Source organism: Pseudomonas pseudonitroreducens (assembly GCF_021603645.1).
Lineage (GTDB): Bacteria > Pseudomonadota > Gammaproteobacteria > Pseudomonadales > Pseudomonadaceae > Pseudomonas > Pseudomonas pseudonitroreducens.
Genome location: NZ_BQHJ01000010.1, coordinates 225,442 through 271,649 on the forward strand (window position 1 = coordinate 225,442; position 46,208 = coordinate 271,649).

Genomic DNA, 46,208 nt, shown 5'->3' on the forward strand with positions numbered 1-46,208 from the left:
ACCGCGGTTTGACCCCCAGCAACGAGCTCGCTGAATTTTCCCTTCACTCTGTGCGACGTGTCCGATTTCTGTAACAAACCGTCTATCTAGCGGGCGTGAGGCAGGGAATGATTGCCGGCTTCATGCAGTACGTCGTGATAACAAGGAGAAGAAGATGTTGCGAGCGGTAAGGGGAGGGCTGCTGTTCGGCCTGCTGGGGAGCGCTGCGATGCCGGCGCTGGCGGACTACGTCACGGTGATTTCCTTCGGTGGCGCGAACAAGGAAGCCCAGGAGGCGGCCTTCTACAAACCGTTCAAGGAAGTGACCGGCAACGCCGTCGTCCACGGCTCCTACAACGGCGACCTGGCCAAGCTCAAACGCATGGTGGAGATCAGCCATGTGTCCTGGGACGTGGTGGAAGTCGAGGCCCCCGAGCTCGCGCGCGGCTGCGAGGAAGGGCTGTTCATGAAGCTCGACCCCAAGACCCTGGGCAACACCGCCGATTTCGTTCCCGGCGCCATACAGCCATGCGGCGTTGGCATCTTCGTCTGGACCACGCTGCTGGCCTACAACCAGAACAAGCTGCAGGGCACGCCCGGCAGCTGGGCGGATTTCTGGGACACGAAGAAATTCCCCGGCAAGCGCGGGCTGCGCTGGGGCGCCAAGTACAGCCTGGAGTTCGCCCTGATGGCCGACGGCGTCGCGCCCAGGGACGTCTACAAGGTGCTGTCCACCAATGACGGCGTCGACCGCGCCTTCCGCAAGCTCGACGAACTGAAGCCGAACATCAACTGGTGGAAGTCCGGGCAGGACCCGGTGCGTGATCTCGCCGACGGCAGCGTGGTGATGAGCTCGGCCTACAACGGCCGGATCGCCGCCGCGCAGGGCGAGCAGAAGGGCTTCCGCATGGTCTGGGCCGGCGGAATCTACGACTTCGATTTCTGGGCGCTGCCCTCGGGCGTGTTCAAGAAGGAACTGGCCGAGCAATTCGTCAACTTCGCCGGCCAGCCGCAACAGCAGAAGGCCTTCGCCGAAAACATTTCCTACGGCCCGACCAACCGCAAGGCGGTGGAGCTGCTGGCGCCGGACGTGGCGGCCAACCTGCCGACCGCGCCGCAGAACATCGCCAATGCCGTCGGCATGGACGTGGCGTTCTGGGCCGAGCACGGCGACGCGCTGGAGAAGCGCTTCCAGGCCTGGGCCAAGCGCTGATCCGCGGGCTGCCGACCAGGCATTGGTCGGCAGTTGTTTTCCCAGGTTTTTGTAGGGCAATCCCTACAAAGCATCCTCTCTAAGCCTTATAGCAATCTCTCATACCGCCCGATTTGCGCGCCGGTCCAGCTTCTCTAGGCTTGAGATCAACGGCATTTACAAAAAAACAAAGGTGCGGTGATGGCCGAGAATCAGGCAAACGATGTGCTGGTGAGTTTCCGTGGCGTGCAGAAGAGCTACGACGGCGAATCCCTCATCGTGAAGGACCTCAATCTGGACATTCGCAAAGGCGAATTCCTGACACTGCTGGGGCCGTCCGGTTCCGGCAAGACCACCAGCCTGATGATGCTGGCCGGTTTCGAAACTCCTACCGCCGGTGAAATCCAGCTCGCCGGCCGCGCCATCAACAACGTTCCCCCGCACAAGCGCGACATCGGCATGGTGTTCCAGAACTATGCGCTGTTCCCGCACATGACGGTAGCCGAGAACCTGGCCTTCCCGCTCTCCGTGCGCGGCATGAGCAAGACCGATGTCAGCGAGCGGGTGAAGCGCGCGCTGTCGATGGTCCAGCTCGACACTTTCGCCGGCCGCTATCCCGCCCAGCTTTCCGGTGGCCAGCAGCAACGTGTGGCCCTGGCCCGCGCGCTGGTCTTCGAGCCGCAACTGGTGCTGATGGACGAACCCCTGGGTGCCCTGGATAAACAGCTGCGTGAACACATGCAGATGGAGATCAAGCACATCCACCAGCGCCTCGGCGTGACCGTGGTCTACGTGACCCACGACCAGGGCGAAGCCCTGACCATGTCCGACCGCGTGGCCGTGTTCCACCAGGGCGAGATCCAGCAGATCGCCCCGCCGGCCGAGCTCTACGAGCACCCGCGCAACTCCTTCGTCGCCAACTTCATCGGCGAGAACAACCGCATCGCCGGCCAGCTCCAGGCTCGCGATGGCGACCGCTGCACCGTGGGCCTGGCCCGTGGCGAGAAGGTCGAGGCGCTGGCGGTCAACGTCGGCAACGTCGGTGACACCGTCAGCCTGTCGATCCGCCCCGAGCGCGTGCGCCTCAACGGCCACAGCGAAAACTGCGTGAACCGCTTCTCCGGCCGCGTCGCCGAGTTCATCTACCTGGGCGACCACGTGCGCATTCGCCTGGAGGTCTGCGGCCGTACCGATTTCTTCGTCAAACAGCCGATCGCCGAGCTCGATCCCGCGCTCAGTGTTGGCGACGTGGTTCCGCTGGGCTGGGAAGTCGAGCACGTCCGCGCGCTCGACCCGCTGTCCGCGGCGTAACGAAAGCGGACCGGCCACTCCCGGACGCATCCAAGAAAAACAAACTGCACACTGTGGAGACAACAATAATGTCGAAGTCCTTGAAAGCATCGGGGCTCAAACTCGCAGCGCTGACTCTGGGCGTGGCCTTTGCGGCCCAGTCCATGGCCGCCACCGACCTGACCGTGGTGTCCTTCGGCGGTGCCAACAAGAACGCCCAGGTGAAGGCGTTCTACGAGCCCTACGAAAAATCCACCGGCAACAAGATCGTCGCCGGCGAATACAACGGCGAGATGGCCAAGGTGAAGGCCATGGTCGACACCAACAGCGTCTCCTGGGACCTGGTGGAAGTCGAATCGCCGGAACTGGCCCGCGGCTGTGACGAAGGCCTGTTCGAAGAGATCGACCCGGCCATCCTCGGCAAGGCTGAAGACTACGTGCCGGGCGCCGTCAGCAACTGCGGCGTCGGCTTCTTCGTCTGGTCCACCGTGCTGGCCTACAACGCCGACAAGCTGAAGAGCGCGCCGACCAGCTGGGCCGATTTCTGGGACACCCAGAAATTCCCGGGCAAGCGCGGCCTGCGCAAGGGCGCCAAGTACACCCTGGAATTCGCCCTGATGGCCGACGGCGTCGCGCCCAAGGACGTCTACAAGGTGCTGGCCACCAAGGACGGTCAGGACCGCGCCTTCAAGAAACTCGACCAGATCAAGCCGAGCATCCAGTGGTGGGAAGCCGGCGCCCAGCCGCCGCAGTACCTCGCCTCCGGTGACGTGGTCATGAGCTCCGCCTACAACGGCCGCATCGCCGCCGTGCAGAAAGAGAGCAACCTGAAGATCGTCTGGAACGGCGGCATCTACGACTTCGACGCCTGGGCCATCCCGAAAGGCGCCAAGAAGAAAGACGAGAGCCTCAAGTTCATCGCCTTCTCGGTCCAGCCCGAGCAGCAGAAGACCTACTCCGAGAACATCGCCTACGGCCCGGTCAACAAGAACGCCGTACCGCTGCTGAGCAAGGACCTGCTGAAAGACATGCCGACTACCCCGGAAAACATGCAGGGCCAGGTAGGCATGGACGTGACCTTCTGGGCTGACTACGGCGAGCAGTTGGAGCAGCGCTTCAACGCCTGGGCTGCCAAGTAAGAGTCGCCGGCAAAACTGTTCTGGCGTTGTTGCCTGGCCTTGCCGTACTGACAGGTACTGTCTGCGGCCAGGCGCCTAGCCAGAATCGCTTCGCTCAGTTTTGTCGACGACTCGCGTAACGTCCCCACCGTCGCGGCTGCCCGAGCCGCGATGGACCGGAGCCGCCGTTCCCCCTCGCGGCGGTTCCTCCTGACACCACACCTTGGCCGCCCTCGGGCGGCCCGTTTTACCGGAGTTCGCTATGGCCACCGCTGTGTCTCTGAACGAGGTCGCCGGCCCCACCCTCAAGCAGCGCCTGGCGCGCGCGGAGCGGATGAATCGTCTGAAGTCCCAGGCGCTGGTGCTGCCCCTGCTGGTCTTCCTGCTGCTGACCTTCCTGGTGCCCATCGCGGCGCTGCTCTACAAGAGCGTGAACAACCCCGAGGTCGTCGGCGCGATGCCGCTGACCGTCAACGCCATTTCCGAATGGGACGGCAAGTCGCTGCCCTCGGATGCGGTGTACAAGGCGCTGAGCGAAGACCTGGTCGCCGCGCGCAAGAACCAGACCATCGGTGATCTTTCCAAACGCCTGAACATGGAACTGGCCGGCTACCGCAGCCTGCTGTCCAAGACTGCCCGCGCGCTGCCGTTCAAGGAGCAGCCGGCGTCGTACAAAGACGCGATGGAGGCTCTCGACGAGCGCTGGGGCGACCCGGCCTACTGGCAGGCGATCCGCCGCAATGCCAGCTCCGTCACGCCCTATTATCTGCTGGCGGCTCTGGATCACCGCATTGACGACCTGGGCGAGATTGCCCGTGCGACGCCCGACCAGTCGATCTACCTGGACATCTTCGCCCGCACCTTCTGGATGGGCGCGGTGATCACCCTGATCTGCCTGGCGCTGGCCTACCCCCTGGCCTACCTGCTGGCGATCCTGCCGACCCGCAAGTCCAACCTGCTGATGATCATGGTGCTACTGCCGTTCTGGACCTCGATTCTGGTGCGTGTCGCCGCGTGGATCGTGCTGTTGCAGTCGGGCGGCCTGATCAACGGCGCGCTGCTGAAGATGGGCCTGATCGACCAGCCGCTGCAACTGGTGTTCAACCGCACTGGCGTGTACATCTCCATGGTGCACATCATGCTGCCGTTCATGATCCTGCCGATCTACAGCGTGATGAAGGGCATTTCCCCGAGCTACATGCGCGCCGCGATTTCCCTGGGCTGCCACCCGTTCGCCAGCTTCTGGAAGGTCTACTTCCCGCAGACTGTGGCCGGTGTCGGCGCCGGTTGCCTGCTGGTGTTCATCCTGTCGATCGGCTACTACATCACCCCGGCTCTGCTGGGCAGCCCGAACGACCAGATGGTCAGCTACTTCGTCGCCTTCTACACCAACACCACCATCAACTGGGGCATGGCCACGGCCCTGGGCGGCCTGCTGCTGTTCGCCACCCTGGTGCTCTACGTGATCTACGGCTGGCTGGTGGGCGCGAGCCGCCTGCGCCTGGGCTGATGAGGAGAACAAGAAGATGCTGAGTCCTTACATGTCCCCGGTCGAGCGCGTGTGGTTCTACACCCTGCGCATCCTCTGCGGCCTGATCCTGCTGTTCCTGGTGTTGCCGGTACTGGTCATCGTGCCGCTGTCGTTCAACTCCGGCACCTTCCTGGTCTACCCGCTGCAGGGTTTCTCCCTGCGCTGGTACGCCGACTTCTTCAACTCCGCCGAGTGGATGCGCGCGTTGACCAACAGCATCATCGTCGCCCCGGCGGCCACCGTGCTGGCGATGGTCTTCGGCACCCTGGCGTCGATCGGCCTGACCCGCGGCGACTTCCGCGGCAAGGCGCTGATCATGAGCCTGGTGATCTCGCCGATGGTCGTGCCGGTGGTGATCATCGGCGTGGCGAGCTACCTGTTCTTCGCGCCGCTGGGCCTGGGCAACAGCTACATCTCGCTGATCATCGTCCACGCGGTGCTCGGTGTGCCCTTCGTCATCATCACCGTGTCGGCGACCCTGCAGGGCTTCAACTACAACCTGGTGCGCGCCGCCGCCAGCCTGGGCGCGCCGCCGGTGCTGACCTTCTTCAAGGTCACCCTGCCGCTGATCGCTCCCGGTGTGATTTCCGGTGCGCTGTTCGCCTTCGCCACCTCCTTCGACGAAGTGGTGGTGACCCTGTTCCTCGCCGGCCCCGAGCAAGCCACCCTGCCGCGCCAGATGTTCAGCGGCATCCGCGAGAACCTCAGCCCGACCATCGCCGCCGCGGCGACCCTGTTGATCGGTTTCTCCGTCCTGCTCCTGCTGACCCTCGAGTGGCTGCGCGGCCGCAGCGAGAAACTGCGGACTGCACCGACTTCCTGATTCACAGTGTTTCGCGGACGTTTCCGTCCCTGTGCTCACCCACGGGGGCGGGATCGATCCGCGATTTTTTTTGCCCGCTTTCCCTTCCGCTTCCAAGTCCTTTCCGTTTCGACTATCGGCCCGATCCCCTTCGAGCCTTCCGAGCGGCTACAATGCGCGCCATCCGTGATTTCCGCCCACAGAGGTGCGCCATGCAACCCTACGCCATCGCTCCGTCGATCCTTTCCGCCGACTTCGCCCGCCTGGGTGAGGACGTCGACAAGGTGCTCGCTGCCGGCGCCGATATCGTTCACTTCGACGTGATGGATAACCACTACGTGCCGAACCTCACCATCGGCCCGATGGTCTGCACGGCCCTGCGCAAGTACGGCGTCACCGCACCCATCGACGTGCACCTGATGGTCTCCCCGGTGGACCGCATCATCGGCGACTTCATCGAAGCCGGCGCCACCTACATCACCTTCCACCCGGAAGCCACCCAGCACATCGACCGTTCCCTGCAACTGATCAAGGACGGCGGCTGCAAGGCCGGCCTGGTGTTCAACCCGGCCACCTCGCTGGACGCGCTGAAGTACGTGATGGACAAGATCGACATGGTCCTGCTGATGAGCGTGAACCCCGGCTTTGGCGGGCAGAAGTTCATCCCCGGCACCCTCGACAAGCTGCGCGAAGCCCGCGCGCTGATCGATGCTTCCGGTCGCGACATCCGCCTGGAAATCGACGGCGGGGTGAACGTGAAGAACATCCGCGAGATCGCCGCTGCTGGCGCCGACACCTTTGTCGCCGGCTCCGCGATCTTCAACGCACCGGACTACGCCGAGGTCATCCGCGCCATGCATGCCGAGCTGGCGCAGGCGCGCAAGTGATGAGCGCTGCACAACTGCCGTTCGCCGGGCTGCCGCGTCTGGTGATGTTCGACCTGGACGGCACCCTGGTGGACTCGGTCCCCGACCTCGCCGCGGCGGTGGACAAGATGCTGCTGGCGCTCGGGCGCCAGCCGGCCGGCCTGGACGCGGTGCGTCACTGGGTCGGCAACGGTGCGCGCGTACTGGTGCGCCGCGCCCTGGCGGGCGACATCGAGCATGAAAGTGTCAGTGAGGAAGACACCGAGCGCGCACTTGAGCTGTTCATGGAGGCTTACGCCGACAGCCATGCGTTGACCGTGGTCTACCCCGGCGTCATCGAGACCCTGAAGTGGCTGAAGAAGCGCGGCGTCGAGCTGGCGCTGATCACCAACAAGCCCGAGCGCTTCGTCGGCCCGCTGCTGGACGAAATGAAGCTGGGCAAGTTCTTCCGCTGGATCATCGGCGGCGACACCCTGCCGCAGCAGAAGCCTGACCCGGCTGCGCTGCTGTTCGTGATGAAAATGGCCGGTGTGTCGGCGGAGCAGGCGCTGTTCGTCGGCGATTCGCGCAACGACATTCTCGCCGCCAAGGCCGCCGGTGTGCGCAGTGTGGGTCTGAGCTACGGCTACAACCACGGTCGCCCCATCGCCGAGGAAAACCCGACACTGGTGCTCGACGACCTGCGCCATCTGCTGCCTTGCTTCGACTCGGGCAAAGCGATAGTGTTGCCTGACTCCGCTTCAAAACCCGCTCAGCGAGACAGCACCGTGGAAACGGCTCCCCACACACTCTGGATGAAAGTCATCAAGGCCCTGGCCCGCTGGCGCTGGCGCGCCTGACATCCTTTGGCCGGCCCGCCCGGCGTGTGTGCACCCAAGTCCGTTTCCCCCTCAGAGCCCGTTTACTATCTGCTGCGCGTCGGCGGCACTGCGTTGAAATCGCTTTCGAGATGCTCATTTACTGCGTGTAAACTCCGCTCTCTCAAGCGATTTCGCCTTGTTCCGCTCTAGCTCGCGAGATCCTAAACAGGCTCTTATTCCACGAGGCTGATCATGACCCGCGAAGAATTCCAGCGCCTGGCCGCCGAAGGCTACAACCGCATTCCGCTGACCTGCGAAACCCTTGCCGACTTCGACACTCCGCTGTCGATCTACCTGAAGCTCGCCGACGGCCCGAACACCTACCTGCTCGAGTCCGTGCAGGGCGGCGAGAAGTGGGGCCGCTACTCGATCATCGGCCTGCCCAGCCGCACCGTGCTGCGCGTCTACGGTCACCAGGCGAGCATCAAGGTCGACGGCGTCGAAACCGAGAGCTTCGAGTGCGCCGACCCGCTGGCCTTCGTCGAGGAATTCAAGGAGCGCTATCGCGTGCCGACCATCGCCGGCCTGCCGCGTTTCAACGGCGGCCTGGTCGGCTACTTCGGCTATGACTGCGTGCGCTACGTCGAGCAGCGCCTGGCGCAATGCCCGAACCCGGACCCGCTGAACAATCCGGACATCCTGCTGATGGTCTCCGACGCGGTCGTCGTGTTCGATAACCTCGCCGGCAAGATGCACGCGATCGTCCTCGCCGATCCGGCCCAGGCCGACGCCTACGACAAGGGCCTGGCACAACTGGATGCGCTGCTGGAACGCCTGCGCCAGCCGATCACCCCGCGCCGCGGCCTGGATTTCAGCGCAGTCAATGCACCGGAGCCGCAGTTCCGCGCCAGCTTCACCCGCGAGGATTACGAGCGGGCGGTGGACACCGTGAAGGAGTACATCCTCGCCGGTGACTGCATGCAGGTCGTGCCGTCGCAGCGCATGTCCATCGACTTCAGCGCCGCGCCCATCGACCTCTACCGCGCGCTGCGCTGCTTCAACCCGACGCCGTACATGTACTTCTTCAACTTCGGCGACTTCCATGTCGTCGGCAGCTCGCCGGAAGTACTGGTGCGCGTCGAGGATGGCGAAGTCACCGTGCGGCCCATCGCCGGTACCCGCCCGCGTGGCGCGACCGAAGAGGCCGACCGCGCGCTGGAAGAAGACCTGCTGTCCGACGCCAAGGAAATCGCCGAGCACCTGATGCTCATCGACCTCGGTCGCAACGACGTCGGTCGCGTATCGCAGACCGGCAGCGTGAAGGTCACCGAACAGATGGTGATCGAGCGCTACTCCAACGTCATGCACATCGTGTCCAACGTGAACGGCCAGCTCAAGCCGGAGCTGAGCGCGATGGACGCCCTGCGCGCCATCCTGCCGGCCGGCACTCTGTCCGGCGCACCGAAGATTCGCGCGATGGAAATCATCGACGAGCTGGAGCCGGTCAAGCGCGGTGTCTACGGTGGCGCTGTCGGCTACCTCGCCTGGAACGGCAACATGGATACCGCCATCGCCATCCGCACCGCGGTGATCAAGAACGGCGAACTCCACGTGCAGGCCGGCGGCGGCATCGTTGCCGACTCGGTGCCAGCGGCGGAGTGGGAAGAAACCATCAACAAGCGCCGCGCGATGTTCCGCGCCGTAGCTCTGGCTGAGCACACCGCGCGTTTGCACGGCAACGATTGAGTCGCTGACTCGACTGAAAAGCCCCGCTTCGGCGGGGCTTTTTATTTTCGCAGGAGCGGACTCCGTTCGCGGCGGGGCGGCGCGGTTCGTGGATATCGCGGACAGAATCCGCTTGTGCCAGATGGTTTCACGCTCAGATCGACCCTCACCCTAACCCTCTCCCAGAGGGAGAGGGGACCGTTCGGCGCAGGATGAAATCTTGGCGTCAGCCGGCGCAATCGGCTTCCTCTCCCTTCGGAGTGGCGCGCGCAGCCAGGGTTGGGGAGAGGGAAACTCCCCACGCAAAAGTTTCTCAATGGCACGGCTTTTCGTAGGAGCGAGCTTGCTCGCGAACAGCGTTCGCCGGCGGCCCCCGACGTTAAGCGGGTTCGCGAGCAAGCTTGCTCCTACAAGAGCCCAATCACCCAGCCTGGCGCGCCTCCACCACCTGCAGATTCGCTTTGCGCCGGGCAAGGGCGGCGTCTGCCTGCTGTGAACGTTCTTCCACATACGCAGCGAGGTGATCCACTGCGACGTACTGCATCGCCTTGTGGCTGTCGTCCAGGGTGGTCACCGGCAGGGCGATGCGCCCGCAGGACAGTGCCTTGCTGAAATTCTCCCGGTTCAGGTTGCGGAACCAGCGCTCGCGCACCTGCTCCAGCGGCACCAGGACGTCCCCGAAAATCTGATAGACCAGGCTCACCGTCTCCGGGCGCGGGGCGGGGCGAATAGCGGCGGTCGACTGCATGGGACTCTCCTGTTCCGATGGTGGTAGCGACAGGAGTAAATATAGCAAAGGTTGTATTTGTATTCAATCGCCGAGCAGAGAAAACCCCGCCGAAGCGGGGTCTTCCTCATGCGAAACAGGCTCAGCGAACCAGCGTCGGTGCGCGGCGATGGCGCACCGTGGACCACCAGAACACCCAGCCGATCATGCGGATTTGGCCGCTGTCGAACTGCTCCGCCGGGTATTCCTCGTCGGGGTATTCGTCACGGTTGAAGCTGCGCAGGCGGATGCCGCCACCGGGCAGGCGATAGACGAACTTCACCCGCAGCATGCCCTCGTGTTCCAGGGCATAGATCTCGCCGTCGGTGATGTGCGTGGTGGCCGTGTCGATGCCGATGGTGGAGCCATCCATGATCAGCGGTTCCATGCTGTTGCCGGTGAGCTGGGCGCAGATCGCCGCCGCCGGGTCGACCCCCGCCGCGCGCAGAGTGGCGTAGGAGAAACGCAGCTTGCGCCCCTCTATCTCGCGCACTGCGGTGCGTCCGGCGCCGGCCGCCAGTTCCACTTCCTTGTACAGGCGTAGTTCCACTTCGTCCTCGTCCAGCGGTGTGTCGCTATCCCATGGGTGCAGTGGTTCCAGGCGCAGCGGGCTGCCATCGGCAGGGCGTGGCGCGGGGGCGCTGGTGGCCGCGGTCGGCGAGCCTTCGCCGGTGGCCAGCCAGGTCGGCGAGACGCCCAGCGCGCTGGCGATCTCGATCAGCTTGCGCGTGCTCTGTGCCTTGCCCGAGGTCAGCTTGTGGATGGTGTTCTGCGAAACCCCGGCGGCTTCGGCCAGGGTTTCCTGCTTGAGGTTACGCGAGGCCATTGCCTGTTTCAGGCGGTCGGCCAGCGTCGATGAGGGTGAGTTTTCCATGGGAGCACTCTACCTCCTGGGTTGTAGCGTGTAAATAGCTTTGGTGTTGACTAAATATAGCTATGGTTGTAATTATAAAAGCCAGCAGCCAAACGAAGAGATGAATTGCAGTTCGGCTGAAGGGAGGCGAACGGCTTCCCTCTCACCGCGGCAAGGATGCCGCGGGTTGCCTGCGAAGCGCGATGCGCGGGGCAGGCTGGAGGGCGCGGGCGGGCCAGGGAGGTGCCGCCCGCGCACCGGCAAGGGACGCCACCACGATGGTCAGGCGTCCGCGACGAACAGATCGCGACTGACCACCACAGGCCGACCGAAGGCTCGGCGACCACGGAGGGCAGGTCGCCAGGAGGACCTTCATGAATCAACACCTGCAACACGCCAGGCATTCCACTCGTACCGCCGACGCGGAGGTGCGCCGTGGCTGATATCGCCGACTACGCCAACGACCTGGTGCTCGACCGCATCGAGGACCTGCTGCACAGCCGTCGTTCTCGCCTGGCGGTCAGTTCCGCCGAGTACTGCGAAGACTGCGGCGAGGACATCCCGCCGGCGCGCCGCCTGGCCGCGCCGGGCTGCACACGCTGCATCGACTGCCAGGCAATGGATGAACTGGAGCGGCGGCACTGAGCCGCCAGGGAGAAACGCCGTGATCAAGCCGATCGATGAAATGCTCAAGCTCTGGGCCGAAGAGATGCACAACCCCGGCAGCGCGGGCGGTGGCTACGCCGGCGGCAACCTGCTGGCGATGATGATCGCCAACAAGGGCGAGATGATCCGCGGCACCCGGGGCAGCAAGGTGATCCTCGACCGCGTTGCCGAACTGGACCTGATCATCAACCAGCTGCCCGATGAGCAGAAGGACGTCGTCACCGAGCACTACCTCAACCGCGACAGCGAAGCCGCGCAGAAGTACCGGCACTGCCGCTGCAGCCGCAACACCTTCTACCTGCGCCTGCACGTGGCACACCAGAGTATCCAGTCGCGGCTGATGCGCCGCGCCGCCTGAGTCCCCCCGGTAACCATTCGAAGCCCGGCCTTGCGCCGGGCTTCTTGTTTCGCGCGGGCGGCATTGCGCTATGCTCGCGGCCCATGACGACTCCCATCTCTGTCCGCCGCGCGGGGCCTGCCGACGCAGAGGCTATCCTGCGTATCCTCGGCGAAACCTACGAGGCCACCTGGAAGCCCGCACTGAGCGCCGAGGCCATCGCCTGCTTCGAGGCCTCTGCGCATACCGCCGCCTACGTGCGCGAGCGCCTGGCGCATTTCCAGGTCGCCTGCATCGATGGCGAGATCGTCGGCCTGCTCGATTGGCGCGACGACTTCATCGATGCCCTGCACGTCTCACCCGGCCAGCAGCGCCGTGGCATTGGTGCTGTGTTGCTGGATCACGCGGAACAGAAAATCCGCGCTGCAGGTTTCTCTCAGGCCCGGTTGGAGACCGATACCTTCAACCATCAGGCGCGCGCCTTCTATGGCAAGCATGGCTATGCGGAAGTCGATTTCTACCCTGACGAGGAGTGGCACAGCGGCTTTACCACCGTGCTGATGATCAAGCCCCTCTGAAATTTCCGAAGGTTGATTTCTGCGTTTCGGCAGCACATTACGGTGTGTCATCTGTGTATTGCAGCGCATTCCCCGAGAAGCCTTGTCCCAGCGGGAATCGGGGGGTAAAAAGTAGTCATTCTTGTAAAGGTGCGTCCCCAGGGAGCACAACGCGAAACCTTAAAAAAGCCCGGCCATTGAGCCGGGCTTTTTCATGCCCGCGTTTTTTGATCCGTCGACTTCGGCGGTTCGCCGGCGGTCAGGCCGGCAGTCATCCCCGGCCGGCTGATAGCCGCCGGTTTCGCCCGTTCGCGGGCGTCTTTATCCAAGGTGAGCCAATGGGCAACGAACCTCAGACCCTGGCCGATGTGCCTTTGTGGGGGTTGATCCTGCTCGCAGTTGCGGGCGGCATCAGCGGTGAAATGTGGCGCGCCGACAAGGCCGGTCTGGGCGGCTGGCGGTTGCTGCGGCGGCTGGCGTTGCGTTCCGGCGCTTCGATCGTCTGCGGCATGGCGGTGATGTTCCTGGCCATGGCCTGTGGCGCCTCGCTGACGCTGGCTGCTGCCATCGGCAGCCTGACGGCGGCGGCCGGTGCAGAGATCGCCGTCGGCCTCTACGAACGCTGGGCGGCCAAGCGCCTGGGCGTCTGCGAACTGCCGCCAAGCGAGCGCGGACAAGAGTGATGCTTCAAGGAGACGACATGTCCGAACAACCTTTGACCCTCGCCCTGCTGCTCGACACGGTGGAGGAGGCGCTATCCACGCGATTGACCGAGATCGGCGCCTTTCTGCGTGGCCCACTCAAGCAAGCACCGGCGACACTTCCTGCGCTGGCGCTGGAGTACGCCGGCCTGCTGCCCGGGCGAGACCCCGGCAATGGGCAGACGGTGCTGATCTGCCGGCTGCAGGCGCGCATCCTGGTGCCGCGCGACGACGCGCAAGCCGAGGCGCTCGCGCTGCGCAATGTCGCCGCGCTGGCGGTGCTGTTGCGCGCCCAGAACTGGGGGTTGGAGCTGGAGCCAGTGAGCTTCATCCAGGCCCAGCCGGAACTTGACAATCCCCAGCTCGCGGCCTGCCGCGTGTGGCTGGTGGAGTGGCAACAGCCGGTGCTGCTGGGTGAAACCGAGTGGCCGTGGGAAGACCAGCCACCGGGAAGCCTGGTGCTGGGCTTCGACCCCGAGACCGGCCCCGGCCACGAGGACGACTACTTCGATCCGGGAGCCCTGCAATGAACCAGGACTACGTCAGCGCCGAGCATGACCGCATGCTCGCCGCGCTGGTCATGCCTTGCGAGGTGGTGGCGGTGGACCTGGCGGCAGCACGGGTGCGGGTGCGTTCCGGCGAGTGGACCAGCGCCTGGGTGCGCTGGCACGCGCAGGCTGCCGGCGTCGCCCGGCATTGGCGTGCGCCGAGTCTGGGCGAGCAGGGCGTGTTGCTCAGCCCTTCCGGCACGGCCGCCATGGGCACCTTCATACCGGGGCTGTTCGGCGCGGCATCGGCGCCGCCGAACAACCGTGGCGAGGTGGAGAGCTGGCATTTTCCCGACGGCGCGGTGCTGAGCTACGACTGGCAGGCGCATCGCTATGACCTGCAACTGCCTGCCGGTAGTGCAACGGTGAAGGTCGGTGGCACCCAGGTGGTGATCGACCCTGGCGCGGTGACTGTCAGCGCCGCCAGTATCCAGCTGAGCGGCCCGGTGAGCATCAAGGGTGCGCTGACGGTGAACGGCAATATCAGCAGTACCGGCTCGATCATGGATACCGCCGGCAACAGCAACCACCACACCCACTGACGACTGTCGATTATCAACCCGGGCCCGCCACGTGCGGGCCTTTGCATTTCTGGAGACCTGCCATGGGCAAAGAATCCTGTGCGCACCCCGAGTGGCGGAGGGCGCGGCCATGATCGGCATGGATCGGCGCAACGCTCAGCCGCTCAGTGGGCTGGCACACCTGAAACAATCCATCGAGGACATCCTCGGCACGCCACTGGGCAGCCGGCGCATGCGTCCGGAGTACGGTAGTCGCCTTCGGCGCATGGTCGACCTGCCGGTGACCGAAGGCTGGAAGGGCGCGGTACAGGCCGAAGTGGCCCGCGCTATCGGCCGCTGGGAGCCACGTCTGCGACTGAGTTCCGTGCAGGTCGTGGCAGTGGTCGCCGGCAGCGTTTCGCTGCGCCTGCGCGGCGTCTACCTGGGCGATGAAATCGGACTGGAGGTGGCGGCATGAGCCTGATCGACCTGTCTCAACTGCCCGCCCCCGAGGTGGTGGAGAGCCTCGACTACGAAACGCTCTACGAGGAGCTGCTGGCGGACTTTCGCAGTGCCATGGGCGAAGGCTGGAATGCCGCGGTGGAATCCGATCCGGTGGTCAAGCTGCTCGAGCTGGCGGCTTACCGCGAGTTGCTGCTGCGCGCGCGGATCAACGACGCAGCCCGGGCGGTGCTGCTCGGCTATGCGACCCAGGGCGACCTCGACCAACTGGCCGCCGGCTACAACGTCAAGCGCCTGGTGATTCAGCAGGCGGACGCCACCACCTCGCCGCCGACGCCGGCCGTGCTGGAGGGCGACGACTCGCTGCGCAACCGCACCCAGCTGGCCTTCGACCAGTTGTCGGTGGCCGGCCCGCGCAATGCCTACGTGGCCTTTGCGCTCGGCGCCGATGGACGTATTGCCGATGTCTCGGCGATCAGTCCGCAGCCGTGCCAAGCGCTGGTCAGCGTGCTGTCGTCCGAGGGCAATGGTGCTGCCTCGGAAGAGCTGCTTCAGGCGGTGCGCACTGCGCTGAACGATGAGGATGTGCGCCCGGTAGGCGACCGTCTCACGGTGCAGTCCGCCGCCATCGTGCCTTACCAGGTCGATGCCGTGCTCTACATCTACCCAGGGCCGGAGGCCGAGCTGATCCAGCAGGCTGCCGAAGCGTCGCTGCAGAGCTACATCGCCACCCAGCGCCGCATCGGCCGGGATATCCGCCGCAGCGCGCTGTTTGCCGCCCTGCATGTGGAGGGTGTGCAGCGCGTCGAACTGGCCAAGCCGGCGGCCGATGTGGTGCTCGATTCCACCCAGGCGGCGTATTGCAGCGGCTACCTGATCCGCGTCGGTGGCTCCGATGAGTAGCCGCCTGCTGCCGATCAATTCGACACCGCTGGAGCGCGTCCTGGCTGATGTGCAGGTCGCCGACCTGCCGGTGCCGCTGCGCGAACTGATGGACCCGCAACGCTGCCCTGTCGGGCTGTTGCCTTACCTGGCCTGGGCCTGGTCGGTGGACCGCTGGGACCCGGCCTGGAGCGAGGCGGTGAAGCGCAAGGCGGTGGCCGCGGCCTTCCGCATCCACCAGCACAAGGGAACCATCGCCGCGCTGCGGCGGGTGATCGAACCGCTGGGCTACCTGATCGAGATCATCGAGTGGTGGCAGGGCACGCCCATGGGCGAGCCGGGCACCTTTCGCCTGCGCATTGGCGTACTCGACAGCGGCATCAGCGAAGAAATGTACCAGGAGGTGGAGCGTCTGATCGAAGACGCCAAACCGCTCACGCGGCACCTCATCGGGCTGGATATCAGCCTGGAATCCCAGGGGCGGATCACCGTCGGCTCCGGGCAATACGACGGCGACATCGTCACCGTCTACCCCTACCTCCCGGATGTGATCGAAGCACTCGGCAGCTACGGCTTGCCGGGACGGGAGCACACCATCGATAGCTTGAGCGTCTACCCATGGCCGTAACCTACTACGCACTTCTCACCACGATCGGTGCCGGCAAGCTGGCGAATGCCACCGCGCTGGGCACTACCCTGAAAATCACCCAGCTCGCCCTGGGCGACGGCGGCGGCAACGTGCCGACCCCCGACGCCAGCCGCACGCAGCTGGTCAACGAAGTCCGCCGCGCGCCGCTGAACCGCCTGAGCGTCGACCCGGCGAACAGCTCGCAGATCATCGCCGAACAGGTCATCCCCGAAGATGTGGGCGGCTGGTGGATCCGCGAGATGGGCCTGTACGACGAAGCCGGCGCGCTGATCGCCTACGCCAACTGCGCGCCCTCCTATAAACCGCAACTGGCCGAAGGCAGCGGCCGCACCCAGACCGTGCGCATCGTGCTGATCGTCAGCAATGCGGCGTCGGTGGAGCTGAAGATCGATCCGAGCGTGGTGCTGGCGACTCGGGAGTATGTGGATAACTCCATCGTCACGGCGCTGAATCGGCTGGATTACAAGCAGTCGGTGCGTGTGGCGACTACCGCGAGCATCACGTTGAGTGGGTTGCAGACGGTGGATGGCGTAGTCCTGAAACCCGATTACCGTGTTCTGGTGAAGAACCAGAACAACGCAAGCCAGAACGGCATCTACATTGCTGCGACCGGCGGCTGGGCGCGCAGCGCCGACGCCGACGAAAACGCCGATGTGACGCCAAGCCTGACAGTACCTGTCGAGAGTGGTACCCAGAATGCAGACACTGTCTGGCAGTTGATTACTGATGCACCTATCGTTGTCGGCACCACTGCCCTGACTTTCCGCGACATTACCGATGGATTGGCGCGACTGCTCTCGCCCACCTTTACTGGTAGTCCAACTGCCCCAACGCCGGCTGCGACGTCCAGCGACACTAGTATTGCAACAACTGCGTTTGTCTCGAATCAGCTAGCGTTGGCTGGCTGGCGGATGAACACCGCTGGACCAACCATGACGGATGCAAACGACACTACGGTCCTGGCCGGATTTTACAATGTGCCGGCGAACACAAACGGACTTCCGTTAACACTTCCGGGCGCGGTACTTCACAAGGTCTATGGCACGGCTGGATTCCAGATGTACTCGCCGTATAACGCCGACAGACTCTTCTACCGGCGTCGCATCAATAGTTGGCAGGGGTGGCAGGAGCTCTCGACTACTTCATCGGTTTCGGCAGCGCTAGCGAGCGTTGGCTTCGGTCTTTCCACCAACCAGCCAAGCTGGCCGAATACCTCGCTAAATGATTGTACTGGCGTAACCACTGGCGTTTGGAGAACCATTGCGACCACGATTGACTACCCTGGTCCCGTGTCCACTCATAACATTGTGGAGTTCTATCTCCGTGATGCAATTTCTGCTGGTCAGTTCAATGGTCTACAAGTCGTTCATAACATCCAGAATAACCGACGTTACATGCGGACGGCGCTCGGAGCTGGGACAATTTCCGCACCTAACTGGGGAGGATGGAAGGAAGTCGCAACAACGGAGAGTCCTGTATTCACCGGCGCTCCTTCAGCTCCCACTCCAGCGCAATTTGACAGCGATGCTAGCCTCGCCACTACTGAGTTCGTGCAGAGGGCGTTGGGTAATTTGGCGGGCTTAGTCGGTTACACCTCGACGTCGGCCCTTTCCGCTGCTGATGCCGGAAAGATCATCGTCACCAGCTCAACGTTGCCAATTACTTTGACTTTGCCCGCCTTGTCGTCTGTGCCTGTTGGCGCAGTGCTCACTTTCTTGAACACGACGCAACCGCTCTTGACTGTCGTGTCCGGGGCTGGTGATGCATTGCACGGAGGCTCGGGAAATATTACCAGCTGCACGCTGGGATATGGCGACAACGTGTCCATAGTTCGGGGTTCTGTTGGGTGGACTCTCTTCGGAGGAAGTGCCCAATTGAAGTATTCCGGCAGTATGGCAGCGCAACTCATTGCTAACGGATATCAGAAGCTCCCCAGCGGCTTAATCATTCAATGGGGTTCAACAACGGTAACCCAGGCTAATACTTGGACGGTGGTCAACCTTCCCGTCCCCTTCACCATGAGTAGCGCGTTCCAAGTTATCTGCTCGCCAGCTTCAACTGGCCAAACTGGTGGTGGAGCGGGAGTTAGCAAATCTCAGATACAAGTGGCATGCAGCTCTGCCGGAGGGACAGTCTACTGGCTCGCGATGGGTGTCTGAAGAAAGACTCACCGGGCTTTGGCTCCCTGCCTAGAGCACACATTGCAAACTCCCACGATCTTCCATCACCTCGACTTTTGTCCGCCGTTCCTATTGGACGGGCAAACAACCAACCGCCTCCCGGCGGTTTTTTTATGTCTGGAGAAAACCCTATGAGCTTCTTTCACGGCGTCACCGTGACCAATGTCGACATCGGTGCGCGCACCATTGCGCTGCCGTCGTCCTCGATCATCGGCCTGGTGGATACCTTCACCCCCGACAGCAAGCTGACCGCCCAGGCGGACATGCCCGTGCTGCTCACCAACCTGCGTGAAGCGGCCGCCGCCTTCGGCACCGCGTCGGCGATCTACAAGTCCTGCACCGCGATCTTCACCCAGTCCGCCGCGGTGGTCGTGGCGGTGGGTGTGGCGAAAGTCGAGGATGCGGCACAGCTGACTTCCGCCATCATCGGCAGCGTCACCGAAGCCGGCCAGCGTACCGGTCTGCAGGCGCTGCTCGACGGCAAGTCGCGCTTCAATGCCCAGCCGCGCCTGCTGATCGCGCCGAAGCACTCCGCCACCCAGGCGGTGGCAACCGCCATGGGCGCGCTGGCCGAGAAGCTGCGCGCCATCGCCATCGTCGATGGCCCGAACACCACCGATGAGGCAGCGCTCGCCTACGCCGAAGAGTTCGGCAGCAAGCGTATCTTCCTGGTCGATCCGGGCGTGCAGTACTGGGATACCGCCAGCAGCGCCACCGTCGATGCGCCGGCCTCGGCCAACGCCGCCGCGCTGTTCGCCTGGACCGACAGCCAGTACGGCTTCTGGTCCTCGCCGTCGAACAAGGAACTGCTCGGCATCACCGGCACCGGGCGCCCCATCGAGTTCCTCGACGGCGACGAGACCTGCCGCGCCAACCTGCTCAACAACGCCAACATCACCACCATCATCCGCGACGACGGCTACCGCCTGTGGGGCAACCGCACCCTCTCCAGCGATGCCAAGTGGGCCTTCGTGACCCGCGTGCGGACCATGGACATGGTGATGGACGCGATCCTTGCTGGGCACAAGTGGGCGGTCGACCGCGGCATCACCAAGACCTACGTGAAGGACGTCACCGAGGGCCTGCAGGCCTTCATGCGCGACCTGAAGAACCAGGGTGCGGTGATCGACTTCGAGGTCTACGCCGACCCGGAACTCAACACCGCCAGCCAACTGGCCCAGGGCAAGGTGTACTGGAACATCCGCTTCACCGACGTACCGCCTGCCGAGAACCCCAACTTCCGCGTCGAGGTGACCGATCAGTGGCTCACCGAAGTCCTGGACGCAGCTTAAGGAGAACCCCAGATGATTCCGCAGATCCTCACCAACACCAACCTCTTCGTCGACGGCGTCAGCTTTGCCGGTGACGTGCCCTCCCTGACCCTGCCGACCCTCAAGGTGAAGACCCAGGAGTACCGTGCCGGCGGCATGGACGCTCCGGTCCTGCTCGACGTCGGCCTGGAGGCCATGGAAGCCAAATTCACCACCAACGGTGCACGCCGCGAGGCCATGAAGTTCTTCGGCCTGAGCGACCAGGGCGCCTTCAACGGCACCTTCCGTGGCTCCTTCAAGACTCAGAAGGGCGGCAGCGTGCCGGTGGTCGCCACCGTTCGCGGCCTGCTCAAGGAAATCAACCCGGGCGACTGGAAGGCCGGCGACCTGGCCGCCTGCACCTACAGCGTGGCGGTCTCCTACTACAAGCTGGAGGTCGAAGGCCGCGAGATGTTCGAGATCGACCCGGCCAACTCGGTGCGCAAGATCGACGGTGTCGACCAGCTCGCTGCCATGCGTAACGACCTGGGCGTCTGAGGAGAGCCGTGATGCAAGACTCCGTCAAACAGCCCGCGTGGTTGAGCCTGTCCGAGGACGCGGCGTTGGTGCAACTGTCGCGCCCGACCTCCTGCAACGGCATCGATGTCGACACCCTGACCCTGCGTGCGCCGACCGTGCGCGACATCCGTCTGGCCAGCAAGGTGGCCAGTGATGATGAGGAGCGCGAACTGCAACTGTTTGCCTCGCTGCTGCAGGTCAGCCGCCAGGACCTGGAGGGGCTGAAACTCAGTGACTACCAGCGGCTGCAGCACGCCTACTTTCGCCTGGTGCGAGACGACGGCGATGAGCTTCGCGTTGATGCGCCAGTTGGCGCGGCGACTGGCGACTGAGTCGGGCTTCACGGCCGGCGAACTGGAACGCATGACCCTGAGCGACCTGCGTTGGTGGCTCGGGGACGAGGCGGGCTAGTTCGCTCTCAAGGAGCGTCGGGTGACCGGCGCTCCCTTGTCGTCGAAGTGGCGAATGTCGTCAGAGGGCGAATGAAATGGAAATGAGTGAAAAGCCGGACGTGCTGGTGGCGGCTGTCGTCGGGGTGGGCAGTACGCTCGGTCGGGTGATCGCAGACTCTGCCATGCGCCTGGGGAGCCTCGTTGGAAAGCTGGATGCGAGTCTGCCGCTGCGCACGTTGGTGGAGGGCATCGATGCCGTTCAGGACAACCAGGATATCCGTCATCGCGCCAGTGAGCGCAATGCAGGTGAAACCCGGCTGGCGCTGCGGCGGATCATCGATCTGCTGGTGATGCGGCCGGCGGAAATTCGGCTGCCGAAGATCACGGTGAGTGCGCCGCCACCGGCGAGCACACCGGCGAACGACTGGCAGCGGATGGAAACGGCGACCAAGTCGTTGTCCGAGCTGAATTCTGTCGGTGATGTTGCGCGATACGCCCTGAGCGCGAGCCTCGCGTTTCGTGGGCGCCTGATGCAGGTGCGCGAAGCGGCAGGACAACCCTACGACCCGGTCGCCGAGGCGGCATTGGGCAAGCGGGTGATGAAGGTGGCTGATGAAGCCGCGATGCCGCACGACAAGGTGCTGGATCTGGCACAGGCCATGGTCAAGAGCAAGGTGCCGCTCCGCGATATGGACGCGATGTTGCCAGTGGCGGCCAGGTTCGCCCAGGGACAGGGCGTGTCGACGCAAACGACAGCACAACTGATCAGCGCCCTGCAGCAGAAAGGTGGCATCAACAATGCTGTCGATCTGGAGCGTGCGCTGAGTGCAGTGGCGTGGCGTGGCCAGCAGGAAGCCCCGTCGGTCGAGTTGTTCAGCCGTGATCTGCTCGGCAGCCTGGCGTCGGTCCGGCCAGGGGACGCGCAGAAGAGCGAGGCATTGTTGCAGTCCAGGCAGTCCCTGGCAGCCGCGCCTGTCGATCTGCTTCAGCAAGGCGTGGAGAAACGCCGTGACTCGCCGCTGGGGCAACTGGAAGCCAGCGAGCAGAAGATTTCCGGCGCCATGCTGGGAATTGGCGATGCCATGCTCAGCCATCAAGGTGCCCTGGAGTTTGTCGGAGGTGGTCTGCTGGCGCTGAAGTCCCTGATCGACGCAAAGAAATTCGTCGAGGACGCCAATGATGCAATGCCCTGGAACTGGGGCAAGCGCGATGTCCAAGATGTCTTCGTCACCAACTGGCCGGCCTGCGTGTGCGACGGTCTCCTCGAGGGCAGGCCGAAAGGCAAGGGCAAGGGCAAAGGCAAAGGCGGCGGAAAATCGAAAACCGGCGGCTCGGGCAATGCGGCGCGTGGCGGTATCTTCCAGCGCGCCCGGTCCACCCTGGGACGCGCCGTCGGAGCCGCCTCCGGATGGCTCGGCCGGGCGGCACAAGCCGTGCGCTCTTCGCGTGTCGGTCGCGCTGCTGGTGGCATCGTGCGTCGTGGCGCAGGCCTGGCACGCCGCGTGGGTGCTTCCGGCATCGGGAGGGCGGCGGGCGGATTGGTACGGAAAGCTGGAGCGGGCTTGCGACGTTTCGGGCCGGTCAATGCCGCGTTGGCGATCGCCGATGTTGCCTCGGTCTATGCCAGTGACCAGTCGCCCGGGCAGAAGGCCGTCGGCTACGGCAAGGCCGGAGGCTCGGCCATTGGCGCGGCAGCAGGTGCTGCACTAGGCACGCTGATTCCGATTCCCGTCGTGGGGACGCTGGTGGGCGGCGCCATCGGCGCGACCGTCGGCGAATGGATAGGTGGCAGGGTCGGCGCGCTGTTCGGCCCATCGGACGAGGCAGCGAAAGCGCCATCGCTCGCCGCGCCGCCGGCAGCTCCGCCGGCCGTTGTTGCTGCTCCGCCCAACTGGACCTTCTCGCCGCAGGTGAGCATCAACGTGGCGGGCAATATCGTCAATCCGCAGCAGTTGCTGGACGAACTGATCCCGGCGATGCGCCGGCTGATCGCCGAGGCTCAGCAGGAACGGCAGCGCAATGCGCTGTTCGACACCGTCGTCATGTAAGGAGGCCCCATGACCTATCTGGAACAGTTCAATACCGGCCTCGGGATGATTGCCGGTGCTGCCACGGCCGCCCGGCGTGACCTGGAGCAGGTTGCCGCGCCGGTGGACAAGGCGTTGCTGCATATTCGCAGTGGCGTCGCTGCGCTCGAAGGCCTGCCCGGTGTCACTCCCGCAGCGGCAGCGAAGCTCAAGCGCGCCACTGATGGCATCGTCCGCGCCCAGGGCAAGCTGCAGAACGTGGTGAAGCAAGCCCAGGCCGAGCAGGAAAAGCTGCAGAAGAACCTCGACAAGACCCGGCAGGTGGCGGCCGAGGTCAACGAGCGCGTGGGGAAGCTGGGGGAAGAGATCAATAACGCCGGCCAGGCGGTAAACAAGGTGCTGGGCAAGATCGATCCACGCCTGAAGGACATCCTGCCCAGCTCGGTGCTGGCGCCCAGGCTCGATCCCTCCGAGCAGATGTGCAAGGTCCCGCAGCACCTGCTGATCATGACCCCGTTGAAGTCGACCGAGCAGACTTACTACTTCAACGTCGACACCACCGGCTTCCAGCGCCTGACCCGTACCAGCAGCTATGCCTGGAAGGACCAGGCACGGCTTGGCCGGCGCAGCGCGCAGCAGAGCGTCGGCCTGGGCCCGGAAACGCTCACGCTCAATGGCGTGGTCATGCCGCTGTTCATCCGTGCCGGCGACACCGCGCAGCGGGTCGGCTGGAACCAGCCGCGGATGCTGCGCGACATCGCCGCGCTGAGTGAGCCGGTCCATCTCGGCACCGGTCGCGGCGACGACCTGGGCAACTGGTGCCTGACCAAGATCAGCGAGACGCAGGAGGCGCTGTTTGCCAATGGCGTGCCGCGTCAGCAAACCCTCGACCTGGAGTTCACCCGCTATGGCGACGACGATAGTCAGAAGCGCTGACGGCGACCTGCTGGACCGCCTCTGCTACCAGCGCTACGGGCACCTCAACGGCTGTCTGGAAGCCGTGCTGGATGCCAATCCCGGATTGGCCGACGAGGCTCAGCCGTTGCGCAACGGGGTAATCATCCGCCTGCCGGAACTGCTCGCGCCGGCTAACCAGAGCGTGCGTTTGTGGGACTGACCAGCAGCGTGCGCTTCAGCAACCAGGCCCTGCTTCGGCAGGGCCTTTTCATTCAGGGTGGCTTATGAAACCTGCCTTTCGCATCAGTGCCGACGGCGCGGACATCACCCCGCTGGTCAGTGAGCGGCTGATCGAGCTGCAACTTACCGACAAGCCCGGCCTGGAGTCGGACACCTTCCAGATCACCATTGATGACCGCGATGGCGCCGTCACTCTGCCACGCCGCGGCGCCGCGCTGGAGGTGTTCCTCGGCTACGACGGCGCACCGCTCACGCGCATGGGCCGCTACGTAGTGGATACGCTGACCTACAGCGGCATGCCGGACAACCTGGTGATCAAGGGCAAGAGTGGCGACATGCGCGGCCAGGGCAAGGCTGCGCGCAGCGACAGCTGGGAGGGCGCGAGTCTGGCCAACGTGGTGGCCGACATCGCCGCGCGCAACGGCTGGCGCGCGGCGTGCAACGTCGACACGCTGATTGCGCGCATTGACCAGATCCGCGAGTCGGACTTCAACTTCATCACCCGGCTGGCGCGGCAGTATGACTGCACCGCGAAGCTGGCCAACAACAGCCTGCTGGTGCAGCCGCGTCAGTCCGGTCGCAGCGCCACCGGGCAGGCGCTGGAGATCCCGCTGCTGCGGCGCGGGGACGTCGGTTCGTTCCGCTTCACCCTGGACGACCGCAAGGTGGTGGCAGCGGTGAAGGTGCCCTACCGCGGTGCCGACGGTGTGCAGAAGCAGGTGCGCGTGAGCAACCCTGACGCGCCTTCGCAGGTGACGGCCGAGCATTGCGACCGGCACCTGCAGCCGGATGAAGCAGCGGCTCGCCGCGTCGCCGCGGCCCGGTTGGCCGAGTTCAACCGCAACAGCGCCGAGGTACAGTTGGACATGCCCGGTCGCGCCGACCTGTTCGCCGAACTGACCATCGATCTGCAGGGCTTCAAGCCTGGGCTCGACGGGAGCTACCTGATTGACTCGGTCACCCAGCATTTTTCTGCCGGCGGTTGGACTACCTCGCTGCAGTGCAACGGCGGGGCGCGAGGCAAGGGCAAGGCCGGGGAGGGCGGTTGACATGCTCATCGATGAACGTCAGCTCCTGCTGATCCTGCCCAACGCCCGCCCCGTCGCGGGCGTTTTTCTGCCGGTGCTGGAAGCGGCGATGCGTGATTTCGCCATCGACACGGCGCCGCGTGCTGCCGTCTTCATCGCGCAGATCGGCCACGAGAGTGCGCAGTTGACCCGCAGCGTGGAAAGCCTGGCCTACAGCGCTCAGCGTCTGGCCGCTGTCTGGCCGCGACGCTTTCGCAGTGCCGATGGCTCGCCCACGGCGCTGGCGCGGGAGGTGGCGTACCAGCCGGAACGCATCGCCAATCTTGTCTACGCCGGGCGCAACGGCAATGGCGATGAAGCCTCCGGTGATGGTTGGCGCTTTCGCGGTCGCGGCCTGCTGCAGGTGACCGGGAGGAGCAACTACCGCTCCGTCGGTGAAGGGCTGGCGCAACCCTTTGTGGCCCGCCCGCAGCTGCTGGCGGAGCCGCGCTGGGCGTGCCGCACTGCGGCGTGGTGGTGGCAGTGCAACGGGCTCAATGAACTGGCCGATGCGGCACGCTTCGAAGACATCACCCGGCGCATCAATGGTGGGTTGAATGGCCTCGAGGAGCGTGTGCAGCTTTGGCGGCGGGCGCAGGCGGTGCTGGGATGAACCGTTTCTGGCTGGTGCTGGGCATGACCGGCTTTCTGCTGGGCGGCGTGTTTGGCGGCTGGCTGAGCGCGCGCTTTTATGGCGGTCAGCTGGAGAGCCTGCGTTTGCAGCAGGCGCGTTGCAGCGACGCCGGCAAGGCGCTGGAGTCGAAGCTGGCGCTGCAGAACCTTCAGGTCGAGGCGTTGGAACAGGCTGCCCGCCAGCGGGCGGACTCCGCCGAGCGCGCGCTGACCTTGGCCCGCGAGCAGGCGCAGAGCCATGAAGCGGCTGCCAGCCGGTTGCTGCTGGAGCGCAGTGACGGCGAGGAGTGTGCGGTGGTTCGTCAGTTGCTCGACCGGGCGTTGTTGCCATGAAGCCGCTGTGGGGGCTCTCCGTGCTGCTCCTGGCGGGCTGCACTTCCACCGCTCCGGTACCGCTGGAGGTGCGTATTCCGGTGGCGGTTCCGTGTCGCGCGCCGGCCGTCGAAACGCCTCGCTTTGCCACCGCCGAGTTGCGCCCGGCGGACGATCTGCAAAGCAAAGTGCGCGCGCTGCTGGCCGAGCGGCAGCAGCATCTCGCCTACGAAATCCGTTTGCGTGCCGCGCTGGATGCGTGCCGCTGAACCTTCCTACCTTCGTCGGCAAGGGCGCCCAGCGTATTGCGCTGGCGCCCGGCCTTGGGCTACTGTTCGGCCATCGCTAGGCGAGACCGCAACCGTGATCCACCGCAGCCGCATCATCACCTCCCTCCTCAAGGCATTCGCCCGTTGGCGCTGGCGCGCCTGATTCCTTCTTTCCCGGCATAGCGCCGGTCTCTTCTTACGCGTCCATTTCTCTCATCCGCTGGCATAATTGCCAGATTCGCGCAGCCTACGAGGCCGCAACGGGTGTCGACGATGGCGCGATCCGAAAGCAGTGCAATCATGAGGTTCGAGCAGACATGCTGCTGATGATCGATAACTACGATTCCTTTACCTACAACCTGGTGCAGTACTTCGCCGAGTTGAAGGCCGACATCCACGTCATTCGCAATGACGAACTGAGCGTCGACGAGATCGCCGCGCTCAACCCCGAGCGTATCGTCCTCTCTCCCGGCCCGTGCACGCCTAACGAAGCGGGCGTATCCCTGCAAGTCATCGAGCGCTTTGCCGGCAAGCTGCCGCTGCTGGGCGTGTGCCTGGGGCACCAGTCCATCGGCCAGGCCTTCGGCGGCGACGTGGTGCGCGCCCGCCAGGTCATGCATGGCAAGGTCAGCCCGGTGTTCCACAAGGACCAGGGTGTATTCGCCGGCCTGAACAACCCGCTGACGCAGACCCGCTATCACTCCCTGGTGGTCAAGCGCGAGACGCTGCCCGACTGCCTGGAAATCACCGCCTGGACGGCGCTGGAAGACGGCTCGGTCGACGAGATCATGGGCCTGCGCCACAAGACGCTGAACGTCGAAGGCGTGCAGTTCCACCCCGAGTCGATCCTCTCGGAGCAGGGCCACGAGATGCTGGCCAACTTCCTCAAGCAGACCGGCGGGGTGCGCGCATGAATATCAAGGAAGCCCTCAACCGGGTGGTCAACCAGCTGGACCTGTCCACCGAGGAAATGCAGGACGTCATGCGCGAGATCATGACCGGGCAGTGCACCGACGCGCAGATCGGCGCCTTCCTCATGGGCATGCGCATGAAGAGCGAGACCATCGACGAGATCGTCGGCGCCGTGGCGGTGATGCGCGAGCTGGCCGACCAGGTCGAGCTGGACAGCCTCAAGCACGTGGTCGATGTGGTTGGCACCGGCGGTGACGGTGCGAACATCTTCAACGTGTCCTCGGCAGCGGCCTTCGTGGTCGCCGCGGCCGGCGGCAAGGTCGCCAAACATGGTAACCGCGCGGTTTCCGGCAAGAGCGGCAGTGCCGATCTGCTGGAGGCCGCCGGCATCTACCTGGACCTCAAGCCGGTCCAGGTGAAACGCTGCATCGAGACCGTGGGCGTCGGCTTCATGTTCGCCCAGGTTCATCACAAGGCCATGAAGCACGCCGCCGGCCCGCGCCGCGAGCTGGGCCTGCGTACTCTGTTCAACATGCTCGGCCCGCTGACCAACCCGGCCGGTGTGAAGCACCAGGTGGTCGGCGTGTTCAGCCAGGCGCTGTGCCGCCCGTTGGCCGAAGTGCTCAAGCGCCTGGGCAGCGAACACATCCTGGTGGTGCATTCGCGCGATGGCCTGGACGAGTTCAGTCTCGCCGCGCCCACCCACGTCGCTGAATTGAAAGACGGCGTGGTCAGCGAGTACGAAGTGCAGCCGGAAGACTTCGGCATCAAGAGCCAGAGCCTGATCGGCCTCACCGTGGACAGCCCGCAGCAGTCGCTGGAACTGATCCGCGACGCCCTTGGCCGTCGCAAGACCGAGGCCGGGCAGAAGGCCGCCGAGCTGATCGTGCTCAATGCCGGCGCCGCGCTGTACGCCGCGGACCTGGCCACCAGCCTGCACGAAGGCATGCAATTGGCCCACGACGCCCTGCACACCGGGCTGGCGCGGGAGAAGATGGAAGAGCTGGCGGCCTTCACCGCCGTTTACCGAGAGGAGAACGCACAGTGAGTGTGCCGACGGTTCTGCAGAAGATCCTGGCCCGAAAGGCCGAAGAAGTCGCCGAACGCCGCGCCCGTGTCGCCTTTGCCGAGGTGGAGCAGTTGGCGCGTGCAGCGGATGCCCCGCGTGGTTTCGCCAATGCTCTGCTGGAGCGTGCCAAGCGCCGCGAGCCGGCGGTGATTGCCGAGGTGAAGAAGGCTTCGCCGAGCAAGGGTGTCCTGCGCGAGAACTTCGACCCTGCCGACATCGCCCGCAGCTACGAAGAGGGTGGCGCTGCCTGCCTCTCGGTGCTGACCGACATCGACTTCTTCCTCGGCAGCGATGCCTACCTGAAGGAAGCCCGCGCGGCCTGCAAGCTGCCGGTGATCCGCAAGGACTTCATGATCGATCCGTACCAGGTGGTGGAAGCCCGTGCCATCGGCGCCGACTGCATCCTGCTGATCGTCTCGGCGCTGGATGATGTGCGCATGGCCGAGCTGGCCTCGGTGGCCAAGGACGTCGGCCTCGACGTGCTGGTGGAAGTGCACGACGCGGCAGAGCTGGAGCGTGCGTTGAAGACCCTGGACACCCCGCTGGTCGGCATCAACAACCGCAACCTGCACACCTTCGAGGTAAGCCTGGAGACCACCCTGGACCTGCTGCCGGAGATCCCGCGCGAGCGCATGGTGATCACCGAAAGCGGCATCCTCAACCGTGCCGATGTCGAGCTGATGGAAGTCAGCGACGTGTTCGGTTTCCTGGTCGGCGAGGCCTTCATGCGCGCCGAGGTGCCGGGCACCGAGCTCAAGCGCCTGTTCTTCCCCGAGCGCAGTAAGGTCAAGCTGGGCGCCGATCCGGACTGACAGCTCTTTGTAGGAGCTCGCTCGCGAACTGCCCAGGCGCCGTAGTGGCCTGTAATGGTTCGCGAGCAAGCTCGCTCCTACAGAGTCAGGACAACAAAAAAGCCGGCGATTGCCGGCTTTTTTGCTTTCTGGGGATGCTTCAGCGGGTGCCGAAGACCACCATGGTCTTGCCTTTCACGTGTACCAGACCCTGTTCTTCCAGGCTCTTTAGTACGCGGCCGACCATCTCGCGGGAACAGCCGACGATGCGGCCGATCTCCTGGCGGGTGATCTTGATCTGCATGCCGTCCGGGTGAGTCATGGCGTCCGGCTGCTGGCACAGGTCCAGCAGGGTACGCGCAACGCGGCCGGTGACATCGAGGAAGGCCAGGTCGCCAACCTTGCGCGTGGTCTTGCGCAGGCGGTCCGCCATCTGGCTGCCCAGGGTGAAGAGAATCTCCGGATCCTGCTGGCTCAGTTCGCGGAACTTCGCGTAGCTGATCTCGGCGACTTCGCATTCGGTCTTGGCGCGAATCCAGGCGCTGCGCTCCTGGCCGGTGCTGCCTTCTTTCTCGAAGAGTCCCATCTCGCCGAAGAAGTCGCCAGTGTTGAGGTACCCGATGATCATCTCGCGGCCATCGTCATCCTCGATCAGGACGGTTACCGACCCCTTGATGATGAAGAACAGGCTCTCGCAGCGGTCACCGGCGTAGATGATGGTGCTCTTGGCGGTGAAGCGGCGGCGATGACAGTGCGCGAGCAACTTGTCGAGGTTCTTGATTTTGGGTGTGAGGGTAATAGCTACCATGCCCGAGTCCCGGAAAGTATAAGAGTGGCCTTTGCACTACAGGCGCTAATGATTTTTTATGTTCAGCTGTGGTGCCGTGCATCCCTGGCGCGATCCCCCTCGATCCCCAGGGCGGCGTGATTGCCTTGCTGAGCAGTCTTGCGTGTACGTAAATCAGCAAGAGCTTAACAGACGACGTGTTACCAGCAATCGGAAGTCTGGAACGTTCGTGTAGGCAATTTCTGAGAGTGTGCCAGTAAACCGGCGCCAGCTTAAGCGATAAATGCATACTCGCCGTGTGGAAATGAGACCTGGGTAACAGCCATCGCTCCCACTGGGCGTGCTAGAGGGCTGTGATAAGCTGTCGCCCCTTTTTTTCCGGCGGAGTTCCTTGCAATGAAAGCGCGAATCCAGTGGGCGGGCGAGGCCATGTTCCTCGGCGAATCCGGCAGCGGCCACGTCGTGGTGATGGATGGCCCGCCGGATGCCGGTGGCCGCAATCTGGGCGTGCGTCCCATGGAGATGCTCCTGCTCGGCCTGGGTGGCTGCACCAACTTCGACGTGGTCAGCATCCTGAAAAAGGGTCGTCAGCCAGTGGAAAGCTGCGAGGCCTTCCTCGAGGCCGAGCGTGCCGATGAAGACCCGAGGGTGTTCACCAAGATCCACGTGCATTTCGTGGTCAAGGGCCGTGGTCTGAAGGAAGCGCAGGTCAAGCGTGCGGTCGAGCTGTCGGCCGAGAAATACTGCTCCGCCTCGATCATGCTCGGCCGCGCCGGCGTAGAGATCACCCACGATTACGAGATCGTGGAACTGGGCTGACAGCCTCGTTCATCCTTTCATCATCAAGGGTGCGCAAAATCTGGCAGAGGTCGCCTGACCTCTGCATAATGCGCCACCTTTTTTCAGGGCCTTCCGCCCGAAACCAGAAACCACAATCGCCATCGCGAAGAGGTGTAAACCGTCCTACGCAGGTGCTGCCGTACGCATCTGACGGGCATGCTCAACCACGCGGCAGAGCCGCATTTGATGAGAGTTATCCCACGGTGAAAAGCAAACTCAAGCTCCACGGGTTCAACAACCTGACGAAGACCTTGAGCTTCAACATCTATGACATCTGCTACGCCGAGACGCCTGAAGACCAGCAGGCTTACGTGCAGTACATCGACGAAGAGTACGATGCCGAACGTCTCACGCAGATCCTCACCGATGTTGTCGACATCATTGGCGCAAACATCCTGAACATCGCCCGTCAGGATTACGATCCGCAAGGCGCCAGCGTGACCATCCTGATCTCCGAGCAGCCGGTCACCCCGACCGATAGCCAGATCGAGGAATCCCCGGGGCCGCTACCGGAAACCATCCTGGCGCACCTCGACAAGAGCCATATCACCGTACACACCTATCCGGAGATCCATCCGGTGGAAGGCATCGCGACCTTCCGGGTGGACATCGATGTGTCGACCTGCGGCGTCATCTCGCCGCTGAAAGCGCTCAACTACCTCATCCACCAGTTCGATTCGGATATCGTCACCGTGGATTACCGCGTGCGCGGCTTTACCCGTGACGTGGAAGGGAAGAAGCACTTCATCGACCACGAGATCAACTCGATCCAGAACTATCTCTCCGACGACACGTACGAGGCCTACCAGATGACCGACGTGAACGTGTACCAGGAGAACCTGTTCCACACCAAGATGCTGCTCAAGGAGTTCGACCTGGACAACTACCTGTTCGGCGATGCGACCCGCAACCTGTCGCCCGAGCAGCGCAAGCAGGTGGAAGAGCGTGTCAGGCACGAGATGCTGGAGATCTTCTATGCGCGCAACATGCCGCGCTGATTTCTCCGCAGGATGAGAAAGGGCACCCAAGGGTGCCCTTTTTCATTGCCGGTCAGTCAGTCCTCACCGACCTCGCGGCTGGTGGCGCTCTGTGTCGGACGGTGGTTGTCCGGGAACAGCTTGTGGAATTGTCCGATCTGCTGCTTCGACATCTCGATGGGTTGCTCGAACAGCACCCACTGCACACCCTCGGTGCACGGCGGCGTGGTGAGCGAGCCGTGGTAGTACAGGTGGTGGCTGGCGCTGGGAACCAGCTTGGCGAGGTCGGGGGCGGACTTCGCGGCGAGTTGTGCTTCCTTGCCTTCCTGGGATGGCAGGTGCTTCCACAGGTTGGCCAGTTCCTTGTTCGCTCGGCCCTCCTTGATCATCAGGCCAAGCACCAGCAGGTGCCCGTCCTTGTCCTGGTTCACCAGGTGCATTTCCATGGGGTAGGACTGGTGGTTGAACTGATGCTCGCTGGGCGTATGGAAATGGAACTGCACAAGGCGGTAGTCGGTGCCCTTGTAGGTCAGCGTGTCGCCGTCGGCCGCACTGGCCTGGATGGTGTGGCCGTTGTTGATCAGCTTGAGCGATGTCTTGCCGTAATGCAGCTTCAGTTCTGCGGCGTCGACTTTCTGTGGCTGCGTCCGGGACTTTTCCACATCGATCGGTGATTGCTCGTGCCCGCTGGCGCAAAGAGCGCTGCCCAGCTCACCCCAGTGCGCCGGGCCCTGGTCGCCGGTGTATGCCCAGTGGGCGTCGGCGGCGTGGGCGGTGGAAAGGGCGAGGCAGAGTGGGGCGATAAGGTAGGAAAAACAGGTAGTGAAGCGCATGGAAACTCCGGTTGGGGTGAACAGCCGGAGCAGCATCCTCCCAGCATGGGCTGTGCGGAAGGTGTAGGGAAAAGCTTAGGGATTTTCCTGCGCTAGATAGAGAGATATCCGGGCCGATGCCGATTCATCGGCCCGGAGAGGATCAGATCCGGTAAGTGGACTTGGTCATCACCCTGGACAGCAGCGTCATGCCGAACTTCACCGGCGCGGGGAAGCGCAGGCCGCCGGCCTCGATGGCGCTGGTGGCGTGGTGCTCCTCGTCTTCGCGCATTTGTTCGAGGATGGCGCGGGACTTCTGGTCTGCGGCTGGGATCTCCGCCAGGTGTTCGTCCAGATGCTTGCACACCTGGTCTTCCGTGGCGGCGACGAACCCCAGGCTGACGCGGTCGCTGATCAGCCCGGCGGCCGCGCCAACACCAAAGGACAGTCCGTAGAAGAGCGGATTGAGCACACTCGGGCGGCTGCCCAGCTCGCGGATGCGTTGTTCGCACCAGGCGAGATGATCGACTTCTTCGTCGGCCGCTTCTTCCATCGCCTTGCGTACTTTCGGCAACTTGGCAGTCAGTGCCTGCCCCTGGTACAGCGCCTGGGCGCAGACCTCGCCGGTGTGGTTGATGCGCATCAGGCCGGCAACATGGCGGGCATCGGTCTCGCTGAGCTCGGCGTCGGGCTGGACGATGGCGGGCGACGGACGCCCCGGATGGCCACTGAACGGCAGCAGGGTACGCAGTGCGGCATCGGCCTGCAGGAGGAAACGGTCGGCGGGAGAGTAGTGACGGTCGGCGGACATGGCGCACCTCCGAGTAGGAACATTCGTTCGGCAGTTTACCGGATGGCGGATGACAGGTCTTGCCGAGGTGCGCGCAGCTTCTTGGCGTCGACTGGTCGGCGATCAGCCCGGCGGCCAGTGCATCTGGCGCTGACCCAACACGTGCATGTGGATGTGGTGCACGGTCTGGCCGCCGAGGTCGTTGCAGTTCATCACCACGCGGAAGCCCTCGTCGCAGCCCTGCTCCTTCGCCAGGCGCTGGGCGGTGAAGAGGATGTGCCCGGCCAGCGGCTTGTCCGCTTCGCTCAGGTCGTTGAGGGTGGACACGTGCTTCTTCGGGATCACCAGGAAATGTACCGGCGCTTGCGGGCCGATGTCGTGGAAGGCGATCACCTGGTCATCTTCATAGAGCTTGCGCGCGGGAATTTCCCCGGCGACGATCTTGCAGAACAGACAGTCCACGAAGTGCTCCTCCAGTCATAGTGGGTAGGAGCAGGAGTTTAGCGGCCGTCGACCGCCGCGCCCAGTTCCGGGCCGGCCAACGCAAGGAGCGAGCGTGCAGAACGATATTCATGATCTGGGCCTGGTGCTGGACTCCAGGGTCAAGCTGATCGTCATCGAATCCTGGGACGAACCCCGGGTGCTGGAAACCCTGACCGGGCTGGCCGTGCGCCGTGGGCTCAACCTGCAGCTGTGGTCGGCGACCGAGGGCCTGCAGCGCCTCGGTTTTGGTGGCGAAGCCCAGGGCGAGGGCGACAGCCGCGAGGCGGAAACTGCCCTGCGGCTGATCAAGGCCGACCCGCAGCCCAACCTCTATGTGCTCTGCGATCTGCATCCCTATCTGGCAGATAACCCGCGTGCCGTGCGTCTGCTCAAGGAGATCGCCATGGCCGAGGGCAATTTCCGCCCCACGGTGGTGCTGGTTTCCCATGCGCTGAAACTGCCGGCCGAAGTGCAGCGCTTCGCCGCGCGTTTCGCGCTGTCGCTGCCTTCCGAGGACGAACTGGTCGGCCTGGTGCGCGAGGAAGCAAGCCGCTGGAGCGAGCGCAACAAGGGTGCTCGGGTACGAACGGACAATCGCACGCTGCGCCAGGTGGTGAAGAACCTGCGCGGCCTGACCCACGGTGAGGCCCGATTGCTGGCGCGCAGTGTGATCTGCAACGACGGCGCGATCACCCAGGAAGACCTGCCGGAGCTCAATCGCACCAAGTTCGAGCTGCTCAATCTCGACGGTGTCCTCAGTTTCGAGCACGACACCGCACGTTTCGCCGAAGTGGGCGGGCTGGCCAATCTCAAACGCTGGCTGGGTGAGCGGCAGAGCGCTTTTACCGAGAGCAAGGACAAGGACCTGCCCAAGGGCGTGTTGCTGGTGGGTGTGCAGGGCGGCGGCAAGAGCCTGGCGGCCAAGGCTGTTGCCGGGCTGTGGGGCTTGCCGTTGCTGCGCCTGGATTTCGGTAGCCTCTACAACAAGTACTTCGGCGAGACCGAGCGCAACCTGCGCGAGGCCTTGCGCCTGGCGGACAGCATGGCGCCCTGTGTGCTCTGGGCGGACGAGATCGAGAAGGGCGTGGCCACCGGTGACCAGGACAACGGCGTCAGTCAGCGCGTTCTGGCCACGTTGCTGACCTGGATGGCCGAGCGCAAGGCGCCGGTGTTCATGGTGGCCACCGCGAACGCCATCGATCGGCTACCGCCGGAGCTGGTGCGCAAGGGGCGTTTCGACGAGTTGTTCTTCGTCGACCTGCCGGATGACGAGGTACGCCAGGATATCTTCCGCATCCATCTGCAGCGTCGAGAGCTGGACGCGACCCAGTTCGAACTGGATGAACTGGCCGCTGCCAGCGAAGGATTCTCCGGCGCGGAGATCGAGCAGGCAGTGGTTGGCGCGTTCTATGCCGCGCAGGCTCGGCAGAAGTCTGTGGACCAGGCGTTGCTGCTGGAGGAAATCCGCCGTACCGCGCCGCTGTCGGTGGTGATGGCCGAGGAGTTGGCGGCCCTGCGCGCGTGGGCCGACGGTCGCACGGTGCGCGCGGACTGAGCCTGGCTAGCTGGCCAGCGCCAGGCGATTGATGCGCCCAGCCAGCTTGCGCATGACCCAGCGTGGCAGCAGGCGCACGCCACAGGCGAACAGACGGTTGCGCCAGCCAGGGATGATCAGGGCGGGCGCGCGGCGCAGCGCTTTCACTGCCAGGAAGGCGACTTCCTCAGGAGACATTACTCGCTTGCTGTCGCCGAGCTTGCCCAGGTGCATGCCGGCGTTTCGGTAGAAGGCGGTGCGGGTCGGCCCGGGGCACAACACGGAAACCTTAATGCCGCGGTCTTTGAGCTCTTCGCGCAAGCCTTCGGAGAAGTGCAGCACGAATGCCTTGCTGGCGTAGTAGCTGCTCATCCACGGGCCGGGCAACAGGCTGGCCAGCGACGCGACGTTGAGAATTCGTCCGCCGCCGCTGCGCTCCATCATCGCGCCGATGCCATGGCACAGGCGCGCCAGGGCCAGCACGTTGAGCTCCAGCAATTCCTGCTCGCGGGACCAGTCCTGGTCGATGAAGGCGCCGGAGGTACCGACCCCGGCATTATTCACCAGCAGCTCGATGTGCCGCCCGCTCTGTTCCAGTTCGTGCAGCAGGCCGGAGATCTGCAGCGGTTCGGACAGGTCGCAGACGCGGAACAGCACCTCCACCCCGAAACGCTGGGACAACTCGCAAGCGGCGCTATCCAGCGCGTCGCGCTGGCGCGCCACCAGGATCAGTGCCTGGCCACGGCGGGCGAGGGCTTCGGCCAGGGCCAGGCCGATTCCGCTGGAAGCGCCGGTGATGAGGGCAAAACGAGGCATTCAGGAGTCTCTGTGGCGGGGTGGCGTTCGACCACGCCCGCCACGGGTTGTTGCATTACTGATCCGAGTCGCCGCCTTCGCTGTCGCCACTGCTGAAGTCGCCGTCGGAAGGCTCCGCGGTAGCCGCCGGATCGGCAGCTTCGTCGCCTTGCTGGTGTTGCGAGGCTTGCGCCGCCTGGGCGCGTTCGACGTAGCTCTGGTAGGCCGGCATCGCGATGGCGGCGAGGATACCGCCAAACACCGGGAACAGCAGCCAGGAGAAGGCCAGGACCTTGACGCCAGTGCTGTTGGGCGGCGGCGGCGGGCCGAAGCGGTTGGCAGTCTGCTCGCCGGGCATGAACAGCATCAGCAGGCTCAGGACCGCGTTGACGAAGGGTACCAGCAGCGCAAGCCAGAGCCAGCCGGACCAGCCCAGGTCATGCAGGCGCTGTACGCCAATCGGCACGCTGAAGACCACGGCGGCAATGACCACGACCGCGATAGCCACCACGCCCAGGGGCAGTGATACGGCCATCAGCAGGCTGGCGAGCAGGTACGCGCCGAAGGCGATGAAGGAGAGTGCGGCAGACCAGCCGAGATAGCGTACGCGTCCGATCCGGCCGGACAGGCTGCGGACTTTCAGTTCGCCGAACTCCGGGAGGTCATCGCCGACCTGTGCCTGGGGAGGCGCGTAGGGCGATGCTGCCGTGGCGGGGCTCGCGGGCGCGCCGGTGGGGGCCGGGTTGGCTGCCAGCTCGGCCTGGCGCGCGAGGTATTTCTCGATGACGATGCCGCAGGCGCTGCATTCGATGGCGCTGGCTTGCTCATGCCCGCACTTGGGGCAGGTCATCCGCTCGCTGCTGGCCGCTTCACCGGCCGCGCGGGCGGCCAGGGTCGCTTCGCTGGGGTGGTCTTCGGTCTCTACCAGGCTGAAGCCGGCAATGCCTTCGGCTTCCTTGCGGGCGTTGGCGCCGGCGCCATGGAGCGCGCGCAGGTATTTGTCGGCTTCGTCGCCGGACAGATCGCGCTTGAGCACGACCGGCTGGCCACTGAACAGCGCATCGATCTTCGAGGCATCACTCTTGAACAGGCGAGCGAGATTTTCCTTGGCAGTCTCCAGCGGCGTCTGTGGCATCAGCGCGCCGTCGAACACGATCTTGAAGCGGGATTGGTCCATCGGGGCATCCTTGTCTTCTGGCTATGTTGGAATCGCTACAGCGTAATCGGGCAGCCGGAGGCCAACAAGCAGCCCCGGCGGATATATCGTGAGCGGTGCCGCAGCTCAGACCAGCAGTTGGTTGGACAGCCCGGCGCTGCGGGTGAGGGCCTGGCGGTACTCGTGGTCGAGTCGAGCGATCAGGTCGCCTACCGCCGGCAGGTCGCGGATGTCGCCAACACCCTGGCCGGCGGACCACACGGTCTTCCAGGCCTTAGCCTCGTCACTCACCGGCTTGAGCTTCTCACCATAGTTGAGCGCGCCCTTGTCGTTCAGCCGCTGCATGTCGAAGCCGGCGGCTTCCAGGCTCTGCCGCATGAAGCTGGCCGGCACGCCGGAGACGGCGGGAGTGTGGATGATGTCGGCAGCGCGAGCGTCGAGCAGCATGTGCTTGTAGTCCTCGGAGGCGGCGCTCTCGCGGGTGGCGATGAAGCGGGTGCCGAGGTAGGCGAGGTCGGCTCCCAGCACCTGGGCGGCGAGGATCTCGTGGCCATGGTTGATGCAGCCGGCCAGCAGCAGGGTCTTGTCGAAGAACTGGCGGATCTCGGCGACCAGCGCGAAGGGGCTCCAGGTGCCGGCGTGGCCACCGGCGCCGGCGGCAACGGCGATCAGGCCGTCGACCCCGGCTTCTGCCGCCTTCTCGGCGTGCCGGCGCGTGGTGACGTCATGGAATACCAGGCCGCCATAGCTGTGTACGGCGTCCACTACCTCGCGCACTGCGCCCAGGCTGGTAATGACGATGGGCACCTTGTGCTCGACGCAGAGTTTCAGGTCGGCCTGCAGCCGCGGGTTGGTGTTGTGGACAATCAGGTTGACCGCATACGGGGCAGCCTGCGGATCGGCGGCGAGGCCCGCCTCGATTTCTTCCAGCCAGGCCTTGAAGCCGCTGCTCTCGCGCTGGTTCAGCGCCGGGAAGCTGCCGACGATACCGCTTTTGCAGCAGGCCAGGACCAGTTGCGGGGTGGAGACCAGGAACATCGGGGCCGCTACCAGCGGAATGCGCAGGCGGCGGTCGAGCAGGGCAGGCAGGGACATGGCAGTTTCCTTGTCGGGGTCAGAAGGGTTTGACGACCACCAGGATCACGATGGCAAGCAGGAACAGCACCGGCACCTCGTTGAACCAGCGGTAGAACACGTGGCTGCGGCCGTTTTCGCCGCGGGCAAAGCGCTTGAGCATGGCGCCGCAGGCGTGGTGATAGCCGATCAGCAGCACCACCAGGGTCAGCTTGGCGTGCATCCAGCCCTGGGTCAGCCAGGCCGGATTGAGGTAGAGCATCCAGGCGCCGAGGACGATGGTAAGGATCATCGACGGGCCCATGATGCCGCGGTACAGCTTGCGTTCCATGATGCAGAAGCGTTCGCGGCTGGCAGCGTCTTCGCTCATGGCGTGGTAGACGAACAGGCGCGGAAGATAGAAAAGGCCGGCGAACCAGCAGACCACGGCAATGATGTGAAAGGCTTTCAACCACAGGTAAAGCATCGGGATTTCCTCGGATCACGGTTGAGCCGATAGTAGTGGCGCCGTGCAATGGAGTCATCCCGCATCTATATACACAGGGGGCGTTATCGCCTGTCCCGTCCGTGGCGCATTGCCGCGCGCGCCGTATGGCATCCGGAAGATGCCAGGCTGCTGCTCATGTCCGACCTCACGCCGTCCGAACCTCCTGCCGACGTCTCGCCGCGCCAGACCCTGAAACGCTCAATCGCCAGACACCCCTTGCTGCGGCGATGGCGGCGGACTCTGGCGTTCTGGCTCGGGGCTCTCCTGGTAGGCCTCGTCGCGCTGGCTTTCGCCCATCTGGCAGACCTGGCCAGCGCGACTTTCCGTGCCGTGGTCGCGCACAACCGCTGGTGGCCCTGGTTGCTCTGCCCCCTGGGCTTCGCCGGCCTGGTGTGGTTGACCCAGGGGGCGCTGAAGAACACCCGCGGCAGCGGCATTCCGCAAGTCATCGTGGCGCTGGAGATGCGCAGCAGTCGAACGCGCAATGCCTTGCTGTCGCTGCCGATCGCCGCAGGCAAGTTGTTCCTCACCTTGCTGGCATTGCTGGTAGGCGCTTCAGCGGGGCGTGAAGGGCCGACGGTGCATATTGGAGCCGCGCTGATGTACTCCTTCGGTCGGCGCCTGGGCCTTTACGACAAGCGCACGGTGTCCGGCCTGATCATTGCCGGCGGCGCTGCCGGTATCGCGGCGGCCTTCAATACGCCCCTGGGTGGTGTGGTTTTCGCTATCGAAGAGCTGAGCCGTACCTTCGAGCAGCGTTTCAGTGGCCTGGTGCTCACGGCGGTGCTGCTGGGTGGCATGGTCACGCTGGGGCTGATGGGCAGCTACAGCTACTTCGGCCGGCTATCCGAGAGCATGCCATTGGGGCCCGCGTGGATCGCCGTAGTCGCCTGCGGCCTGCTCGGCGGGTTGCTTGGCGGCCTCTACTGTCGGCTGGTCCTGCCTACCCGGCGGGGGCCATTGAGTTTCATCAGCCGCTGGCGCGGGCGCTGGCCGATTCGCTTCGCCGCCGGCTGTGGTCTCCTGCTGGCGCTGCTCGGGATGCTCTCGGGGCAGCATGTGTTCGGCACCGGCTACGCGGAGACCCGCTCTATTCTTGAGGGGCAGCCCGTGGTGGGGCATGAGTTTCTGTTGTGGAAGTTCATTGCCAATGTGATCTCCTTCATCGCGGGGATTCCTGGCGGGCTGTTCTCGCCGTCACTCACCGTCGGTGCCAGCCTGGCGCCCTGGCTGGCACCGCTGATCCCCGGTGCCAGCCTTCCTGCGGTCGGGCTGCTGGGAATGTCGGCCTACCTTGCCGGCGTAACGCGCACTCCGCTGACGGCCACGGTGATCACCGTCGAGATGTCGCACAGCCCGGACATGCTGATTCCGATCCTGGCGGCGACGCTGCTGGCCAGCGGCGTTTCCGCGCGCCTGACGCCGCTACCCATCTATCACGCGCTGGCCCGCCAGATGCAGGAAGCCCTGGCTCCGACCAAAGGGTCTCAAACCTAGGTAATTTCACTCTGTTCAGTCCGGGCAGCGGCTCATATCATGGATGCCCCTGAATTTGGCCCAAATGGTGGAGTGACAGGCAGATGATCAAGGTTGGTATCGTAGGTGGTACGGGTTACACGGGCGTGGAGCTGTTGCGCCTGCTGGCACAGCATCCCCAGGCGCGTGTCGAGGTGATCACCTCGCGCTCCGAGGAAGGCGTGAAGGTTGCCGATATGTACCCGAACCTGCGAGGCCACTATGACGGGCTGGCCTTCAGCGTGCCGGACGTGAAGCGCCTGGGCGAGTGCGATGTGGTGTTCTTCGCCACCCCGCACGGTGTGGCCCACGCACTGGCTGGCGAGCTGCTGGCGACGGGTACGCGGGTGATCGACCTGTCCGCGGACTTCCGTCTGCAGGACGCCGAAGAGTGGGCCAAGTGGTATGGCCAGCCCCACGGCGCGCCGGAACTGCTGCCCGAAGCTGTCTACGGCCTGCCGGAAGTAAACCGTGAGGCCATCAAGTCTGCACGTCTGATCGCCGTCCCCGGCTGCTACCCGACCGCCACCCAGCTCGGCTTCATTCCGTTGCTGGAGAACGGCCTGGCTGACGCCAGCCAATTGATCGCCGACTGCAAGTCCGGCGTCAGCGGTGCCGGCCGTGGCGCCAAGGTGGGTTCGCTGTTCTGCGAAGCCGGCGAAAGCATGATGGCCTACTCGGTGAAGGGCCATCGTCACCTGCCGGAAATCAGCCAGGGCCTGCGCCGCGCAGCCAAGGGCGATGTCGGCCTGACCTTCGTGCCGCACCTGACGCCGATGATCCGCGGGATCCACGCGACCCTGTACGCCCGCGTCGCTGACCGGGGTGTCGACCTGCAGAAGCTGTATGAAGAGCGCTACGCCAACGAACCGTTCGTCGACGTGATGCCCGCTGGCAGCCATCCGGAAACCCGCAGCGTGCGTGGTGCCAACGTTTGCCGCATCGCGGTGCACCGCCCGCAGGGCGGGGACCTGGTGGTGATCCTGTCGGTCATCGACAACCTGGTGAAGGGCGCATCCGGCCAGGCGATCCAGAACATGAACATCCTGTTCGGCCTCGACGAGCACCTGGGCCTGTCCAACGTCGCGCTGCTGCCGTAAGGAAAGACTGCCCCGGAAGGCGGCCAATTGATCTGGACCAATGGATGAGTCGGATTAGTTGACCGTTTTTCTGGGGTAAGCGGATAATGGTCCGCAATGTTGTAACGTACGGCTTCGGCCGGGAGAGTTTTCACCATGACCATCGAAACCTTCACCCCCACTCCGCTGATGTTCTCGCACGGCGCTGCGAACAAGGTGAAGAACCTGATCGACGAAGAAGGCAATCCGCGCCTCAAGCTGCGGGTGTTCGTCACAGGCGGTGGCTGCTCGGGCTTCCAGTACGGGTTCACCTTCGATGAAGACACCGCGGACGACGACACCATCGTCGAGCGCGATGGTGTCAGCCTCGTGGTCGATCCGATGAGCTTCCAGTACCTCGCCGGTGCGGAAGTGGACTACCAGGAAGGCCTCGAAGGTTCGCGGTTCGTCATCAAGAACCCGAACGCAGCGACCACCTGCGGCTGCGGCCAGTCCTTCTCGATCTGATTGCTGTAGAAGCGAAAACGCCGCGCAGATGCGCGGCGTTTTTGTTTGTCGGGCGGGTTCAGGCGGGGTAGAGCGCACCGAGAATGCGTGGCCCTTGGGCGGCTGTCACTTCCGGGCAATTGCCGGGCTTGCGCTCGAGGAAGCGATGAGCCAGCCAGGCAAAGGCCATCGCCTCCATCCACTCCGGTGGTACGCCGCGCTCGATGCTGCTGATGACACTCGCGCCAGGCATGTGCGCAGCAAGGCGTTGCATCAGCGTTGCGTTGAAGGCTCCGCCGCCGCAAACCACCACTTCCTCACAGCCCGGCTGCGCATCCAGCAGGGCATGGGCAATGCTGTGGGCGGTCAGCTCCAGCAGCGTGGCCTGTACATCCTCGGCGTTTACCGAACCGTGGTTGGCCAGTAGCGCCTGGAGCCAAGCCAGGTTGAAGCGTTCGCGGCCAGTACTTTTCGGCCCTTTGGCGGCAAAGAAGTCATCCGCCAGCATCGACTGCAGCAAGCGCTTGTCGATGTTGCCGCTGGCCGCCCAGGCGCCGTCACGATCATAGGGCTCGCCGCGCTGCTGCTGAATCCAGGCATCCAGCAGCACATTGCCCGGGCCACAATCGAAGCCTCGGACTGCCTGTCCGGGGCTCAGCAGCGAGACGTTGCTGAAGCCGCCGACATTGAGGATCGCGCACTCGCGGTGATCGCTGCCGAACAATGCCTGGTGGAAGGCAGGAACGAGTGGCGCACCCTGGCCACCGGCAGCGACGTCGCGGCGGCGGAAGTCGGCCACCACATCGATCCCGGTCAGTTCGGCCAGCAATGCCGGATTGCCGATCTGCACGGTGAAGCCCAGGTGCGGCTCGTGGCGAATGGTCTGGCCGTGGCTGCCGATAGCACGAATCGAGTTGCTGCCCAGGCTCTCCCGAGCGAGGAGCTCGTTGACGCCTTGTGCAACCAGACGTACCCAGCTGTTTTCCGCGAGGGCGGAGCGGGCGATTTCGTCATGGCCGCAGGAGCAGAGTGCCAGGAGATCGGCGCGCAGCGCTGCAGGCATGGGGAGGTAGTGAGAGGCGAGCAGAGTGGTCTGCTCGCCTTGCTCGATCAGAGCGATGTCCAGTCCGTCGAGACTGGTGCCGGACATCACTCCCAGATAGAGCGGCATCGATCAGCGCTTGTTCAGGGCCAGGAAGGTTGCCTTCTCCTGGTCCATGCGCGCGATCAGCGGTTGCGCCTGCGCCATGAAGCGCTTGCGCTCCGGACCAGTCAGCGGGTCGGCTGTCGGCAGCTTGGCGCTCAGTGGATCGACGTGCTGGCCGTTGACCTGGAACTCGTAGTGCAGGTGCGGGCCAGTGGCGAGGCCGGTCATGCCGACGTAGCCGATGATCTGGCCTTGCTTCACGGCAACGCCGGAGCGAATGCCCTTGGCGAAACGGCTCATGTGGCCATACACGGTGCGATAGCGTTGGCCGTGCTGAATCACCACGGCGTTGCCGTAGCCACCCTTGCGCCCGGCTTCGAGGATCTTTCCGTCGCCGGTCGCCTTGATCGGGGTGCCAATCGGCGCTGCGTAGTCCACGCCCTTGTGTGCACGAATCTTGTTCAGGATCGGATGGAAACGCCCTATCGAGAAGCGCGAGCTGATACGCGCGAAGTCCACCGGCGTGCGGATGAACGCTTTGCGCATGCTGCTGCCGTCGGCGCGCAGGTAGCTGGTGTTGCCTTGCTTGTTGGTGTAGCGCACCGCGGTGTATTCCTTGCCGCGGTTGACGAAGCGGACGGCCAGGATACTGCCGGTGCCGACCTGCTTGCCCTTCACCTGCTGCGATTCGTAGATCACGTCGAACTCGTCGCCCTGGCGAATATCCTGGGCGAAATCGATGTCGTAGCCCAGAACGTTGGCCATCGACATGATCAGGTCGTGGGACAACCCTGCATTGCGGCCGGCGACGAACAGGGAGCTGTCGATGCGGCCGTGGGCATAGTTGGCATGGACCGAAGGTTTCACCAGGTCGCGCTTGAAGTCATAGCCCTTGGCGGACTTGGCCAGGCTGATGGTCTCCAGATCGCTGCGCTTGACCTTCAGGCCTTGCAGCTCGCCCTTGGAATCAATGAGGAAGTCCACGTCCTGGCCGACATCGAGACGGGTGAACTGCTTGGCGTCCTTGTTGGCGGCAAGCATGTCGTGCACGGCGTTAGCCGGCAGGCCGGCCTTCGCGAACACGTTGGAAAGAGTGTCGCCCTTGCCCACGGTCACGCTCTTCCACGCAGGTTCTGCGGGAGCGGAGGGGGAGGGTTGCTGCTTCGAATCGGCGAGATCGTTGTTCTTTTCCGCGTCTTTTCCGGCGCTGTTCTGGTTATCCGGCTGGCCTTCGATCTGTGCAAAAGGCGAAGAGCCGTCGTCTTCCGTGACCGCGTTGGGTCGAAGATCGTCTTTTTCCTGAAGGATCTGCTCGGTACCGCTTTCCAGCTCGAGATTGAGCGTGGTCTTCTTCGCCTCGACCTCGGCCGAGGGGAACACCAGCAGAGCCAGGCTGAGGAGCGCTGCTACACCGCTTGCGGCGAGCAGATGGCTCTTCGGGTAGTACGGCGCTTTCTGATTGGATTGCGTCATGGCATGAGTGGTGTTTTTGGAATGTGAAATAACTGCCTAAAATATAACCAAATTCCCTCTGAAGCAACCCTGATGTCGGGCTTCTGACGTCCTGTCCTCTGGCGCTGGGCAAAACTTGTTTTTAGTGCCTGTTCTTGTATCGTTGGTTCCCTTTCGCAATTCGCAACGTACAGGAACCTGCAATGAAGTCGGTCGAAGAGCAGCTGGCGCTGATCAAGCGCGGAGCAGACGAAATTCTCGTGGAGGCCGAGCTGATCGAAAAGCTCAAGCGCGGCCAGCCCCTGCGTATCAAGGCCGGCTTCGACCCGACCGCCCCCGACCTGCACCTGGGCCATACCGTTCTTATTAATAAGCTGCGGCAGTTCCAGGATCTGGGCCATCAGGTGATCTTCCTGATCGGTGACTTCACTGGGATGATCGGTGACCCGAGCGGAAAAAGTGTTACCCGCCCACCCCTCACCCGCGAGCAGGTTCTCGACAACGCCGAGACGTACAAGGCTCAAGTTTTCAAGATCCTGGACCCCGCGAAGACCGAGGTGGCCTTCAATTCCACCTGGATGGACCAGCTTTCCCCCGCTGATTTCATTCGACTGGCCTCCCAGTACACCGTTGCACGTATGCTGGAACGCGATGATTTCAGCAAACGCTATGCCAGTAATCAGTCCATCGCCATTCACGAGTTCCTTTATCCGCTGGTCCAGGGCTACGACTCGGTAGCGCTGCGAGCCGACGTCGAACTCGGTGGCACCGATCAGAAGTTCAACCTGCTGATGGGGCGCGAGCTTCAACGTGCCTACGATCAGGAGCCGCAGTGCATCCTGACCATGCCGTTGCTCGAAGGTCTGGACGGCGTGAAGAAGATGTCCAAGTCCTTGGGCAACTACATCGGTATCCAGGAAGCGCCGGGCGTCATGTACAGCAAGTTGGTCTCCATTCCGGATACCTTGATGTGGCGTTACTTCGAGCTGCTCAGCTTCCGCTCCATGGATGAGATCAATGGTTTCCGCAAGGATGTAGAGGCTGGCGCCAATCCGCGCGACATCAAGATCAGGCTGGCTGAAGAGATCGTCGCTCGCTTCCATGGCGAAGAAGCTGCTGCTTCGGCGCACAAGTCCGCCGGTAACCGTCTCAAGGAAGGCGAGCTGCCGGAAGATCTGCCGGAAGTGGAAGTGGCGGCGGGAGAAGATCTGCCGATCGGTGCTGTCCTTAATAAGGCAGGCTTGGTGAAGAACTCTGCAGTCGCTCGCGACCTGCTGTCTTCTGGTGGCGTGCGGGTGGATGGCGATGTAGTAGATCGCAGCTTCGTGTTCAAGGTCGGTGCTACCCACGTGCTGCAGGCTGGCAAGAAGGCCTTCGCGCGCGTCTCTCTGGTTGCTGAGTGAAGAAAGTTTAAATTAGTCGTTGACGGCTAATTTAAACTCCCTATAATGCGCACCACTCCCAGCGACGAAGCGCTGAAAGAACTTGAAAATCAAGTACTTACAGAGATTCGAAGGTGAGAGTGGTGATCAGGCAGATGATTCACTTGCCGCTCTTCATTGGCTGCTCCGGCAGCGAGCTGAAAAGAAGGTCGCCGAGGTGCTTGACAGTGAGTTTGATCGCTGTAGAATGCGCCTCCCGCTGATGAGAGGTTTGACTTCTCGGAAGCCCAAGCGATTGAGTAGAAAAGAAATTTTCGAAAAATAAAGCTTGACGAAAGATGAGGTTGGCGTAGAATGCGCGCCTCGGTTGAGACGAAAGCCTTAACCAACTGCTCTTTAACAAGTTGAATCAAGCAATTCGTGTGGGTGCTTGTGATGTAAGGCTGATGATCGACTGATTATCAGCAACGCAAGTAACACTCGTAAATTCGAGAGTTTTAGCTCATTAAATTGAGCATGCGATTGCTGAGCCAAGTTTAGGGTTTTCTCAAAACCCAAGCAGTATTGAAC

The 46,208-nt window shown here is 63.8% G+C and carries 50 protein-coding genes; 38 read left to right on the forward strand and 12 right to left on the reverse strand.

The features are described from left to right. Positions 1-154: 154 nt before the first annotated feature. The 8 genes from L6D89_RS23675 to trpE all read left to right on the forward strand — a co-directional run bounded on the left by L6D89_RS23675 (position 155) and on the right by trpE (position 9,324). Complete coding sequence (locus L6D89_RS23675) at positions 155-1,192, forward strand: ABC transporter substrate-binding protein (RefSeq protein ID WP_236201367.1); 1,038 nt, start codon at positions 155-157, stop codon at positions 1,190-1,192. A 180-nt stretch (positions 1,193-1,372) separates the two neighbouring features. Next, the gene (locus L6D89_RS23680; RefSeq protein WP_024763595.1) at positions 1,373-2,482 is read left to right on the forward strand and encodes an ABC transporter ATP-binding protein; all 1,110 of its coding nucleotides are present in this window, start codon (positions 1,373-1,375) and stop codon (positions 2,480-2,482) included. 68 nt (positions 2,483-2,550) lie between these two features. Further along, entirely contained in the window at positions 2,551-3,600 is a 1,050-nt protein-coding gene (locus L6D89_RS23685) for an ABC transporter substrate-binding protein (RefSeq protein WP_169942396.1), read from the forward strand. 241 nt (positions 3,601-3,841) lie between these two features. Beyond that, positions 3,842-5,089, forward strand: coding sequence for an ABC transporter permease (locus tag L6D89_RS23690; protein ID WP_054908040.1), 1,248 nt, complete (start codon positions 3,842-3,844; stop codon positions 5,087-5,089). A gap of 16 nt (positions 5,090-5,105) precedes the next feature. Next, a complete protein-coding gene (locus tag L6D89_RS23695) occupies positions 5,106-5,933 on the forward strand; it encodes an ABC transporter permease (protein ID WP_054908041.1) in 828 nt (275 codons plus the stop codon). 191 nt (positions 5,934-6,124) lie between these two features. Further along, on the forward strand, positions 6,125-6,799 hold the full coding sequence (gene rpe / locus L6D89_RS23700) for a ribulose-phosphate 3-epimerase (protein ID WP_045212681.1): 675 nt from the start codon (positions 6,125-6,127) through the stop codon (positions 6,797-6,799). Then, positions 6,799-7,617: a phosphoglycolate phosphatase gene (locus L6D89_RS23705; protein ID WP_236201368.1), complete on the forward strand. Its 819-nt coding sequence runs from the start codon at positions 6,799-6,801 to the stop codon at positions 7,615-7,617. The genes rpe and L6D89_RS23705 overlap by 1 nt, the downstream gene beginning before the upstream one ends. A gap of 213 nt (positions 7,618-7,830) precedes the next feature. Continuing rightward, the gene (trpE, locus tag L6D89_RS23710) at positions 7,831-9,324 is read left to right on the forward strand and encodes an anthranilate synthase component I (RefSeq protein WP_236201369.1); all 1,494 of its coding nucleotides are present in this window, start codon (positions 7,831-7,833) and stop codon (positions 9,322-9,324) included. A 400-nt stretch (positions 9,325-9,724) separates the two neighbouring features. On the opposite strand, the gene L6D89_RS23715 is transcribed toward trpE, so the two are convergent. Together L6D89_RS23715 and L6D89_RS23720 are read right to left on the reverse strand one after the other, a co-directional pair. Continuing rightward, on the reverse strand, positions 9,725-10,051 hold the full coding sequence (locus L6D89_RS23715) for a pyocin activator PrtN family protein (RefSeq protein WP_236172617.1): 327 nt from the start codon (positions 10,049-10,051) through the stop codon (positions 9,725-9,727). 121 nt (positions 10,052-10,172) lie between these two features. Then, the gene (locus L6D89_RS23720) at positions 10,173-10,943 is read right to left on the reverse strand and encodes an XRE family transcriptional regulator (RefSeq protein ID WP_236201370.1); all 771 of its coding nucleotides are present in this window, start codon (positions 10,941-10,943) and stop codon (positions 10,173-10,175) included. Between the two features lie 414 nt (positions 10,944-11,357). On the opposite strand from L6D89_RS23720, the gene L6D89_RS23725 reads away from it, so the two are divergent. From L6D89_RS23725 to trpC, 23 genes are all read left to right on the forward strand, one after another. Further along, positions 11,358-11,567, forward strand: coding sequence for a TraR/DksA C4-type zinc finger protein (locus tag L6D89_RS23725; RefSeq protein ID WP_236172615.1), 210 nt, complete (start codon positions 11,358-11,360; stop codon positions 11,565-11,567). Between the two features lie 19 nt (positions 11,568-11,586). Beyond that, positions 11,587-11,946, forward strand: a complete 360-nt coding sequence (locus L6D89_RS23730; RefSeq protein WP_236201371.1) for a PA0613 family protein — start codon at positions 11,587-11,589, stop codon at positions 11,944-11,946. Between the two features lie 83 nt (positions 11,947-12,029). After that, positions 12,030-12,503: a GNAT family N-acetyltransferase gene (locus L6D89_RS23735; RefSeq protein WP_236201372.1), complete on the forward strand. Its 474-nt coding sequence runs from the start codon at positions 12,030-12,032 to the stop codon at positions 12,501-12,503. Between the two features lie 317 nt (positions 12,504-12,820). Further along, complete coding sequence (locus tag L6D89_RS23740) at positions 12,821-13,165, forward strand: phage holin family protein (RefSeq protein WP_024763586.1); 345 nt, start codon at positions 12,821-12,823, stop codon at positions 13,163-13,165. A 17-nt stretch (positions 13,166-13,182) separates the two neighbouring features. Then, on the forward strand, positions 13,183-13,713 hold the full coding sequence (locus L6D89_RS23745) for a hypothetical protein (RefSeq protein ID WP_236201373.1): 531 nt from the start codon (positions 13,183-13,185) through the stop codon (positions 13,711-13,713). Beyond that, the gene (locus L6D89_RS23750; RefSeq protein WP_236201374.1) at positions 13,710-14,273 is read left to right on the forward strand and encodes a phage baseplate assembly protein V; all 564 of its coding nucleotides are present in this window, start codon (positions 13,710-13,712) and stop codon (positions 14,271-14,273) included. The genes L6D89_RS23745 and L6D89_RS23750 overlap by 4 nt, the downstream gene beginning before the upstream one ends. 109 nt (positions 14,274-14,382) lie before the next feature. Continuing rightward, a complete protein-coding gene (locus L6D89_RS23755; protein ID WP_236201375.1) occupies positions 14,383-14,709 on the forward strand; it encodes a GPW/gp25 family protein in 327 nt (108 codons plus the stop codon). Further along, the gene (locus tag L6D89_RS23760; RefSeq protein WP_236201376.1) at positions 14,706-15,596 is read left to right on the forward strand and encodes a baseplate assembly protein; all 891 of its coding nucleotides are present in this window, start codon (positions 14,706-14,708) and stop codon (positions 15,594-15,596) included. Before L6D89_RS23755 ends, L6D89_RS23760 begins: the two co-directional genes overlap by 4 nt. Next, complete coding sequence (locus L6D89_RS23765) at positions 15,589-16,203, forward strand: phage tail protein I (RefSeq protein WP_236201377.1); 615 nt, start codon at positions 15,589-15,591, stop codon at positions 16,201-16,203. The genes L6D89_RS23760 and L6D89_RS23765 overlap by 8 nt, the downstream gene beginning before the upstream one ends. Further along, positions 16,194-18,383, forward strand: a complete 2,190-nt coding sequence (locus L6D89_RS23770; protein WP_236201378.1) for a phage tail-collar fiber domain-containing protein — start codon at positions 16,194-16,196, stop codon at positions 18,381-18,383. The genes L6D89_RS23765 and L6D89_RS23770 overlap by 10 nt, the downstream gene beginning before the upstream one ends. A gap of 152 nt (positions 18,384-18,535) precedes the next feature. Next, the gene (locus tag L6D89_RS23775) at positions 18,536-19,696 is read left to right on the forward strand and encodes a phage tail sheath subtilisin-like domain-containing protein (RefSeq protein ID WP_236201379.1); all 1,161 of its coding nucleotides are present in this window, start codon (positions 18,536-18,538) and stop codon (positions 19,694-19,696) included. 12 nt (positions 19,697-19,708) lie between these two features. Then, the gene (locus L6D89_RS23780; RefSeq protein ID WP_236201380.1) at positions 19,709-20,212 is read left to right on the forward strand and encodes a phage major tail tube protein; all 504 of its coding nucleotides are present in this window, start codon (positions 19,709-19,711) and stop codon (positions 20,210-20,212) included. 11 nt (positions 20,213-20,223) lie between these two features. Continuing rightward, positions 20,224-20,565 carry a phage tail assembly protein gene (locus tag L6D89_RS23785; protein WP_236201381.1) on the forward strand — a complete coding sequence of 114 codons (342 nt, stop codon included), beginning with the start codon at positions 20,224-20,226 and terminating at the stop codon, positions 20,563-20,565. A gap of 161 nt (positions 20,566-20,726) precedes the next feature. Next, positions 20,727-22,673, forward strand: coding sequence for a glycine zipper domain-containing protein (locus L6D89_RS23790; protein ID WP_236201382.1), 1,947 nt, complete (start codon positions 20,727-20,729; stop codon positions 22,671-22,673). 9 nt (positions 22,674-22,682) lie between these two features. Beyond that, on the forward strand, positions 22,683-23,588 hold the full coding sequence (locus L6D89_RS23795) for a phage tail protein (protein ID WP_236201383.1): 906 nt from the start codon (positions 22,683-22,685) through the stop codon (positions 23,586-23,588). Continuing rightward, a complete protein-coding gene (locus L6D89_RS23800) occupies positions 23,560-23,769 on the forward strand; it encodes a tail protein X (RefSeq protein ID WP_236201384.1) in 210 nt (69 codons plus the stop codon). The genes L6D89_RS23795 and L6D89_RS23800 overlap by 29 nt, the downstream gene beginning before the upstream one ends. Before the next feature lie 64 nt (positions 23,770-23,833). After that, positions 23,834-24,838: a phage late control D family protein gene (locus L6D89_RS23805; RefSeq protein ID WP_236201385.1), complete on the forward strand. Its 1,005-nt coding sequence runs from the start codon at positions 23,834-23,836 to the stop codon at positions 24,836-24,838. Position 24,839: 1 nt separating this feature from the next. Next, complete coding sequence (locus L6D89_RS23810; protein WP_236201386.1) at positions 24,840-25,469, forward strand: glycoside hydrolase family 19 protein; 630 nt, start codon at positions 24,840-24,842, stop codon at positions 25,467-25,469. Beyond that, positions 25,466-25,822 carry a hypothetical protein gene (locus tag L6D89_RS23815; protein ID WP_236201387.1) on the forward strand — a complete coding sequence of 119 codons (357 nt, stop codon included), beginning with the start codon at positions 25,466-25,468 and terminating at the stop codon, positions 25,820-25,822. Before L6D89_RS23810 ends, L6D89_RS23815 begins: the two co-directional genes overlap by 4 nt. Then, positions 25,819-26,070, forward strand: a complete 252-nt coding sequence (locus L6D89_RS23820) for a hypothetical protein (RefSeq protein WP_236172601.1) — start codon at positions 25,819-25,821, stop codon at positions 26,068-26,070. Before L6D89_RS23815 ends, L6D89_RS23820 begins: the two co-directional genes overlap by 4 nt. Before the next feature lie 317 nt (positions 26,071-26,387). Beyond that, a complete protein-coding gene (locus L6D89_RS23825; RefSeq protein ID WP_236172600.1) occupies positions 26,388-26,984 on the forward strand; it encodes an aminodeoxychorismate/anthranilate synthase component II in 597 nt (198 codons plus the stop codon). Continuing rightward, a complete protein-coding gene (trpD, locus tag L6D89_RS23830; protein WP_236201388.1) occupies positions 26,981-28,030 on the forward strand; it encodes an anthranilate phosphoribosyltransferase in 1,050 nt (349 codons plus the stop codon). The genes L6D89_RS23825 and trpD overlap by 4 nt, the downstream gene beginning before the upstream one ends. Beyond that, complete coding sequence (gene trpC, locus L6D89_RS23835) at positions 28,027-28,863, forward strand: indole-3-glycerol phosphate synthase TrpC (RefSeq protein WP_236201389.1); 837 nt, start codon at positions 28,027-28,029, stop codon at positions 28,861-28,863. The genes trpD and trpC overlap by 4 nt, the downstream gene beginning before the upstream one ends. Positions 28,864-29,002: 139 nt before the next feature. On the opposite strand, the gene crp is transcribed toward trpC, so the two are convergent. Next, positions 29,003-29,650, reverse strand: a complete 648-nt coding sequence (gene crp, locus L6D89_RS23840; protein ID WP_024763566.1) for a cAMP-activated global transcriptional regulator CRP — start codon at positions 29,648-29,650, stop codon at positions 29,003-29,005. A gap of 375 nt (positions 29,651-30,025) precedes the next feature. On the opposite strand from crp, the gene L6D89_RS23845 reads away from it, so the two are divergent. Together L6D89_RS23845 and speD are read left to right on the forward strand one after the other, a co-directional pair. Beyond that, complete coding sequence (locus L6D89_RS23845; protein ID WP_236201390.1) at positions 30,026-30,448, forward strand: OsmC family protein; 423 nt, start codon at positions 30,026-30,028, stop codon at positions 30,446-30,448. 224 nt (positions 30,449-30,672) lie between these two features. Continuing rightward, the gene (speD, locus tag L6D89_RS23850; RefSeq protein WP_138525630.1) at positions 30,673-31,467 is read left to right on the forward strand and encodes an adenosylmethionine decarboxylase; all 795 of its coding nucleotides are present in this window, start codon (positions 30,673-30,675) and stop codon (positions 31,465-31,467) included. Positions 31,468-31,523: 56 nt separating this feature from the next. On the opposite strand, the gene L6D89_RS23855 is transcribed toward speD, so the two are convergent. The 3 genes from L6D89_RS23855 to L6D89_RS23865 form a co-directional block, all read right to left on the reverse strand. Beyond that, entirely contained in the window at positions 31,524-32,279 is a 756-nt protein-coding gene (locus L6D89_RS23855) for a carbonic anhydrase (RefSeq protein WP_236172596.1), read from the reverse strand. 142 nt (positions 32,280-32,421) lie between these two features. Then, a complete protein-coding gene (coq7, locus tag L6D89_RS23860) occupies positions 32,422-33,069 on the reverse strand; it encodes a 2-polyprenyl-3-methyl-6-methoxy-1,4-benzoquinone monooxygenase (protein ID WP_236172595.1) in 648 nt (215 codons plus the stop codon). 102 nt (positions 33,070-33,171) lie between these two features. Further along, on the reverse strand, positions 33,172-33,510 hold the full coding sequence (locus L6D89_RS23865; RefSeq protein WP_138525632.1) for a histidine triad nucleotide-binding protein: 339 nt from the start codon (positions 33,508-33,510) through the stop codon (positions 33,172-33,174). 94 nt (positions 33,511-33,604) lie between these two features. Here L6D89_RS23865 and L6D89_RS23870 point away from each other — a divergent pair, with 94 nt between their 5' ends. Then, positions 33,605-35,086, forward strand: coding sequence for an AAA family ATPase (locus L6D89_RS23870; RefSeq protein WP_236201391.1), 1,482 nt, complete (start codon positions 33,605-33,607; stop codon positions 35,084-35,086). Positions 35,087-35,092: 6 nt separating this feature from the next. Here L6D89_RS23870 and L6D89_RS23875 read toward each other — a convergent pair whose 3' ends face one another. The 4 genes from L6D89_RS23875 to hemJ all read right to left on the reverse strand — a co-directional run bounded on the left by L6D89_RS23875 (position 35,093) and on the right by hemJ (position 38,556). Further along, complete coding sequence (locus tag L6D89_RS23875) at positions 35,093-35,881, reverse strand: SDR family NAD(P)-dependent oxidoreductase (RefSeq protein WP_236201392.1); 789 nt, start codon at positions 35,879-35,881, stop codon at positions 35,093-35,095. A 55-nt stretch (positions 35,882-35,936) separates the two neighbouring features. Next, positions 35,937-37,037 (reverse strand): DUF805 domain-containing protein, encoded by a 1,101-nt coding sequence (locus L6D89_RS23880; RefSeq protein ID WP_236201393.1) that lies wholly within the window; start codon positions 37,035-37,037, stop codon positions 35,937-35,939. A gap of 105 nt (positions 37,038-37,142) precedes the next feature. Then, the gene (locus L6D89_RS23885) at positions 37,143-38,111 is read right to left on the reverse strand and encodes an NAD(P)H-dependent flavin oxidoreductase (protein WP_236201394.1); all 969 of its coding nucleotides are present in this window, start codon (positions 38,109-38,111) and stop codon (positions 37,143-37,145) included. 19 nt (positions 38,112-38,130) lie between these two features. Then, the gene (gene hemJ, locus L6D89_RS23890; RefSeq protein WP_236172590.1) at positions 38,131-38,556 is read right to left on the reverse strand and encodes a protoporphyrinogen oxidase HemJ; all 426 of its coding nucleotides are present in this window, start codon (positions 38,554-38,556) and stop codon (positions 38,131-38,133) included. 156 nt (positions 38,557-38,712) lie between these two features. On the opposite strand from hemJ, the gene L6D89_RS23895 reads away from it, so the two are divergent. The 3 genes from L6D89_RS23895 (at position 38,713) to erpA (ending at position 41,678) form a co-directional block, all read left to right on the forward strand. Further along, positions 38,713-40,074 (forward strand): chloride channel protein, encoded by a 1,362-nt coding sequence (locus tag L6D89_RS23895; RefSeq protein WP_236201395.1) that lies wholly within the window; start codon positions 38,713-38,715, stop codon positions 40,072-40,074. Between the two features lie 83 nt (positions 40,075-40,157). Further along, positions 40,158-41,192, forward strand: a complete 1,035-nt coding sequence (gene argC / locus L6D89_RS23900) for an N-acetyl-gamma-glutamyl-phosphate reductase (protein WP_045212607.1) — start codon at positions 40,158-40,160, stop codon at positions 41,190-41,192. A 135-nt stretch (positions 41,193-41,327) separates the two neighbouring features. Then, positions 41,328-41,678 carry an iron-sulfur cluster insertion protein ErpA gene (gene erpA / locus L6D89_RS23905; protein ID WP_236172588.1) on the forward strand — a complete coding sequence of 117 codons (351 nt, stop codon included), beginning with the start codon at positions 41,328-41,330 and terminating at the stop codon, positions 41,676-41,678. A gap of 58 nt (positions 41,679-41,736) precedes the next feature. Here the strand turns inward: erpA and L6D89_RS23910 are convergent, their stop codons facing one another. Beyond that, positions 41,737-42,828 carry an anhydro-N-acetylmuramic acid kinase gene (locus L6D89_RS23910; RefSeq protein WP_236172587.1) on the reverse strand — a complete coding sequence of 364 codons (1,092 nt, stop codon included), beginning with the start codon at positions 42,826-42,828 and terminating at the stop codon, positions 41,737-41,739. Between the two features lie 3 nt (positions 42,829-42,831). Continuing rightward, entirely contained in the window at positions 42,832-44,277 is a 1,446-nt protein-coding gene (locus tag L6D89_RS23915; protein WP_236201396.1) for a peptidoglycan DD-metalloendopeptidase family protein, read from the reverse strand. A gap of 182 nt (positions 44,278-44,459) precedes the next feature. On the opposite strand from L6D89_RS23915, the gene tyrS reads away from it, so the two are divergent. Beyond that, positions 44,460-45,659, forward strand: coding sequence for a tyrosine--tRNA ligase (tyrS, locus tag L6D89_RS23920; protein WP_236201397.1), 1,200 nt, complete (start codon positions 44,460-44,462; stop codon positions 45,657-45,659). Positions 45,660-46,208: the final 549 nt, after the last annotated feature.

What these genes read in the sequence shown, in the direction of transcription:
- L6D89_RS23785 (WP_236201381.1), top strand. Translation starts at nt 20,224, where the DNA reads ATGCAAGACTCCGTCAAACAGCCCGCGTGGTTGAGCCTGTCCGAGGAC.
- L6D89_RS23750 (WP_236201374.1), top strand. Translation starts at nt 13,710, where the DNA reads ATGAACCAGGACTACGTCAGCGCCGAGCATGACCGCATGCTCGCCGCG.
- L6D89_RS23715 (WP_236172617.1), bottom strand. Translation starts at nt 10,051, where the DNA reads ATGCAGTCGACCGCCGCTATTCGCCCCGCCCCGCGCCCGGAGACGGTG.
- L6D89_RS23910 (WP_236172587.1), bottom strand. Translation starts at nt 42,828, where the DNA reads ATGCCGCTCTATCTGGGAGTGATGTCCGGCACCAGTCTCGACGGACTG.
- L6D89_RS23685 (WP_169942396.1), top strand. Translation starts at nt 2,551, where the DNA reads ATGTCGAAGTCCTTGAAAGCATCGGGGCTCAAACTCGCAGCGCTGACT.
- L6D89_RS23680 (WP_024763595.1), top strand. Translation starts at nt 1,373, where the DNA reads ATGGCCGAGAATCAGGCAAACGATGTGCTGGTGAGTTTCCGTGGCGTG.
- trpD (WP_236201388.1), top strand. Translation starts at nt 26,981, where the DNA reads ATGAATATCAAGGAAGCCCTCAACCGGGTGGTCAACCAGCTGGACCTG.
- hemJ (WP_236172590.1), bottom strand. Translation starts at nt 38,556, where the DNA reads ATGCTTTACCTGTGGTTGAAAGCCTTTCACATCATTGCCGTGGTCTGC.
- L6D89_RS23690 (WP_054908040.1), top strand. Translation starts at nt 3,842, where the DNA reads ATGGCCACCGCTGTGTCTCTGAACGAGGTCGCCGGCCCCACCCTCAAG.
- L6D89_RS23915 (WP_236201396.1), bottom strand. Translation starts at nt 44,277, where the DNA reads ATGACGCAATCCAATCAGAAAGCGCCGTACTACCCGAAGAGCCATCTG.
- erpA (WP_236172588.1), top strand. Translation starts at nt 41,328, where the DNA reads ATGACCATCGAAACCTTCACCCCCACTCCGCTGATGTTCTCGCACGGC.
- L6D89_RS23720 (WP_236201370.1), bottom strand. Translation starts at nt 10,943, where the DNA reads ATGGAAAACTCACCCTCATCGACGCTGGCCGACCGCCTGAAACAGGCA.
- L6D89_RS23875 (WP_236201392.1), bottom strand. Translation starts at nt 35,881, where the DNA reads ATGCCTCGTTTTGCCCTCATCACCGGCGCTTCCAGCGGAATCGGCCTG.
- tyrS (WP_236201397.1), top strand. Translation starts at nt 44,460, where the DNA reads ATGAAGTCGGTCGAAGAGCAGCTGGCGCTGATCAAGCGCGGAGCAGAC.
- L6D89_RS23845 (WP_236201390.1), top strand. Translation starts at nt 30,026, where the DNA reads ATGAAAGCGCGAATCCAGTGGGCGGGCGAGGCCATGTTCCTCGGCGAA.
- L6D89_RS23880 (WP_236201393.1), bottom strand. Translation starts at nt 37,037, where the DNA reads ATGGACCAATCCCGCTTCAAGATCGTGTTCGACGGCGCGCTGATGCCA.
- L6D89_RS23790 (WP_236201382.1), top strand. Translation starts at nt 20,727, where the DNA reads ATGAGTGAAAAGCCGGACGTGCTGGTGGCGGCTGTCGTCGGGGTGGGC.
- L6D89_RS23755 (WP_236201375.1), top strand. Translation starts at nt 14,383, where the DNA reads ATGATCGGCATGGATCGGCGCAACGCTCAGCCGCTCAGTGGGCTGGCA.
- argC (WP_045212607.1), top strand. Translation starts at nt 40,158, where the DNA reads ATGATCAAGGTTGGTATCGTAGGTGGTACGGGTTACACGGGCGTGGAG.
- L6D89_RS23735 (WP_236201372.1), top strand. Translation starts at nt 12,030, where the DNA reads ATGACGACTCCCATCTCTGTCCGCCGCGCGGGGCCTGCCGACGCAGAG.
- coq7 (WP_236172595.1), bottom strand. Translation starts at nt 33,069, where the DNA reads ATGTCCGCCGACCGTCACTACTCTCCCGCCGACCGTTTCCTCCTGCAG.
- L6D89_RS23855 (WP_236172596.1), bottom strand. Translation starts at nt 32,279, where the DNA reads ATGCGCTTCACTACCTGTTTTTCCTACCTTATCGCCCCACTCTGCCTC.
- L6D89_RS23825 (WP_236172600.1), top strand. Translation starts at nt 26,388, where the DNA reads ATGCTGCTGATGATCGATAACTACGATTCCTTTACCTACAACCTGGTG.
- L6D89_RS23780 (WP_236201380.1), top strand. Translation starts at nt 19,709, where the DNA reads ATGATTCCGCAGATCCTCACCAACACCAACCTCTTCGTCGACGGCGTC.
- L6D89_RS23760 (WP_236201376.1), top strand. Translation starts at nt 14,706, where the DNA reads ATGAGCCTGATCGACCTGTCTCAACTGCCCGCCCCCGAGGTGGTGGAG.
- crp (WP_024763566.1), bottom strand. Translation starts at nt 29,650, where the DNA reads ATGGTAGCTATTACCCTCACACCCAAAATCAAGAACCTCGACAAGTTG.
- L6D89_RS23770 (WP_236201378.1), top strand. Translation starts at nt 16,194, where the DNA reads ATGGCCGTAACCTACTACGCACTTCTCACCACGATCGGTGCCGGCAAG.
- rpe (WP_045212681.1), top strand. Translation starts at nt 6,125, where the DNA reads ATGCAACCCTACGCCATCGCTCCGTCGATCCTTTCCGCCGACTTCGCC.
- L6D89_RS23775 (WP_236201379.1), top strand. Translation starts at nt 18,536, where the DNA reads ATGAGCTTCTTTCACGGCGTCACCGTGACCAATGTCGACATCGGTGCG.
- L6D89_RS23765 (WP_236201377.1), top strand. Translation starts at nt 15,589, where the DNA reads ATGAGTAGCCGCCTGCTGCCGATCAATTCGACACCGCTGGAGCGCGTC.
- L6D89_RS23815 (WP_236201387.1), top strand. Translation starts at nt 25,466, where the DNA reads ATGAACCGTTTCTGGCTGGTGCTGGGCATGACCGGCTTTCTGCTGGGC.
- L6D89_RS23895 (WP_236201395.1), top strand. Translation starts at nt 38,713, where the DNA reads ATGTCCGACCTCACGCCGTCCGAACCTCCTGCCGACGTCTCGCCGCGC.
- L6D89_RS23795 (WP_236201383.1), top strand. Translation starts at nt 22,683, where the DNA reads ATGACCTATCTGGAACAGTTCAATACCGGCCTCGGGATGATTGCCGGT.
- L6D89_RS23745 (WP_236201373.1), top strand. Translation starts at nt 13,183, where the DNA reads ATGTCCGAACAACCTTTGACCCTCGCCCTGCTGCTCGACACGGTGGAG.
- trpE (WP_236201369.1), top strand. Translation starts at nt 7,831, where the DNA reads ATGACCCGCGAAGAATTCCAGCGCCTGGCCGCCGAAGGCTACAACCGC.
- L6D89_RS23675 (WP_236201367.1), top strand. Translation starts at nt 155, where the DNA reads ATGTTGCGAGCGGTAAGGGGAGGGCTGCTGTTCGGCCTGCTGGGGAGC.
- L6D89_RS23885 (WP_236201394.1), bottom strand. Translation starts at nt 38,111, where the DNA reads ATGTCCCTGCCTGCCCTGCTCGACCGCCGCCTGCGCATTCCGCTGGTA.
- L6D89_RS23820 (WP_236172601.1), top strand. Translation starts at nt 25,819, where the DNA reads ATGAAGCCGCTGTGGGGGCTCTCCGTGCTGCTCCTGGCGGGCTGCACT.
- L6D89_RS23740 (WP_024763586.1), top strand. Translation starts at nt 12,821, where the DNA reads ATGGGCAACGAACCTCAGACCCTGGCCGATGTGCCTTTGTGGGGGTTG.
- L6D89_RS23695 (WP_054908041.1), top strand. Translation starts at nt 5,106, where the DNA reads ATGCTGAGTCCTTACATGTCCCCGGTCGAGCGCGTGTGGTTCTACACC.
- L6D89_RS23810 (WP_236201386.1), top strand. Translation starts at nt 24,840, where the DNA reads ATGCTCATCGATGAACGTCAGCTCCTGCTGATCCTGCCCAACGCCCGC.
- L6D89_RS23805 (WP_236201385.1), top strand. Translation starts at nt 23,834, where the DNA reads ATGAAACCTGCCTTTCGCATCAGTGCCGACGGCGCGGACATCACCCCG.
- L6D89_RS23705 (WP_236201368.1), top strand. Translation starts at nt 6,799, where the DNA reads ATGAGCGCTGCACAACTGCCGTTCGCCGGGCTGCCGCGTCTGGTGATG.
- L6D89_RS23800 (WP_236201384.1), top strand. Translation starts at nt 23,560, where the DNA reads ATGGCGACGACGATAGTCAGAAGCGCTGACGGCGACCTGCTGGACCGC.